Annotated in this window: 49 protein-coding genes, 1 tRNA gene and 1 pseudogene (1 of these 51 only partly in view); 18 read left to right on the top strand and 33 right to left on the bottom strand. The window is 63.7% G+C overall.

Annotation, left to right across the window (positions count from 1 at the left end; all coding sequences use genetic code 11):
• Positions 1–508, top strand: partial view of an HpcH/HpaI aldolase/citrate lyase family protein gene (locus QN222_RS22720; RefSeq protein ID WP_283964890.1) — the 3' portion only. 257 nt of this gene lie to the left of the window's left edge; 508 of the gene's 765 nt are visible here — the last part of the coding sequence; the start codon falls outside the window, past its left edge; its stop codon occupies positions 506–508.
• A gap of 1 nt (position 509) precedes the next feature.
• Positions 510–1,412: an SMP-30/gluconolactonase/LRE family protein gene (locus QN222_RS22715; protein ID WP_283964889.1), complete on the top strand. Its 903-nt coding sequence runs from the start codon at positions 510–512 to the stop codon at positions 1,410–1,412.
• 73 nt (positions 1,413–1,485) lie between these two features.
• On the opposite strand, the gene QN222_RS22710 is transcribed toward QN222_RS22715, so the two are convergent.
• Complete coding sequence (locus QN222_RS22710) at positions 1,486–2,217, bottom strand: GntR family transcriptional regulator (protein ID WP_283964888.1); 732 nt, start codon at positions 2,215–2,217, stop codon at positions 1,486–1,488.
• 108 nt (positions 2,218–2,325) lie between these two features.
• Here QN222_RS22710 and QN222_RS22705 point away from each other — a divergent pair, with 108 nt between their 5' ends.
• From QN222_RS22705 to QN222_RS22685, 5 genes are read left to right on the top strand one after another with little or no spacing between them, the layout of a single operon-like run.
• Entirely contained in the window at positions 2,326–2,613 is a 288-nt protein-coding gene (locus QN222_RS22705; protein ID WP_283964887.1) for a UxaA family hydrolase, read from the top strand.
• Between the two features lie 8 nt (positions 2,614–2,621).
• Entirely contained in the window at positions 2,622–3,803 is a 1,182-nt protein-coding gene (locus QN222_RS22700; protein WP_283964886.1) for a UxaA family hydrolase, read from the top strand.
• A 33-nt stretch (positions 3,804–3,836) separates the two neighbouring features.
• The gene (locus QN222_RS22695) at positions 3,837–4,859 is read left to right on the top strand and encodes a putative sulfate exporter family transporter (RefSeq protein WP_283964885.1); all 1,023 of its coding nucleotides are present in this window, start codon (positions 3,837–3,839) and stop codon (positions 4,857–4,859) included.
• A 3-nt stretch (positions 4,860–4,862) separates the two neighbouring features.
• Entirely contained in the window at positions 4,863–5,795 is a 933-nt protein-coding gene (locus tag QN222_RS22690; RefSeq protein ID WP_283964884.1) for a hydroxyacid dehydrogenase, read from the top strand.
• Complete coding sequence (locus tag QN222_RS22685; RefSeq protein WP_283964883.1) at positions 5,792–6,793, top strand: Ldh family oxidoreductase; 1,002 nt, start codon at positions 5,792–5,794, stop codon at positions 6,791–6,793. The genes QN222_RS22690 and QN222_RS22685 overlap by 4 nt, the downstream gene beginning before the upstream one ends.
• Positions 6,794–6,825: 32 nt before the next feature.
• On the opposite strand, the gene QN222_RS22680 is transcribed toward QN222_RS22685, so the two are convergent.
• Positions 6,826–7,119, bottom strand: a complete 294-nt coding sequence (locus QN222_RS22680) for a hypothetical protein (protein WP_283964882.1) — start codon at positions 7,117–7,119, stop codon at positions 6,826–6,828.
• A gap of 238 nt (positions 7,120–7,357) precedes the next feature.
• Between QN222_RS22680 and QN222_RS22675 the strand changes: the two genes are divergently transcribed.
• Positions 7,358–8,503, top strand: coding sequence for an HPP family protein (locus QN222_RS22675; RefSeq protein ID WP_283964881.1), 1,146 nt, complete (start codon positions 7,358–7,360; stop codon positions 8,501–8,503).
• Positions 8,504–8,691: 188 nt separating this feature from the next.
• On the opposite strand, the gene QN222_RS22670 is transcribed toward QN222_RS22675, so the two are convergent.
• Positions 8,692–10,416 (bottom strand): NADPH-dependent assimilatory sulfite reductase hemoprotein subunit, encoded by a 1,725-nt coding sequence (locus QN222_RS22670; RefSeq protein WP_283964880.1) that lies wholly within the window; start codon positions 10,414–10,416, stop codon positions 8,692–8,694.
• Positions 10,417–10,422: 6 nt separating this feature from the next.
• Entirely contained in the window at positions 10,423–12,261 is a 1,839-nt protein-coding gene (locus tag QN222_RS22665; protein ID WP_283964879.1) for an assimilatory sulfite reductase (NADPH) flavoprotein subunit, read from the bottom strand.
• 92 nt (positions 12,262–12,353) lie between these two features.
• Between QN222_RS22665 and QN222_RS22660 the strand changes: the two genes are divergently transcribed.
• Positions 12,354–12,677, top strand: a complete 324-nt coding sequence (locus QN222_RS22660; RefSeq protein ID WP_284005601.1) for a hypothetical protein — start codon at positions 12,354–12,356, stop codon at positions 12,675–12,677.
• 10 nt (positions 12,678–12,687) lie between these two features.
• A complete protein-coding gene (locus tag QN222_RS22655; RefSeq protein WP_284005600.1) occupies positions 12,688–12,957 on the top strand; it encodes a hypothetical protein in 270 nt (89 codons plus the stop codon).
• A gap of 56 nt (positions 12,958–13,013) precedes the next feature.
• Here QN222_RS22655 and QN222_RS22650 read toward each other — a convergent pair whose 3' ends face one another.
• A complete protein-coding gene (locus QN222_RS22650) occupies positions 13,014–13,865 on the bottom strand; it encodes a LysR family transcriptional regulator (RefSeq protein ID WP_283964877.1) in 852 nt (283 codons plus the stop codon).
• A gap of 157 nt (positions 13,866–14,022) precedes the next feature.
• On the opposite strand from QN222_RS22650, the gene QN222_RS22645 reads away from it, so the two are divergent.
• Genes QN222_RS22645 through QN222_RS22635 form a run of 3 tightly spaced genes read left to right on the top strand, consistent with a single transcriptional unit; the run spans position 14,023 to position 16,581 of the window.
• On the top strand, positions 14,023–14,652 hold the full coding sequence (locus QN222_RS22645; protein ID WP_283964876.1) for a peroxiredoxin: 630 nt from the start codon (positions 14,023–14,025) through the stop codon (positions 14,650–14,652).
• Between the two features lie 53 nt (positions 14,653–14,705).
• A complete protein-coding gene (metB, locus tag QN222_RS22640; RefSeq protein WP_283964875.1) occupies positions 14,706–15,872 on the top strand; it encodes a cystathionine gamma-synthase in 1,167 nt (388 codons plus the stop codon).
• 28 nt (positions 15,873–15,900) lie between these two features.
• Positions 15,901–16,581: a 5-formyltetrahydrofolate cyclo-ligase gene (locus tag QN222_RS22635; RefSeq protein ID WP_283964874.1), complete on the top strand. Its 681-nt coding sequence runs from the start codon at positions 15,901–15,903 to the stop codon at positions 16,579–16,581.
• A 229-nt stretch (positions 16,582–16,810) separates the two neighbouring features.
• Here the strand turns inward: QN222_RS22635 and QN222_RS22630 are convergent, their stop codons facing one another.
• The 15 genes from QN222_RS22630 to uxaC all read right to left on the bottom strand — a co-directional run bounded on the left by QN222_RS22630 (position 16,811) and on the right by uxaC (position 34,170).
• On the bottom strand, positions 16,811–17,104 hold the full coding sequence (locus tag QN222_RS22630) for a DUF2934 domain-containing protein (RefSeq protein ID WP_283964873.1): 294 nt from the start codon (positions 17,102–17,104) through the stop codon (positions 16,811–16,813).
• A 214-nt stretch (positions 17,105–17,318) separates the two neighbouring features.
• Positions 17,319–18,086: a 3-hydroxyacyl-CoA dehydrogenase gene (locus tag QN222_RS22625; RefSeq protein WP_284005599.1), complete on the bottom strand. Its 768-nt coding sequence runs from the start codon at positions 18,084–18,086 to the stop codon at positions 17,319–17,321.
• A 166-nt stretch (positions 18,087–18,252) separates the two neighbouring features.
• The gene (locus QN222_RS22620) at positions 18,253–19,497 is read right to left on the bottom strand and encodes a Gfo/Idh/MocA family oxidoreductase (RefSeq protein ID WP_283965880.1); all 1,245 of its coding nucleotides are present in this window, start codon (positions 19,495–19,497) and stop codon (positions 18,253–18,255) included.
• Between the two features lie 63 nt (positions 19,498–19,560).
• Positions 19,561–20,580: a LacI family DNA-binding transcriptional regulator gene (locus QN222_RS22615; RefSeq protein WP_283965879.1), complete on the bottom strand. Its 1,020-nt coding sequence runs from the start codon at positions 20,578–20,580 to the stop codon at positions 19,561–19,563.
• Positions 20,577–21,533, bottom strand: a complete 957-nt coding sequence (locus QN222_RS22610) for an ABC transporter permease (protein ID WP_284005598.1) — start codon at positions 21,531–21,533, stop codon at positions 20,577–20,579. Before QN222_RS22610 ends, QN222_RS22615 begins: the two co-directional genes overlap by 4 nt.
• Complete coding sequence (locus QN222_RS22605; RefSeq protein WP_283965741.1) at positions 21,530–22,519, bottom strand: ABC transporter permease; 990 nt, start codon at positions 22,517–22,519, stop codon at positions 21,530–21,532. Before QN222_RS22605 ends, QN222_RS22610 begins: the two co-directional genes overlap by 4 nt.
• Entirely contained in the window at positions 22,519–24,024 is a 1,506-nt protein-coding gene (locus QN222_RS22600) for a sugar ABC transporter ATP-binding protein (RefSeq protein ID WP_283965742.1), read from the bottom strand. The genes QN222_RS22605 and QN222_RS22600 overlap by 1 nt, the downstream gene beginning before the upstream one ends.
• A 70-nt stretch (positions 24,025–24,094) precedes the next feature.
• Positions 24,095–25,120 (bottom strand): ABC transporter substrate-binding protein, encoded by a 1,026-nt coding sequence (locus QN222_RS22595; protein WP_283965743.1) that lies wholly within the window; start codon positions 25,118–25,120, stop codon positions 24,095–24,097.
• 138 nt (positions 25,121–25,258) lie between these two features.
• Complete coding sequence (locus QN222_RS22590) at positions 25,259–26,506, bottom strand: glycosyltransferase family A protein (RefSeq protein ID WP_283965744.1); 1,248 nt, start codon at positions 26,504–26,506, stop codon at positions 25,259–25,261.
• Positions 26,507–26,806: 300 nt separating this feature from the next.
• Positions 26,807–28,267 carry a mannitol dehydrogenase family protein gene (locus QN222_RS22585; RefSeq protein ID WP_283965746.1) on the bottom strand — a complete coding sequence of 487 codons (1,461 nt, stop codon included), beginning with the start codon at positions 28,265–28,267 and terminating at the stop codon, positions 26,807–26,809.
• Positions 28,267–29,109: an ABC transporter permease subunit gene (locus QN222_RS22580; RefSeq protein ID WP_283965745.1), complete on the bottom strand. Its 843-nt coding sequence runs from the start codon at positions 29,107–29,109 to the stop codon at positions 28,267–28,269. Before QN222_RS22580 ends, QN222_RS22585 begins: the two co-directional genes overlap by 1 nt.
• 57 nt (positions 29,110–29,166) lie before the next feature.
• Entirely contained in the window at positions 29,167–30,045 is an 879-nt protein-coding gene (locus QN222_RS22575) for a sugar ABC transporter permease (protein ID WP_284005597.1), read from the bottom strand.
• Positions 30,042–31,118, bottom strand: coding sequence for an ABC transporter ATP-binding protein (locus QN222_RS22570; protein WP_283964346.1), 1,077 nt, complete (start codon positions 31,116–31,118; stop codon positions 30,042–30,044). Before QN222_RS22570 ends, QN222_RS22575 begins: the two co-directional genes overlap by 4 nt.
• Positions 31,119–31,486: 368 nt before the next feature.
• Positions 31,487–32,662: an extracellular solute-binding protein gene (locus QN222_RS22565; protein ID WP_283964333.1), complete on the bottom strand. Its 1,176-nt coding sequence runs from the start codon at positions 32,660–32,662 to the stop codon at positions 31,487–31,489.
• Positions 32,663–32,769: 107 nt separating this feature from the next.
• Positions 32,770–34,170, bottom strand: coding sequence for a glucuronate isomerase (gene uxaC / locus QN222_RS22560; protein WP_283964334.1), 1,401 nt, complete (start codon positions 34,168–34,170; stop codon positions 32,770–32,772).
• A 93-nt stretch (positions 34,171–34,263) separates the two neighbouring features.
• Here uxaC and QN222_RS22555 point away from each other — a divergent pair, with 93 nt between their 5' ends.
• Both QN222_RS22555 and uxuA read left to right on the top strand, forming a co-directional pair.
• Positions 34,264–34,986, top strand: coding sequence for a GntR family transcriptional regulator (locus QN222_RS22555; protein WP_283964335.1), 723 nt, complete (start codon positions 34,264–34,266; stop codon positions 34,984–34,986).
• A gap of 59 nt (positions 34,987–35,045) precedes the next feature.
• The gene (uxuA, locus tag QN222_RS22550; protein WP_283964336.1) at positions 35,046–36,233 is read left to right on the top strand and encodes a mannonate dehydratase; all 1,188 of its coding nucleotides are present in this window, start codon (positions 35,046–35,048) and stop codon (positions 36,231–36,233) included.
• A 98-nt stretch (positions 36,234–36,331) separates the two neighbouring features.
• On the opposite strand, the gene QN222_RS22545 is transcribed toward uxuA, so the two are convergent.
• The 8 genes and pseudogenes from QN222_RS22545 to fdnG form a co-directional block, all read right to left on the bottom strand.
• Positions 36,332–36,427, bottom strand: a tRNA-Sec gene (locus QN222_RS22545).
• A gap of 123 nt (positions 36,428–36,550) precedes the next feature.
• Positions 36,551–38,386 (bottom strand): annotated as a pseudogene (gene selB / locus QN222_RS22540) (selenocysteine-specific translation elongation factor); the annotation flags it as partial.
• The gene (locus tag QN222_RS22535; protein ID WP_283964347.1) at positions 38,383–39,147 is read right to left on the bottom strand and encodes a tetratricopeptide repeat protein; all 765 of its coding nucleotides are present in this window, start codon (positions 39,145–39,147) and stop codon (positions 38,383–38,385) included. The gene QN222_RS22535 and the pseudogene selB, both read right to left, overlap by 4 nt.
• Positions 39,148–39,206: 59 nt before the next feature.
• On the bottom strand, positions 39,207–40,619 hold the full coding sequence (gene selA, locus QN222_RS22530; protein ID WP_283964337.1) for an L-seryl-tRNA(Sec) selenium transferase: 1,413 nt from the start codon (positions 40,617–40,619) through the stop codon (positions 39,207–39,209).
• Between the two features lie 87 nt (positions 40,620–40,706).
• Positions 40,707–41,621 carry a formate dehydrogenase accessory protein FdhE gene (fdhE, locus tag QN222_RS22525; RefSeq protein WP_283964338.1) on the bottom strand — a complete coding sequence of 305 codons (915 nt, stop codon included), beginning with the start codon at positions 41,619–41,621 and terminating at the stop codon, positions 40,707–40,709.
• 99 nt (positions 41,622–41,720) lie between these two features.
• Positions 41,721–42,428 (bottom strand): formate dehydrogenase subunit gamma, encoded by a 708-nt coding sequence (locus QN222_RS22520; RefSeq protein WP_180943128.1) that lies wholly within the window; start codon positions 42,426–42,428, stop codon positions 41,721–41,723.
• Complete coding sequence (gene fdxH / locus QN222_RS22515; RefSeq protein ID WP_283964339.1) at positions 42,425–43,366, bottom strand: formate dehydrogenase subunit beta; 942 nt, start codon at positions 43,364–43,366, stop codon at positions 42,425–42,427. The genes QN222_RS22520 and fdxH overlap by 4 nt, the downstream gene beginning before the upstream one ends.
• 13 nt (positions 43,367–43,379) lie before the next feature.
• Positions 43,380–46,466: a formate dehydrogenase-N subunit alpha gene (fdnG, locus tag QN222_RS22510; RefSeq protein WP_283964340.1), complete on the bottom strand. Its 3,087-nt coding sequence runs from the start codon at positions 46,464–46,466 to the stop codon at positions 43,380–43,382.
• Between the two features lie 664 nt (positions 46,467–47,130).
• Between fdnG and QN222_RS22505 the strand changes: the two genes are divergently transcribed.
• Together QN222_RS22505 and selD are read left to right on the top strand one after the other, a co-directional pair.
• Positions 47,131–48,228 (top strand): transglutaminase domain-containing protein, encoded by a 1,098-nt coding sequence (locus tag QN222_RS22505; RefSeq protein WP_283964348.1) that lies wholly within the window; start codon positions 47,131–47,133, stop codon positions 48,226–48,228.
• Between the two features lie 38 nt (positions 48,229–48,266).
• Positions 48,267–49,325, top strand: a complete 1,059-nt coding sequence (gene selD, locus QN222_RS22500; RefSeq protein WP_283964341.1) for a selenide, water dikinase SelD — start codon at positions 48,267–48,269, stop codon at positions 49,323–49,325.
• A gap of 45 nt (positions 49,326–49,370) precedes the next feature.
• Here selD and QN222_RS22495 read toward each other — a convergent pair whose 3' ends face one another.
• On the bottom strand, positions 49,371–50,318 hold the full coding sequence (locus tag QN222_RS22495; RefSeq protein WP_283964342.1) for a pyridoxamine 5'-phosphate oxidase family protein: 948 nt from the start codon (positions 50,316–50,318) through the stop codon (positions 49,371–49,373).
• A 124-nt stretch (positions 50,319–50,442) separates the two neighbouring features.
• On the bottom strand, positions 50,443–51,054 hold the full coding sequence (locus QN222_RS22490) for a glutathione S-transferase (protein WP_283964343.1): 612 nt from the start codon (positions 51,052–51,054) through the stop codon (positions 50,443–50,445).
• A 117-nt stretch (positions 51,055–51,171) separates the two neighbouring features.
• Between QN222_RS22490 and QN222_RS22485 the strand changes: the two genes are divergently transcribed.
• Positions 51,172–52,077 (top strand): LysR family transcriptional regulator, encoded by a 906-nt coding sequence (locus tag QN222_RS22485; protein ID WP_283964344.1) that lies wholly within the window; start codon positions 51,172–51,174, stop codon positions 52,075–52,077.
• A 51-nt stretch (positions 52,078–52,128) separates the two neighbouring features.
• On the opposite strand, the gene QN222_RS22480 is transcribed toward QN222_RS22485, so the two are convergent.
• From QN222_RS22480 to QN222_RS22470, 3 genes are all read right to left on the bottom strand, one after another.
• Complete coding sequence (locus tag QN222_RS22480) at positions 52,129–55,743, bottom strand: hydantoinase B/oxoprolinase family protein (protein ID WP_283964345.1); 3,615 nt, start codon at positions 55,741–55,743, stop codon at positions 52,129–52,131.
• A 105-nt stretch (positions 55,744–55,848) separates the two neighbouring features.
• A complete protein-coding gene (locus tag QN222_RS22475) occupies positions 55,849–56,724 on the bottom strand; it encodes an MBL fold metallo-hydrolase (protein WP_283964349.1) in 876 nt (291 codons plus the stop codon).
• Positions 56,725–56,922: 198 nt separating this feature from the next.
• Positions 56,923–57,099: alpha/beta hydrolase (locus QN222_RS22470; protein WP_283964350.1), on the bottom strand; the 177-nt coding region annotated here is incomplete at its 5' end.

Raw genomic sequence — 57,099 nt, 5'->3', positions numbered from 1 at the left:
CGGCGCCCAGACGCTGATGTTCCCCTATATACAAGACGCCGACGAGGCGCGCCGCGCGGTTGCGGCCACGCGCTACCCTCCGGACGGCGTGCGCGGCTTCGCGGGGATGAGTCGCGCCACGCGCTACGGCGCCGTCGCCGACTATCATCGCAACGCAGCGAACGAGATCTGCGTCATTCTCCAGTTGGAGACGAAGAAGGCGGTCGCGAATCTCGAGGAGATCGCCGCCGTCCCTGGGGTCGATTGCATCTTCATCGGCCCGGGAGATCTCTCCGCGGACATGGGTTTCATCGGCCAGCCGGGTCACCCTGAAGTGCAGAACGTGCTTGCCGATGCTGCCGGCCGCTGTGCGAAGCTCGGCATGCCGAGCGGCATCCTGGCGGGTGGCTCGGCGCAAGCGCGCGACTATCTCGGATACGGTTTCAGTTGGGTCGCTTCAGGATCTGACCTCGGTCTGATGATGTCGAACGCACGAAGCGAGCTCAGGAACCTGAGGAGCGGTGGCTGACATGCGCGTGTTGAGGCCAAGGATCGAGCGGCTCGGCTCCTATACCGCGCGGATCGGGGAAAGCGCGATCTGGGACGAGCAGGAAGGGGCGTTGCTGTGGGTCGATATCGCCGGCTGCAAGGTGCTGCGGACGCGGCCGGGGAGCGGAGAGACCGAAAGCTGGGATTTTCCGGAAATGACCGGCTTCGTCCAGCCTGCCGACGACGGGACGTGGCTCGTCGGCCAGCACGACGGCGTCCTGAAATTCGATCCGGCGAACGGAACGGCCAGCGTTTTCACTGAGCTCGAGCCCGCCGGCTCGGGCAACCGGACCAACGACGCCGCGTGCGATCGCCAGGGACGGCTGTGGGTGGGAACCATGCCGCTGCCGCAGACCGGCCTCACTCCTGTCGGCAACATCCATGTGGTTGGGAGCGACGGCGGCACCGCCACGATCGAGCGCGGCCTTACCGTTCCGAACGGCATCGCATTCAGCCCGGATGGGCACACCGTCTACTGGGCCGACACGATCCTGACGCCGCACCAGGTCTGGCGGGCGCACTACGATCCGGACACCGGCAGGCCGGAAGGAAAGGAGACATTCGTCGTCTTCCCCGAGGACGGCGGACGTCCCGACGGTGCCGCCGTCGATGCCGCGGGCTGCTATTGGGTGGCCGCCGTCCGCGGATCGAAACTGCTGCGCTTTACGCCGGAAGGCAAGCTCGACCTCGCCGTGCCGTTGCCCGTCGCACGTCCCTCGAAAGTCGCGTTCGGCGGATCGGACCTGAAGACCCTCTTCGTCACCTCGATCAGCGAGGGACTGGCACCCGAAGCCCACGCTGCGGAGCCTCTCGCGGGCGCGCTGCTCGCGCTCGACCTCGGGATCGAAGGTTTGCCGGCGACACGCTTCCGGACCGGCGCGTAATCGATCTAAGGACACAAGACGTGCAGCAATTCGCCGCAGCGCCGCGCGTCATATAGACCTGCGGCGCTGTCATTCAGCTCAGATCGGACGCGTAGTGCATGGTGTCGGTCTGACAGCGCGATTCGCGATATTCGACCGGGCGCTTGTGCAGGTCGAAGGCGATGCGCCTGATTTCCAGCAGGGGCGCGCCAACCGCGCAGTTCAGTGCGGCACGGTCGGCTTCGTCGGCCGAAACCGCCTTCAGCTTCTCTGCTATGCGGGTGACGGTGATGCCCCAGCGTTGCGAATAGAGCCGGTAGACGTTGTTGGGGATCTCCTCCGTCTCCGACAGGCCCTGAAAAATCTGGCCCGGCAGCGACAGGGTTTCGCGCAGCATCAGCTCCGAGCCATGATAGCGCAGCCGCGATATGCGCCAGACCGTGGCCTTGTCATCGAGGCCGAGCGCCTCGCGCTCACGCGGGTTCGGCGTTGCGGACGACAGGTTCAGCACCTTCGATATGGGAAACAGCCGCTCGCCCGAATCGGGGTAGAGCCGGAAGAACTGGAAAAGAATCCGGCTCTCCTCATATTCGGCGACGAACGTGCCCCGGCCCTGCCGGCGAACGAGAATGCGTTCGGCGGTCATCGCGTCGAGTGCCTTGCGGACCGTGCCCTGGCTGACGCCGAGTTCGCGCGCAAGCTCCTGCTCGCTTGGCAGCATCGTGCCGGGTTGCCAGCGCCCGCTCGCAAGCTGCCGGGTAATCTCCTCACGTACCTGCAGATAGAGTGGACGAAAGCCCAAGCTGGTTTCCGCGCTCACGTCCATTGATCATCGCCTCCAATTTTCCTGCACCCTTATAGCGAAGTTTGATTGACAACGCCAGAGTTTCGTATCTTATGTCTTATATAAGAATTCCGAACCAAGGAGGAAAGCGTGAGCGTACCGCAACTGCTGGTGCACGAGACACACGACAACGTCGGTGTCGTCGTCATCGAGGGCCTGAAAGCCGGCACGGACATGACCTGCGTCGTAACGGCCGACAATTCGAGCTTTAACCTGAAGGTCAACGAAGACGTGCCGATCGGCCACAAGGTCGCACTGACCGATCTCAGGGCCGGCGACACGGCGATCAAGTACGGCGAGGACATCGGCCGAATCATCGCCGATGTCGCCAAGGGCGGACACGTTCATGTCCACAATCTCAAGACCAAGCGCTGGTAGGTCCGATCATGGCTTCAAAGTACTCCAACCTCACCTTCAAGGGCTATCGCCGCGACAACGGCCGCGTCGGCGTGCGCAACCATGTCGTGATCCTGCCGGTTGATGACATCTCCAACGCCGCCTGCGAGGCCGTGGCCAACAACATCAAGGGCACGCTGGCCCTGCCGCATGCCTACGGCCGTCTGCAGTTCGGCGCCGACCTCGATTTGCATTTCCGCACCATGATCGGAACGGGCGCCAACCCCAACGTGGCGGCAGTCATCGTCATCGGCATCGAGCCCGGCTGGACGAAGCGGATCGTCGACGGCATCGCGGAAACCGGCAAACCGGTCGCGGGCTTCTCGATCGAACAGAATGGCGACCTCAAGACCATCATGGACGCAAGCCGGAAGGCCAAGGAGTTCGTCCACTACGCCACCGAATTGCAGCGCGAGGAGTGCTCGGTCTCGGAGCTGTGGGTCTCCACCAAGTGCGGCGAGAGCGACACCACGACGGGCCTCGGTTCCTGCCCGACCGTCGGCAACATGTATGACAAGCTGTTGCCGGAAGGCATCTACGGCTGCTTCGGCGAGACCTCGGAAATCACCGGCGCCGAACACATCTGCAAGGAGCGCGCCATCAATGCCGAGGTCGGCGAGCGCTGGTACAAGATGTGGAAGGCTTACCAGGAAGACGTGATCGAGGCCCACAAGGACAGCGACCTTTCCGAAAGCCAGCCAACCAAGGGCAATATCGAAGGCGGCCTCAGCACGATCGAGGAGAAGGCGCTCGGCAATCTGGAGAAGATCGGCCGCACGTCCCGCTATATCGACATTCTTGAACCGGCAGAGGCGCCAAGGTCCGGCAAAGGCCTCTATTTCATGGATTCGTCCTCCGCTGCTGCCGAATGCGTCACGCTTATGGCGGCGGGCGGCTACGTGATCCACACCTTCCCGACCGGACAGGGGAACGTCATCGGCAACCCGATCGTGCCGGTCATCAAGATCACGGCTAACCCGCGCACGGTGCGCACCATGGGCGAGCATGTGGACGTCGACGTGTCCGGCATCCTGCGCCGCGAGATGACGATCGACCAGGCGGGCGACGCGCTGATCGAGAACATCCTGCGCACCGCCAACGGCAGGCACACCGCAGCCGAGGCGCTCGGCCACCGGGAATTTGTGATGACCAAACTCTACCGGAGCGCCTGATTACCGAAGCCAATCGACCGAGGCCTTTTTATCATGAACGTCGAAACTCGGCCGATGGCGGGGCGTGGATGGCTGAAGGCGCTGTCCACGCCCGCGCCGGGGTTGTTTCTCGCGCTGACTGTCGCAGCGGCGGCCACCTTCGTGGCCCAGGCCGTCGGCGCGCCGGTCATGCCTTTCGCATTGCTGATTGGCATCGCGCTCAATGCGGCTTCCGGCGATGAGCAGTTGCGCGCGGGGCTCGCCTTTGCCTCGCGGCCTCTGCTGCAGGTCGGTATCGCTCTTCTCGGACTGAAGATCTCGGTCATGCAGGTTGCGAGCCTCGGCTCCGATACCTTGCTGCTCGTGGCCAGCGGCACGGCAGTCTCGATCGCGAGCGGCCTCGCACTTGCGAGGCTTTTCGGGCTGCCGTCCACCTTGGGTGTACTCGCAGGCGGGGCGACAGGCATTTGCGGCGCTTCCGCCGCACTGGCCATCTCGTCGACGCTGCCCGCCTCACCGAACAAGGACCGGGAAACGGCCTTCGTTATCGTGACGGTCACGACGCTCTCGACCGTCGCGATGCTCGCCTACCCGGTCATTGCACACTTCCTCGGTCTCGATAATCGCCAGACCGGGATATTCCTCGGCGCGACGATCCACGACGTCGCCCAGGTCGTCGGCGCCGGCTACGCGGTATCCGAGGAGGCCGGCGACACCGCGACGATCGTGAAGCTCTTTCGCGTGGCGCTTCTTCTGCCGACAGTCCTCGGCATAGCGCTCACGATGCGATCGCGCGCGAGTACGGAAGGACGGCTGCCGTGGCTTCTGCCCCCTTTCGCGGTCGCCTTTGCCGTGCTGGTCGTGGTCAATTCGTCCGGCTTCGTGCCGACCGCACTGCGCGACGTCTCGATCGCGCTCTCGAACTGGTGTCTCGCCACGGCCGTGGCCGCGATCGGCATCCGCACCTCCATTTCCGGTACACTGAGGATGGGCTGGGCCGCCTTGGCGGTTCCGATCGGTGCAACCATTCTCCTGATGACCCTCGTCATCAGCTTTGAACTCATCATGAGGAACTAGACCTTGGCAGAAATCGTCATATCCGAATTCATGGACGAAGCGGCGCTTGATAACCTCAGGCAGCGATATTCCGTGACTTACGATCCGTCGCTGGTTGATAACCCCGACCGTCTGCAGGTCGAACTTGCCGACGCCGTCGCACTGATCGTACGCAACCGTACCCGCGTGAACGCGAGCCTGCTCGACCACGGGCCGCATCTGCGCTGCGTCGGCAGGCTCGGCGTCGGGCTTGACAATATCGACCTCGACGAGTGCCGGCGGTGCAACGTCTCCGTCCATCCGGCCACCGGAGCCAACGATCTGTCGGTGGCCGAATACGTGATGACGGCCGCCCTCATGCTCCTTCGCGGCGCATGGTTGTCGACCGCGGCCGTGGCCTCGGGCTCCTGGCCGCGCCAGACGCTGATCGGCCGCGAACTCGCCGGTCGCACCATGGGACTTGTCGGCTTCGGAGCGATTGCCCGCGAGGTCGCCTGGCGGGCGCAGGCGATGGGCATGCAGATCGTCGCCTATGACCCGCATCTGCCAGCGGACAATCCCGCATGGCAATCGGCGCGCAACATGTCGCTGGAAGGCCTGTTGGAGGTCGCCGACGTGGTGAGCCTCCATGTTCCACTGACGCCGGCCACGACGAAGATGATCGGCGCGACTGAGATCGCCGGGATGAACACCGGCGCCGTCCTCATCAACGCGGCACGGGGCGGAGTCGTGGACGAGCAGGCGCTTGCCGACGCCCTCAGGGCCGGCAAGCTCGGCGGCGCCGCCCTAGACGTATTCGAGGTCGAGCCGCTCACGGCCGAAGCCGGTGCAAAGTTCGTCGGAATTCCCAATCTCCTCCTGACGCCGCATATCGCTGGCGTTACAGACGAATCGAACGTCCGCGTCAGCAGCGTCATCGCCGAGAAGGTGCTGGCCGAACTGGAGAGAACACGATGAGTTCCATTACGCTTGATGCCGCGCAGGTCCACAAGCTCATCGTCGGTGCGCTTGTACGCTCGCGCACCTCGGAGAAGAACGCGGCATCGGTCGCCGACGCCCTGGTCGAGGCAGAACTGGCGGGCCAGGGCGGTCACGGCCTGCGCCGTGTCGCTGCCTATGCCGCACAGGCGAAGGCCGGCAAGGTCGACGGCTTTGCGACACCCACCCTTGAAAAGCCTCGCCCTGCCCTCCTCGCCGTGGACGCCGCCAACGGCTTCGCCTTCCCGGCGCTCGATCTCGCGGTTGAACCGCTCAGCGAATGCGCCCGCTCGCAAGGCGTCGCGCTCGCCGGTTTCCGCAGGTCGCACCATTGCGGCGTCGCCGGCGTAGCCGTCGAGCGTTACGCCAGGAACGGGCTCGTCGCCCTGATGTTCGCCAACGCGCCGGGCGCGATGGCGCCCTGGGGCTCCAACCGCCCGCTGTTCGGCACCAATCCCGTCGCCTTCGCGGCGCCGATCGCAGGCACGGATCCGCTCGTCGTCGACATCTCCCTGTCGAAAGTGGCGCGCGGCAAGATCATGGCCGCCAACCAGAAGGGCGAGGCTATTCCACCAGGCTGGGCTTTCGACGCGGAAGGCCGGCCGACCACCGACCCGAAAGCGGCACTCGCGGGCACCATGGCGCCAGTCGGAGATGCCAAGGGCACGGCGCTTGCGTTGATGGTCGAGTTGCTTGCCGCTGGTCTGACCGGCGCCAACTACGCCTACGAAGCAACGTCGTTCTTCGACGACAAGGGCGCGCCTCCCGGGGTCGGCCAGTTGATTGTCTGCATCGATCCCACGGCTTTCGGCAGCGGCATCCTCGAACGCTTCGCGGCCATGGCCGACATGGTCTCGGATGCACCAGGCGCGCGGCTTCCCGGCCGTCGTCGCCAGGCGCTCAGGCAATCCCTCCTCAAGGAAGGAATTCCTGTCGAGCAGCCCTTGATAGCGGAGATAGAAGCAATCGGCCGCTAACTGCGCCACCATATATGGTGAGGAAGAACCCTCTACACATAGAAGCCCAGGCAGAGGATCGAGGCGGCTAACATCGGCAACTGCTGCCTCTTTCCTCGAAACCTGGCCGCGACTGCGAGTGCGGCGAGACAAGCAATCGCGGCAGCAAGAATGGCTCCGGCAGAGAGATACAGCCCCAACGCCCCGACAAAAACCGTGGTTCCGACAGTCGTTTCGGCGGCGGTTTTCCAGTTATCGGGCCTACCGCCAAAAGCCGTCAGAAACGCGGGGCCGCTCAATCCCAGAGCAAGCCAAATCAAGGCGGAGGAGAAGTCGAAGAAGTCCAAGTTGCACCCATACCGACTGTTGTCGTGTAAGGGGAGCAATTTGCGTGCCAATTTCTATGTTCAGGAGAATGCCCGAAATCACCGCGCTTCTCCTTGATCTGGCTCACACCCTGTCATAGCCGTGCAAAATTCCGAAATAGTGACCGGAACGACATAGAATAGCGTCCGCGCTATTGCCTCGCCCTTTTTATAGGCACATAAGCCTCGAAAAATAAGCAACTGCATCTGACGCTCCGGAATGATTGTCCCACCTCCGCCTCACCAAAAATCAGGCTATTTGCCCAAGTTTAAGCTGTTTTCGCCGATCCTGGCGGGTGCAACCCTAAAGGAGCGCCTAATCGGCTGCCTTGGGGCGTTGATCGGCATCTGCCTCACCGGCGTGGTCTGCGGATTTATTTTCGGTGACGATCCCCAACTGCCGTTGATCGTCGCACCCATCGGCGCCTCGGCGGTTTTGCTCTTTGCCGTTCCGGCCAGTCCGCTCGCGCAGCCCTGGTCAATCGTTGGCGGAAACACCATTTCCGCCCTGATCGGCGTCACCGTGGCCTATCTGGTGAAGGACCAAATGCTCGCGATCGGCCTTGCCGTCGCTCTGGCGATCCTTGCCATGTCGCTCACGCGATCGCTTCATCCGCCAGGAGGCGCCTCCGCGCTGACGGCCGTAATCGGTGGAGCTGCGGTCGCACGCGCAGGTTTCTGGTTCCCATTCATACCGGTGGCTATCAACTCGTTGATCCTCGTCGGGCTGGGCATGGTGTTTCACCGCCTGGCTCGCCGCCAATATCCTCATCGACCGGCAGCTGCGCCGGTGAATACGCATAAGACCGCGGATCCCCCGCCTGCGCTTCGTGTCGGCTTCAATTCCGAGGATATAGATGAGGCAATCGCACGCTTGAACGAAACACTCGATGTCAGCCGCGAGGACATCGACGCCCTCCTGAGGGAAGTCGAACTGCAGGCCCTTATCAGACAGAGGGGAGAGTTGACTTGCGCCGACATCATGTCCCGCGACGTGGTGACCGTGCCAAGCGACACGACGCCCGACCATGCACGATACCTGTTGTTGAAGCACGACGTTCGCACGCTTCCAGTGCTTGACGAGAATGAGAAGCTCCAGGGCACAGTCGGCCTGCGAGAGCTGGCCGGCACGGAAGTCGACAGCAAACTGCCGATAACCGCTGCAGCTACCGCGAAGCCATCCGACCCTGCGATCGGCCTGCTTCCCCGCCTGACGGATGGCAAAACACACGCCGTTGTCATCCTTGACGACGACGCCAAGGTCGTGGGCATCATTTCCCAAACCGACCTGCTCGCGACTTTGGCCAAAAGCCTCTCGCAAAATGGTCCGTCCGAAATCATGCACGGCAACGGGCAAGGCATCTGATCGAGGCCGGGGACACCGTCTACATATCGGCACGCCCAGGATGCGTGGACGGAACCGCCAGCCCGACAAGGGCGAGCGAAGATGTACAGGTTCTCAGATCACGATGATTAGGTCGAATCGACCTAAATCATAAACGTCAGTCGGGGCGGAATGCGGGCGGAAAAACGCGCGTTTTTCCTCAGCCCGTTCTAGTCGTTGAAGTGCCGTCCCTCCTTGACCTCGGCGGCGTAGCGCGCGCGGATCGCGAAGTCGCCGAACCGCTCGTCCTGAAAGCGGTCGCGCGCGAAATCGGCGATGACCTTGCCGAGCAGACCGAGAATGGCCTGCTCGCCGGCATTTTCGAGCACCATCTTGTTCAGGCGCTGGCCATGGAACCCGCCACCGAGATAGAGATTATATTTTCCAGGCGCGCGGCCGGTCAGCCCGATCTCGGCTATGTAGGGGCGCGCACATCCATTGGGACAACCGGTCATCCGGATCGTGATCGGCTCTTCCGACAGTCCGTGAACAGCGAGGATCGCCTCGATCTTTCCGACAAGCGTCGGCAAATAGCGTTCACTCTCGGCCATGGCCAGGCCGCAGGTTGGCAGCGCCACGCAGGCCATCGCATTGCGACGAAGTCCGCTTCCTTCGTTGAGGCTGGTTAGCCGGTACTCCTTCAGCAGGCTTTCGATCATTGGCCGGTCCCCCGGCTCGATATCGGCGATGATGAGGTTCTGGTTGGGGGTCACCCGGAACATCCCGCTGTGCGCCCTTGCGATGGTGCGCAGGCCGTCGAGCAAAGCGACATGCTCGAAATTGCTGACGCGGCCGTTCTCCACGCGCAACGTGAAATGCTCGCGACCGTTCTCGCCGCGCGCCCAACCGATCTTGTCGCCGTTTGAGACGAAGCGATAGGGCCGTGCCGGCTCCAAGGGAAAGGAGAGCCGGTCCTCGATCGCGGCCCTTATCCAATCAAGCCCCTTGTTGTCGATCGTGTACTTGAAACGAGCATGGCTGCGATCGACCCTGTCGCCATAATCCCGCTGGACCGACATCACCGCGTCGCAGGCCTCCAGGACCTTGTCCTTGGGTATGAACCCTATGACACTGGCGAGCCTGGGATAGGTGTCGGGAGCCTGGTCCGTTCGGCCCATCCCGCCGCCGATCGCGACGTTGAAACCCTCGAGCCCGGCTTTCGTCGCGATGGCGATGAAACCCAGATCCTGGGCATAGACATCGATGTCGTTGATCGGCGGAATGACGAAGCCGATCTTGAACTTCCGCGGCATGTAAGTGCGGCCGTAGAACGGCTCCTCCGGTCCCGCGGACGACCCCGTCCGTTCCTCGCCGTACCAGATCTCGCGATAGGCGCCAGTCTTCGGGATCGCGTGATCGCTGGCCTGTTTGGCGAGCGCGTACACTTCCGCATGGAGCGCCGAGAGCTCAGGGTTTATCGAGGCCATCACCCCGCGCGAATCGTCGCCACACGCAGCCTTGGTGTCGAGCAGCACGTCGCGCAGGCCCTTGATAACGGCGCGGAGATTGCGCTTGTGGACGCGGTGAAACTGAAAGGTTTGCCGTGTCGTCATCCTCAATGTTTCGCCCGCATGGGCGCGCGCGAGTTCGTCGAGCTTCAGCCATTGCCCGGGTGACAGCACCCCGCCCGGCAGGCGCACGCGCGCCATGAAGCGGAATGCCGGTTCCAGCTTCTGGCGGCGGCGTTCATCCCGGATGTCGCGGTCATCCTGCTGGTAAAGCCCGTGGAACTTCATCAGCTTCACGTCGTCGCCGGGTACCGCTGCGGTAAGCTCCTCCTCCAGGCCGGCAGCAATCGTACCGCGCAGCTGGTCGCTGCGGTCCTTAAGCGTCTCGTCGGGGCCGAGCCGGTTGAGCGGCTGCGAAAGATCATGGCGGCGATCCAGTGGCATCATCGCACCTCAATAGACATCGATCTGGTAGCGGCGGGCCGCCTGCATCGCGCCGACATATTCCTTCGACGCCGAGGGGCTAAGCCCGCCCTGTTGTTGGACGATAGCAAGCAGTGTCGCGTGAACGTCGGGAGCAAGCTTCGCGCCGTCGCCGCAGACGTAGACGTGGGCACCCTCTTCCAGCCAAGCATAGACGTCGCGCGCTTGTTCCATCAGCCGATGCTGCACATAGGTCTTCGTGTCGCCGTCGCGCGAGAAAGCGAGGTTCATGCGCGTCAGGACGCCGTCCTTCAGCAAACCCTGCCACTCCGTCTGATAGAGGAAATCGCTATCGAAATTGCGCTCGCCGAAAAACAGCCACGCCCGTCCGCCGGCGCCTCGCGCCTCCCTCTCCTGCAGGAAGGCCCGGTATGGCGCGACGCCGGTGCCCGCTCCGATCATAATGATCGGTGCGTCATCGCCGGCGAGCCGAAAACGCGGATTGGGCTGCACGTAGACCGGAACGGCCGTGTCGGGCTCGGCGCGCTTAGAGAAATGACCGGAGGCGACGCCGTGGCGTTCTTCGCCATTGAGCTGGTAGCGAACGGTGGCGACCGTCAGATGAACCTCGTCGGGAATTGCGGACGCGGAGGATGCGATGGAATAGAGCCGCGGCTGCAGCGGTCTTAAACCGGCGGCGAAGCTCTGCGGATCAATGCCCGTGGCCGGAAATTGCCGTACGATGTCGACGACGTGGTTCGCCCGCAAAAAGGTGGCGCGCGCATCGGTGTTTTCTTCCCCTCGTAATGCCTGGAGTGCCTTCGAGCCGGTGATCTCGGCCCAGTGGTCGAGGAAGCGCGGCGTGGCGGCCGTGGCTTCAAGCGTTCCGGCGAGCGCCTCGCCGAGCGTGGTCTCATGCTCCTTGATGCGGAGAGGCTCCTCCCCCGAGAGGTGAAGTGCCGAGAGCAGAGCCTCTACGACGGCCGGGTCATTTCGGGGCGCGACGCCAAGGGCGTCGCCAGGCTCGAAGGCAAGGCCAGATCCGTCAAGCGACAGTTCGATGTGGCGCGTCTCCTTGCTCGATCCGCGTCCGGTCAGCACCAGATTGCCGATGACGAGGGCGGAAAAGGGATTGCTCTTGTCATGAGTTGCCGCGATCGGAGTCGCGGCCGGCGCGGCCGATGGCAAGATCGCTGCTTCGCCGGGAGGCCCCAAGGAAGGCGTGAGTGCGGCGACGGATTTTTCGATCCAGTCGGTGGCGAGATCCTCGTAGTCGACATCGCAATCGACCCGCTCGCGGAGCCGCTTGGCGCCCAGTTCGGCGAACCGCGCATCGAGCCGCTTACCTGCGCCGCAGAAGAATTCATAGGTGGTGTCGCCCAGCGCCAGGACGGCGTAGCGCAGGTTCTCGAGCCGTGGCGCCTTGCGGCTCTCCAGGAATTCGAAGAACCCGACCGCCGAAAGGGGCGGCTCCCCCTCGCCATGCGTGGACGTGATGATGAGGAGATCCTGTTCATCCTTCAGCTTGCGCGGCTTGTAGTCCGCCATGTCGACCAAGCTCGGCTCAACCCCTTTCCCGCGAGCCGCGTCGGCGAGCCTCTTCGCGAGAGCCGCACTGTTGCCGGTTTCGCTGCCGAAGAGGATGGTGAGGGAACGGGTTTTGCTGGCGAGAACATCAACTGGCTCCGCTTTGGCGAGATGCGGCGCCAGAGGGGTCGCGCCGTGAAGGGCGCGCGCGCCATGATCGAGCCCGGCGAAATATCCGCTGATCCAGAGAGCCTGCCCAGGCCGGAGCGATGTCGCCAGCGCCGAGATCTGGCTCCATTGGTCGGCTGTCAGCCCCGGGCCGGGGAACTCCAATGCGGTCATATGCACGCCTCCAGCTTAAGTAGCCATTCCCAGATGCGAAGAACCTGTGCGGATGTGTGCCACGGGGTCACGGAGCTGACAAACGAAGGATATTGTGGGATAAACACAATGAAATTGCTGGAAACGAGATTTTAGATGATGTTTCTAGCGGACAATCGCGTCCAACAAATTCGTTCCCGAAATCAAGCTTTGGGCAAATCGAACTTTGCGCCAAAAAAGTGTCGCCGCGCGCGCAAGCTCTTTTCCTCGGGGCGACGGTGGCGCGTAAAACGCCGCACTTCCCGCCGTCATGGCCGTGCTGTAAGACGCCGCGGAAACTCAGCTTGCGGGCAACCGGCCGCAACTTGACGCTGAAAGCACGACGGAGGCGCTGCGACACGGCGGCGATGGAGCATGAGGCGGAGATCGAAAGTTGACCGTGTGCCAATGGGGAGCGAGGAAGCGCCCGCGCCGCTTGGCAGCCCGATAGGCTGGGACGATCTCTCGAGCGAGGAAAAAACAGCGCTGAAGCGGATAAACCGCGGCCCCGACCACGTCATCTCCCAGTCGGTCGGCGAGCGGTTGATCGCGCTGGGACTGGCGGTAGAACGACCACACGGAATCGGCATAAGCAGGCGGGGTCGCGAACTCGTGATCGCTGCCTTGCTGCGTGCGCGCGAAGGTAGCGGGACGGAGCTCGACGACTCCCAGTCATGAATGCCAGGACGAATTTCGCTCTCAGTACTGCCGAGTGGAAAACGTAGCGATCTGCGTCAGTGGCCGGCAACAGATGCGGCTGCCCTCAGTCCTGCCCGAATGCGATCCAACATCGACTGATCTGCCTTTGCCGACGAAACGAGATAGGCGGGGTAGGCAAATTCCGGACTGTTGGGAACGATCTCAAGGCGACCCTCTTCGAGATAGGGCTGAATAAAGCCCCGCCGAAAATATCCCGACCCGCCAACTGCCAGGATGTAATCGAGAGCAAGCGGACCATAACTGATCGACACCACCGGATTCGGCCGGCCGGGAAAGGCCGCCCGATAGCTCCCCGCAAAGTCCTCTCCCCAATCGATGCCGACGAGGTCTTCCGGACCGAGCGGCTGGGACAAGGGCGTCGTGCGAACGAGGACGAGCTTTTCCTCAAACAGCAGCTCCGCCAACGTGCCCGGACGGCTTGGCGCGCCATATAGGACTGCCGCGTCAAGCGAACCGTCCTGCACAAGTTCCATGAGCCGTTCCGACCTGTCGATCGTCGTTCGGATGGCCACGCTGGCGGCTTCACGGCGCATCCACAAAAGCCAATGCTTCAGCAGCGGATTCCAGAGGCTGAGCTCCGCACCGATCGTCACCATCGCCTCGCGGCCCGGGGGCAGCGCGACCGTGGTCCGCGCCGCCTCCCAGACTTGTACGAGGCTCGTCGCAAAACGGAAAAACTGCTCCCCGGCGGGTGTCAGCCTGGCACCGGCCTTGTTGCGAACGAACATGGGGCGATCGAGTTGTTCTTCGAGCACGCGAATGCGCGCGCTGACCGCAGTCTGGGAAATGTTCAGATTGGTGGCAGCATTCACGAAGCTGCCTGTCTTGACCACTTCGAGGAACGTACGCGCAATGCTGATATCCATCTCCGCCCCACTTAAACAGCGTCAGCCCTTTTGACGGCTTGCTACCAACAGCCCATCAGAATAAGCGCAGAATATTTGCGGTTAAACCGCAATTCAATTCGTTTGTCAGCGGAAACCGACGTTGCCATTTTGCTATCGAGCAACGCGAGGAATTCCCATGTTTCTTCAGATCGGCCAAACCGCACCGGATTTCGAACAGGAAAGCACCCACGGCAACATTCGCTTCCACGAATGGCTGGGAGAAAGTTGGGGCGTATTGTTCAGTCATCCCCGCAACTTCACGCCGGTCTGCACTACGGAGCTGGGTGAGGTCGCGCGGCTGCGTCCGGAGTGGGACAAGCGGAATGTGAAGGTCATCGGGCTTTCGGTCGATCCGGTCGAATCCCACCGCAAATGGGAAGAGGATATCGCCGAAACGCAAGGCCATTCGCCGGATTTCCCGATGATCGCGGATGCCGAAGCAAATGTGGCGGGCCTCTACGGCATGATACATCCGGAAAGCGACCCTAATCTCACCGTAAGAGCCGTGTTCGTCATCGACCCCGCACGAAAGATTCGGCTCATACTGACCTATCCTCCGAGCACCGGCCGAAACTTCCAGGAAATCCTCCGCGCGATCGACAGTCTGCAATTGACGGCAAGCCGTGGCGTTTCGACGCCGGTAAACTGGAACTCGGGTGACGAGGTCGTGATCTCTCCCAAGCTTTCCGATGAGGAGGCGGCTCGCCTGTTTCCTCAGGGTTTCCGGAAGTTGAAGCCGTATCTGAGACTGACGTCCCTCGATTAGCCCTGACCAGCCACTCAACTTTGATGCCATCTGAATGAAAGGCGCTACCGCTGATGCTCGAGCGAAAATCCAGATCTGCCAAAGCGGAGACAACGGCCGCAGCCTACGGGGTTGCGACCGACGCGGCATTCGGCTCCGTGGTGCCACCCATATACCTGTCCAGCACCTACGAGTTTGCCGGCTTCGACGCGCCGCGCGCCTATGACTATGGCCGTTGTGGAAATCCTACACGTGATCTGCTGGCGGAAGCGCTTGCGAAGCTTGAGGGAGGCGCCGGCGCGGTTGTCACGCCGAGCGGCATGGCCGCGCTCGATCTCTTGCTGGGCCGTCTGAGGCGAAACGATCTCGTGCTGGCGCCCCACGATTGCTATGGCGGCACGCTGCGCCTGTTGAAAGCGCGTGCAGATCTGGGGCACTTCACGCTCCGCCTGACCGATCAGACGGATCTCGGCGGATTTCAGGCCGCGCTGTCGGATGTTCCGGCGCTCGTCCTGATCGAGAGCCCCAGCAATCCTTTGATGCGCGTCGTTGACATTGCCCGCTTGTCCGATCTCGCCAAGGCGGCCGGCGCTGCTGTCGCTGTCGACAACACGTTTCTTTCTCCCGCCCTCCAGCAGCCGCTCTCTCTCGGAGCCGATTATGTCATTCACTCGGCGACCAAATTCCTGAACGGACATTCGGATGTTATCGCCGGGGCGGTGATCGCTGCCGATCCACGCGAAGCTCATGATCTCAAGCGCTGGTCCAATGTCACCGGAGCAATTGCGGCACCTTTTGATGCCTGGCTGACGTTGCGCGGGCTCAGAACCTTGTTTGCGCGAATGTCCATGCAAGAACGCAACGCCATGAACATCGCCGAGTATCTCGACGCGCACCCTGCCGTCCGCCGCGTCCACTACCCAGGACTTCCGGGTCATGCTGACCACGAAGTCGCAAAGCGGCAGCAGCGCGGCTTTGGCGCCATGATGAGTTTTGAACTCGAAGGCGGCGTCTCGGCCGTTCGGCAATTCCTCGCCCACGTCGGGTGCATCACGTTGGCCGAGTCGCTTGGAGGGGTCGAAAGTCTTGTGGCGCATCCGGCCACCATGACCCATGTCGACATGGGTGCCGAAGCCAGGGCGCGGGCGGGCATTCGCGACGACCTTCTGAGACTTTCGGTCGGGCTGGAACACATCGACGATCTTCTGGAAGGGCTTGAAGCCGGATTGAAAGCCTGTTGAGCGAAGGTCGATCAAGGAGGTAACGGGAATGGACATCGACGATGATATTCCGCCGACTTTTGCCTCGCCGCCTTGCTTCATGCACGAAATCGACCCGGCCTATGCGGGCCTGCCGTCCGATCCGGGGATGTGCATAGATGTGAAGCGGTGGCGGACAAGCGAGCGGGCTCGCCTCATCGCACAACGTTTGGCGATGTCGCCCGACGTTCGGGCTGGCTGCGAAGCGCAAATCGTCAGCCGCCTACATGCCGAAATCGGAGACGTGCGCGGCCTCGTCGTCAGCGTCTACTGGCCGTTTCGCGGTGAGCCCGATTTGAGGCCGCTGATGCGACAAATAGCCGATGACGGCGGCCAATGTGCGCTTCCGGTCGTGGTCGAGAAGGGACAACCTCTGGAGTTTCACGCCTGGCGACCGGGCGACAAGCTCGTCCGTGGCATCTGGAACATACCCGTTCCGGCCGAACATGCTTCCTGCACCCCCGATATAGTCGTTGCCCCAGTCGTGGGCTTTGACCCATCGTGCTATCGGCTGGGTTATGGCGGGGGCTATTACGACCGGACATTGGCCAGAATGGCGGCGAAGGGCCGCGTGCTGGGCGTCGGTTTCGCGCAGTCAAGAATACCGACCATTTACCCTCAGGGGCATGATATCCGAATGGACGTCGTGGTGACCGAATCGGGGGCGGATCGTTATCGAGGGGTGTATTGAATTCCGACGACCTTTGCGGTCATTCGATTCCGCAGAAACAGCCGCACCGCTCAACGCTCCAGGCATCTGCTGCCGGAAGCGATGCAGACGTCGTTGCACCGTCGCTAACGCAGGCGCGAGCCCCGTTTTCCGCCCGCATCCCGCGTCTCGATTCGTTGGAAACCGATCACGTCCGTGATCTCAGGTCGACTCGACCTAAGATCATCGTGATCCAGCGGCTCTCGGTCCGTTAGCTTTTTTTGCTGCGAGCTTTGGAGGCAGTGTTCTTTTTCGGCTTTGCATCGTCTTGCTGCTTCCTTGCCGCGGATTTCCTCGGTTTTTTGCCTTCAGAAGGGTCTGCAGATACAATAGGGTCACCAGAAAGCGCGCCATTCTCCCGCTCTCCGCCCCGATCGATCCTTGCGGACTGAATCTCTTCTGCGGCCTCTAACCAGTGCTTGAGGCCGTCGCCCTCCGGTCGCCCCGCTCTCTCCCACAGCTCATAGGCCCGCTTCCTGATCAGTTCTTCGCCGTCCGTCTTCATGGCAAACGCTCCTTATCAGTTGAGGTGGAAAATGACCGGTGGGCGGCGGTAAAGCCTGATGATGCCGCATCGAAAGGAGAGTTTAGGCAGAATGCTGCATGCTCGCAATCGCAACGCGCTCTCGCGTGGTCATTTGTTGCAGCGAGACGAACGCGGGACCCGTGCGGCGCATGCAGCACCGGAAGCCACACCGATTGCCCTCTCGTGGGTCCGCCTATCGCGCCCCCATCCGCAACGCGCCGTCGAGGCGGATGACCTCGCCGTTCAGCATGTCGTTCTCGCAGATATGCCGGACGAGCGCGGCATATTCTGCCGGGCGGCCGAGGCGCGGCGGGAAGGGCACGCTCTTGCCGAGCGAATCCTGCACCTCCTGCGGCATGCCGGCCATCATCGGCGTTTCGAAGATGCCCGGTGCGATCGAGACGACGCGGATGCCGAAGCGCGCGAGCTCGCGCGCGATCGGCAGCGTCATCGCCACGACGCCGCCTTTCGAGGCTGAATAGGCCGCCTGGCCGATCTGCCCGTCGAATGCGGCAACCGAGGCCGTGTTGATGATGACGCCGCGGGCGCCGCCGTCATCCGGCTCTTCCTTCGCGATCGCCGCGGCGGCAAGGCGGATCATGTTGAAGGTGCCGACGAGATTGATGCCGATCGCCCGCGTGAAGCTTTCGAGGCGATGCGGACCGTCGCGTCCGAGCACTTTTTCGCCAGGCGCGATGCCGGCGCAGTTCACCAGCCCATGGAGATGGCCGAAGCTCTCAAGCGCGACAGCAACCGCCGCCTCGCCCTCCGCCTCGCTCGTCACGTCCGTCGGCACGAAGCGCGCCTTTACGCCGAGCTCGGCGGCCATCGCCGAACCCGTGTCGGCATTGACATCGGCGACAACGACAGAGGCGCCATCGGCCACAAGGGCGCGCGCGACGGCGGCTCCGAGCCCCGACCCGGCGCCGGTCACCAGAAAGACCTTGTCCCGGATCAGCATGTCCGCGCTCCCCCAGACTGGTTGGCCGTGTTCCTCTGCATCATATTCTCCTCCCGTGGGTATTCCCGGATCACGCATGCGCTGCGCGTCTGGCAAGACGCGCAGCGCGGCGCGGACTATAACCAGACCTGCCGTCGGAGGCGACACCGAAAGGGCGCTGGATCGGTCACGCGCCCGTGCGCGCCACGACCGGAACGTAGTCTTCCAGCTCCGGCGCCGGAAACATGAGTGTCGCGCCGATCTCGGCCGACCGATAGAGACCCATCAGGATCTCGACCACGGCGAGGCCGTCCTCGAAGGTTTCGAGCGGCTTCACGCCCTTGCGGAAACACTCGACCATGTGCCGGTTTTCGTCCGTGTAGCCATAGACGCCAGCCTCGTCGTCCAGCACCGGCATCAGCCCCTGCTCGGCATTCTGCTTTTCGACGAGATCCTCGCCCTCGGACCCCTTGACCTCGCGCGACAGGAAGATCTTCAAGCCGGTTCCAAGCGAATTGTATTCCAGCGCATATTCCGGCCCCAGGAGTTCGAGCTGGATGCGTAAGCCGGCGCCGACATAGGCCCAGGAGGTGGTCGCCTCGATCATCAGCTCGTTACCGTCCTCGTCCTCGAGCGTGACGGTCGCTCGGGCAAAATCCTCCGCGGGACGCCTGCGGTAGTCGACCGCCTTTCCGAAGCGCTTGCTGAGCTCATCGGCATATCCGGGCTGGGTCCATTTGAGGTTCGCAACCGTACCGTTGACCGCCTTCACCTTCAGTGAGTTGCGTGGCGCCCCCGGCGCCGTCAGCAGATGACGCGCCACCTCGACGCTGTGGCTCATCATGTCGGAGAGCACCCCGCCGCCCTGTTTGTCGCCCTGCCAGAACCAGGGTTCGTGCGGGCCGGAATGTTCTTCCGCGGCGCGTGCGAGATAGGGCCGCCCGGTGGTCGACGCCGCGCGGCGCCAGATGATCTCCTTGCCGCGCAGGACCGGTGTCGAGAAGACCTGGTTTTCCAGATAGCCGTGGTTGAGGCCGGCGTCTTGCGCCAGCCGCAGCATTTCGCGCGCTTCGGCGACGGTGCGCGCGAGCGGCTTCTCGCAGGCGACGGCGAAGATCTTGCTGCGCCCTGCCTTGATCGCCGCGGTCAGCGTCCGCATCACCTCGATCCGCGTATAGTTCGGCGAGAGAATCCAGATCGCGTCGACATCCTCGGCGGTCACGAGCGATTCGAGGCTGTCATGCGCCCGGCAGGTCCCAAGCTCAAGCGCCTCGACCTCTCTGGCAAACCGTGCGCGGTGTTCGGCCGTGGGGCTGAAGGCGCCCGTCACCTCGACATTGCGCACGCCGACCAGCGATTTCAGGTGGAAATGCGCGATGAAGCCGGTTCCGACGAAGCCGACGCGCAATGTCTGGCTTGGCAGTTCAGTCATTCTCTCCTCCTGAATTTGTGTTCGGAACGGAATGTGAGCGCACCACAGTTCCGCGCGTGTTTGTCATTCCCGCGGCGGAGCCGTACTTCCCCGAATGTGCAAGACAGTCGGAAGGACGATCGGTTCGTCGCAATCGATCTCGGCGCCGGACACGACCTTAAGAAGCAGTTCCATGGCGACATGTCCGATCTCGGCACGCGGCTGGCTGACGGTCGTCAGCGGCGGGTAGAAGGCCTTGCTCAGATAGAGATCGTCGAAACCGACAACCGACACGTCGCCAGGCACATCGCGCCCCATGCGGCGCAGTTCGTATGCCGCGCCATAGGCCATTTCGTCGTTGGCAACGAAAAGCGCGGTCGGCGGCTCCGGCAGGGTGAAAAGCTTGCGGCAGCATTCCTGCCCGCTTTCGAGCAGAAAGTCGCCGCGAACTTCGTAGGCTTCCGGCACGTCGAGCCCGGCATTGCGCATGGCCTCGCGATAGCCCTCGCGCCTGTGAAGGCTCATCAGTTCCGGCAATGGTCCGCTGATATGGGCAATGCGCCGATGGCCGATCGAGATGAGGTGCTCCACCGCTTCCCGCGCGGCGCCGAAATTGTCCACCTGCACATGCGGCAGGCCTGCGCCCTCGATGATCTCGAGCGCCACGACCACTGGCAGGCGGGTCGGTGCACCGGTCCAGCTTCCGCCGGCCGGCGGAAGCTTTCCGGTCATCAGGATCATGCCGTCGGCATGGCCGTCGCGCAGCATGTTGAAATACTCAATCTCTCGGGCCGGATCGCTTTCGGTGTTGCCCATCAGCACGGAATAGCCGGCGTCCCGCGCCGTCGTTTCGACGCCTTTCAGGATGTCGAGGTAGAAGGGATTGCCGACGTCGCGCACGACGAGCAGCACCGACATGGACCTGCGGGTCCTCAGGTTCCGGGCGCTGACATTGGGTCGATAGTTGAGTTCGCGCGCGAGATCATGGATGCGCTGGCGCGTCTCGGCGCTTACCAGCGCCGAGTCGCTGAGCGCACGCGACACCGTCGCAACCGACACGCCCGCCCGCTCGGCGATATCCTTGATCTTCGGCCGCTCTCTCATGCACGCATCGCCCGACCCCGACCATAGAACATCATGAGCAGGAGCAGCGTCGCCCCGAACACCATCTGCCGTCCGGATTCGTCGATATTCACCGTGGTCAGGATGCTCTGAAGGATGACGAGCAGGATCGCGCCGGCCATGGTGCCGGTATAGCCGCCCCTGCCGCCGGCAAGCGAGGTGCCGCCGAAGACGACCGCGATGATCGACGGAAGCGTGTACTGCTCGCCGACATTGGCGAAGGACGAGCCGGAATAGCCGAGCAAACAGAGGCCGGCGACCGCGGCGAACATGCCGGAAATGATGAAGAGCGCGATGCGCATGACCCGGACGGGGACGCCGGCCATGTAGGCCGCATGCTCGTTCGAGCCGATGGCATAGATGCGATGGCCGAAAACCGTGCGGTGGAGCATGAAGGCCATGATGAGGCCGATGGCGATCCACAGCCAGATGATACCGGGAATGCCGCCGACGAGCGGCTGCGTGACGAAGCTTGAAAGGCCCGGCGCGGCGCGGCCGGAAGGGATGCCCATGCGGATGACGACGAGCAGCCCCTGGAGGACGCCGAGCATGCCGAGCGTCATGACGAGAGGCGGGATGCGCAGGAGCGTCACGCCCAGTCCGTTGAGCAGACCGAAGAAGGCGCCGGCGGCGAGGCACGCGAGGATCGCCGGCACAATACCGCTGTCTGCCCCGTTCATGACGTTGCCGGCGATGATCGCCGAAAGCGAAACGACGCCGCCGACGGAGAGGTCGATGCCCTCGCGCCCGCCGAGAATGACGACGTTCTGGCCCGCCGCGACGATGCCGAGGAGCGAGGCGACGATCAGCAGCCTCAGGACCTGTCCGCCGGAGGCAAAGCCGGGCGATAGCGCTTGCCCGAGGTAGAGGAGAGCCGCGATCAGCACGAGCGCGACGACGAGCGGCTGGCGGATGACAGTGAGGATCCGGCTCATGCGCGCGCCCTCCTGCCTGCCAGCACGCCGGCCATCAGCACGACGAGAATAGCGAAGCCTTGAACGAAATTCTGCCATTCCGACGGCGTGCCCATGAAGAAGACGACCGAGTTGATGAGACCGATCGTCAGCGCGCCAAGAGCCGATCCGACCACCGTTCCCCAGCCGCCGGAAAGCGCGCTGCCGCCGAGCACCACGGCGGCGACGCTGTAGAGCGTCATCTTGCCGCCGACCAAGGGGTCGCCGCTCGCCGTGTCGCCGGTGATGCAGAAGGCGGCAAGTGCGGAGAAAAGCCCACAGAGAAGGTAGCCCTTGATCCGTATGGGCACGACCGGCAGCCCGGTCTGGTAGGCCGCCTGCTGGTCGTCGCCGACGGCGAGCAACTGCGTGACGAGGCGCGTGCGGCTGAGCACCAGGAGCACGGCGGTGAGCGCCGCCAGGATATAGAAGGCGAAGGGCACGCCGAGCAGCCGGCCGCCATAGGTCCGCCAGAACAGCGCCGGCGCCGGCGTGCCGGCAACGGGAAGGATATAGAGGGCGAAGCCGGTGAAGAAAATGCTCGTTGCGAACGTCGCAACAATCGCCTGCAGCCGCAATGCGGCGACGACGATGCCGTTCAGGAGGCCGCAGGCGAGCCCCAGCAGAAGGCCGAGGGCAAGGGCGAGCAGCACGGCGCCGCCCCCGCCCCCCCATCGCTCCATCAGGACGACGATCGCGACGTTGACGAGCGACAGGATCGAGCCTGCGGAAAGATCGATATCACCGGCATAGACGACATAGGTCTGGGCGATCGCGAGCAGGATCAGCGCCATGTAGGTGCTGAGCAGCCCCGTCAGCGACCGGTAGCTGAGGCTATTCGGCGAAAAGACGCCGTTGAGCAACAGGAGGCCCACGACGATCAAGAGCGCCGGCAGAAAGGGATAGCGCTCCAGAAGCTTGCGGATGCCGCCCGCGCGCGCCCTCGGAGTGATCGTGATCTCTGCCATCACGCGGCCTCGTAAGCGGCTTGGTAGAGATTGTAGCGCGTGCGGTCGCCACCCGTCAGTTCGCGGCTGATCGATCCGCCGTTGAAGACGAGGATGCGGTTGGCGTTCCCGAGCAGTTCTGCATCCTCGGATGAATACAGCAGGATGCCGAGCCCCTCGGCGGCCAGCTGGCGGATCAGCGCGAAGAGGTCGGCCTTCGCCGAAAGGTCGATGCCCTTGGTCGGGTCATCGAGCAGCAGCACATCGGGCCGGTCGATCAGCCAGCGGGCGATGATCACCTTCTGCTGGTTGCCGCCGGAAAGCGAATTGATCGGGTGGAACAGGCTCTGAAACTTGGTGTGCATGCTCTGAAGCGCCGGCACGACCTTGTCGCGCAGCTTGGAGGGCCGCGCGATCAGCAGGCGATCGCGCAGATAATGGATCGGCGTGACGTTCTCGATGATCGGCCTGCCGCTGATGACGCCGTCGCGGCCGCGATCGCCGGAAACATAGGCGCAGCCGCGCCGAATGGCGTCGCGCGGGCTCGAGGCGTCAAAGCGGCCGTCGCCGATCAGCACTTCGCCCGAGCTAATCGAGCCGGCACCGAAGATCGCCCGGAGCAGCGCCGACTGGCCCTGGCCGTGGAGCCCACCGAAGCCGAGAATTTCGCCCTTGGCGACTTCGAAACTGACATTGCGGAAGCCGCGGCCGGAGAGATCGCGGACGGTCATCGCCGCGCCGTCCTTGCCGTTGACGACGGCGGGGGCCGACGACTGCGAAGCCGGCATGTCGCCGGAGCCGCCGACCATCAGTCGGATAACCGAGGCTGCATCCGTCTCGGCAAGATTGAGCGTCGTGATCGTCTCGCCGTCACGAATGATCGTCACCCGGTCGCCGATCGCCTTGATCTCGTCCATGCGGTGGGAAATGAAGATGACACCCCGGTCCTGCCGCTTCAGATCGCGCAGGATCTCGAAGAAGCGATCGACCTGCGCCCGGTCGAGCGCCGAGGTCGGTTCGTCGAAGATCATGATCGGCGCCTCGCTCGCGAGCGCCTTCATGATCTCCACGAGCTGCCGCTGGTCCGGACGCAGGTTGCCGACAAGGGCGTCGGCGGAAAATCCTTCTCCGGCTACCTCTTCGAAGAGCCTGATATAACGCGCCGCGCGCTGCTTGAGCAAAGTCCGGTCGACGAACAGGTGGGACTTGATCGGCAATGCGGCGAGGCAGATGTTTTCCTCGACCGAGCGATGAGCCGCGAGGCTGAGCTCCTGATAGAAGATGCCGATCCCCTGTGCATGCGCCGCGTGCGGTCCGGTGATCGTGACCGGCCTGTTGTCGATCAGGATTTTCCCGGCATCCGGCCTGACGCTGCCGGCGATGACCTTGCAAAGCGTGCTCTTGCCAGATCCGTTCGAGCCCATGAGGACATGAACTTCGCCGGCCATGACTTCCAGATCGCCGCGGCGCAGCGCCAATGTGGCACCGTAAGCCTTGCTTACGCCGCTCAGTCTCAATTTCGTCATGGAACTTCGTCCGTTGCAATGCGAAGGGAAGCACGGGCCGAGACTCGGCCTGCGCAACCATTGGAAACACTCACTTGAAGAGGGCTTCCGCGTCTTCGATCGAAAGCGAGCTGGTGTAGGAATAGTAGCCGGGCTTGCCTTCGAGCTGCTTTGCGGCATCGCCGACGTTCTTGCTGTCGATGAACGGGATCGGCAGGTAGAGGGCGTTACCGTACTGGCCGGCCTTGGCGGGCTCCTTCAGTTCCTTGCCCTGCAGCATCAGCACCGCGACATTCAGCGCGCTCGCCATCACGCCCGGTGGGTTGACGGTCGCGCCGGAGTTCAGATTGTCCTTGACCCAGAGGTCGATGAAGTCCTTGCGGATCTCGCCGGTTGCGGCGATCTGGCCGGTCTTGCCGGCGTCCATGATCGATTTCCAGGCGCCGGCGGCCATGCCGTCCTGCACGACGACGCCGTTCACGTCGGGATAGGTGGCAAGGATGTTCTGCATCGCCTGCTGGCCCTGCGCCTGATCCCAGTTGGCGTTGACTTCGTTGACGATCTGGATGTCCGGATAGTCCTTGAAGACCTGCTTGTAGCCCGCCACGCGCATCTCGTTAGCCGGGTGGCCCGCAACGCCGTTGATCGCGACGACCTTGCCCTTGCCGCCCAGCGTTTCGGCAAGCCATTTCGCACCGGCGGCACCCCAGGCGGTCTGGTCGATGCCGACATAAAGCGCATCCGGAGACGAAACTTCCGCGTCCGTCGCAATCACCAGGATGCCGGCTTCCTTCGCCTGGGCGAAGATCGGATCGAAGGCGGTCGGGCTGTTCGGGTTGACGATGATGGCGTTCACGCCTTCCGCGATGAAGTTGCGGATATGGGCGATCTGGCCGGGAACGTCGACATTCGCACTCTGGACCGAGACTTCGACGTCGACGCCCTTGTCCTTCCACGCGGCCGCGGCGGCCTTGGCCTCGTCGATCATCTGGGTGCGCCACTCGCTGCCGACCCAACCATTCGAGAGACCGATCTTGAAGGTCTCCGCGCTGACTGCCGATGCCGAGATGACGATGGACGCAACTGCGCCGAGCGCTACTGCGATAAGCGTTTTCATAAGATCCTCCCAAATCTTAAGGAGGACATGAAGCCAGAAAATGTAATCGATTTCAATGACGTTCTGGGACGTTCTGGCGGCTGCACCGTCGCGATCGGGCCAACGAAAGGTCGGCCCGAACTAAAATCATGAGGGTGATCAGACCACGACGTTGGCGACGATGTCGCTTTCGCAGAGAACGAGGTTCGGCGAATAGCCTTGCGCGAGGAACTGCTGGCGGTCGTTTTCGGCGACGACGAAGACGACGGTGCGCGCGATCTCGCCCGCCTCGAGTTCGGGCGCGGGGGCCACGACGGCGATGTCCTGGCGCAGGCCCAGTTCGCGCAGCAGACCTTCGAGCGACGACGGACTGTCGACGCCATGCAGGACCACGCGGTTGACCTCCGCGGCGGCATTGACCTGCCAGGCAAGCGTCTGCACGGCCACCATCAGCGGCAAGGAATCCTTCAGTTGCCGCGCCGTCGGATGGTGCTCGAACCCGGCGAGCGCCATGCGCGTATAGATTTCATAGGCCTTGACGTATTCTTTCTTGGCCGCCCACATGCGCATCGCCACCGCCATCCGGAGGGACGTGAACTGCCTGATCATGGCGTCCCGTGCCGTGCGCCGGTCGGGTGTCATGCGTAGGGCTCCACGCTTGGCTCCGACGTGGAGAAAATACTCCAGGCCGCCCCGGTAACGGTCCCAAGAGGTCAGCAGTTCGTCATGGCCGGCCTGCGGGCGGTCCCGTCCCAGCTTCGATTGGACGACCTGCCGGTAGAAGGGTTTCTTCAGAAACGCGACACCGCCGCGCTCGAGAAAATGAGCGAGATTGGAGAACGCCCAATAGGCGAAATGGCGCGGCAGCCAAGACGTGCGCAGCGCCGCGGTCCGGTAGATTCCGATCTCGGGAAAGATGTGCCGCTCGACGACGAAAGCGAAAAGCCGCTCGAATTCGTCCTTGTCGAATTTGCTGTCGGCATCGACATTGTAGAAAAGCTCGGTGTCCCGACCTTCGACCTCGTTATGAATATGCCACGGCGCAAAGCAGGCGGAGAGTTCCGGGTTCCTGTCGAGGTAGGCAATCGCCTCGACAAGACCGTCGACTGCCAGCATGTCGTCGTCCGCGAGATAGATCGCATAGTCGCCGGCCGCGTGGCGGAAGGCGCTGCAGAGATTGGGGTCGACGCCACGATTTTCCAACTGGCGGAAATAGCGAATCGGCAATCCCTTGCCGGCGAACGCCTCGACAATTTCCCGCGTGTTGTCCGTGGAAGCGTTGTCGGAGATGACGATCTCGAAGCTGAACGGGATCTGGTAGCTTTCGACGAAGCGGCCGAGCGCATTCTCCAGGAACCGCGCTCGGTTATAGGTCGGGATGCAGATGCTGAGCTTGACGGGATCCACCCAAGTGTTCCTGCTAGAGCAATTCCGGGAAAATTTTGTAACGGTTTTCGTCCGGAATTGCGTGATTTCAAAGAGTTAAATCATCTCGATGGCGCTTGCCCGCCATCGAGAGGCCGCTCTCCCAAAGCCTACGCAGCCTGCGCAAGCAGAGAACCGATGAGAACACTTATTCCGGTGCGATCTTGTGTGAGGCTTGCTGCGGCATGTTTGCCTACAGCGCCGCGCGTCTAATTAGACGCGCAAAGGACGCTGTAGCACTTTGAATTGTCGTAGCCGATTTGAGGAACCAGGCAGTCGGCTTCACGCCTGGGATTTGACGACGGCTGCAGCGCCGTCCGACATCAACCCGGCGAGGGTCCGGACGAGCGTGTCGCGGAATGCCTTGTCCGACGGCAGGTCGTCACCGAACACCTCCGTGATGCGGAGAAGCGCGGCCACGATCTCTTCTGGCCGTTGCAGCGGCTGCGCGACGCTGGCGATCCGGCCGGCAAGCGGGTCGCGGACATCGATGGCGTTGGCCTTTTCGTCGATGCCGCGCGCATAGCGCATCCAGGCGGCAACGCCGAGCGCCAGGCGGTCGTAGGAGGATTTCGCAGCGCTGCGGTCGCGGATAGTTCCGAGCAGCCGCTGCGGCAGCTTCTGCGATCCGTCCATGGCGATCTGCCATGTCCGGTGGCGCAGCGCCGGATTGCGGAACCGCTGAAGCAGTGCCTGGCGATAGGCAGCGAGATCGAAGCCCGGCAGCGCCGGCAGGGTCGGCGAGACTTCCTCGACCATCAATCCTCCGATCAGCGCCTCCATGCCCGGCAGCGCCATGGCTTCGGCAACCGTTTCCGCGCCTGCCAGGTAGCCGAGATAAGCGAGCGTCGAATGGCTGCCGTTGAGCAGCCGCAGTTTCATCATCTCAAAGACGGCGACGTCATCGACGAAAACAACGCCGGCCTTCTCCCAGGCGGGACGGCCAAGCGGAAAATCATCTTCCACCACCCACTGACGGAACGGTTCGGTCACGATCGGCCAGGCATCGACAAGGCCGATCGCCGCGGAAATGTCCGACCGGTCTTTTTCCGTCGTCGCCGGGACGATCCGGTCCACCATGGTCGACGGAGAGGCGAGCTCCCGGATAATGTTGGCGAGGGCCGGATCGCGCAGTTCCGCGAAGCGCTTCACCACGTTCTTCAGCACGTGGCCGTTGGACGGAAGATTGTCGCAGGAGAGCAGCGTGAACGGGGGCACGCCGGCACGCGCCCGACGCGCAAGCGCTTCCACGATGAAGCCGACCGCCGACTTCGGCCGCGCCGGGTTCTGAAGATCATGGACAATGTCGGGATGACCTTCATCGAGCGTGCCCGTCGCCGGATTGTGGCAATAGCCCTTCTCGGTGATCGTCAGCGAAACGATCCGCGTCGCAGGGTTGGCCATGCGGGCGAGCACGGCTTCGGGATCCTCCGGCGCACAAAGAAGCTCGGCGACGCTGCCGATCACCTGCAGTTCCTCTCCCTCGCCATCCTGGACCTTTAGCGTGTAGAGCCCGTCCTGCGGCGCGAGCGCGTCGCGTGTCTCGGGGCTGCGCAGCGAGACGCCGGAAATCCCCCAGGAAGGATCCTCTGCGAGCACCGCATCGGTAAAGACGGCCTGGTGCGCCCGGTGAAACGCGCCGATGCCGAGGTGGACGATGCCGACGGCGAGCCGGGCGGGTTCGTATTCCGGCCGTTTGACGGCAGCCGGCAACCGGTCGAGTGTCTGTCGTGAGAGCTGCATCATGAAGCCTGTTGTTGTTTTGCGCGCGCGACGATCTGCGTCGGGCTGACGAACTGTAGTGCGAGGACCAGCCAGAAGAGCGTCGTCACCATATAGACGACCGCCATCGCGTCGATCGACTGGCTGGCGCGCACGCCGGAGGCGAAAACCGCGTAATAGAGCGCAACGACCAGCGTCTGGCTCGTCGGTCCGGCGATCAGGAAGGTGAGCTCGAACATCGCGATCGTGCGCACGAGGACGAGAAGCAGCGCGGCCAGCATACCCGGAAGCAGGAGCGGCAGCAGGATGCGCAGGAAGAGGCTGCCGGTGCCCGCGCCGAAGACGCGCGCGGCGGCTTCGATGCGCGGATCGATCTGCTCGATGAACGGGATCATGACAAGGATGACGAAGGGCAGCGAGGGCACCAAATTGATCAGCACCACGCCCCAGAACGAACCGCCGAGACCGATCTGGTAAAGGACCGTCGCCAGCGGAATGCCGTAGGTGAGCGGCGGGATGAGGAGCGGTAGCAGGAAGAGCAGGATGACGGCACGCTTGCCGGGAAAGTCCCGCCGGGCCAGCGCATAGGCAGTGATGACGCCGATCATTCCGGAAATGAGGACGACGGCGAAGACGACCTGAAAGGTGACGAGAACCACGCTCGAAAGCTGGAACTCGCTCCAGGCGTCGAAATACCAGCGCGTCGTCCAGCCCGCCGGTAGCCAGGTGCCGAGCCAGCGCCTGGCGAAGGAGTTCATCACCACGGCGGCCATTACACCAATGAGGTTCAGCACGAATAGGCCGGCGAGCGCCCACACGGCGAAGCGCCACAATTTCGAGGCAAGGCCCTGGTCACGGATCATGGCGTCACCTTTTCTAGTTCAAGGAAGAATGTCGTTGAAACGTCGAAGTGCATCGCCTTACCCTTTCGTGCCGCCCGCGGGGCCGCGGTAAAAGAGCGTACGCAGGCCGAGCACCGCCACGACCACGACGAGTTCGACGAGCCCCATGATGATCGCGATCGCCGAGCCCATCGAGTGATCGTACTGCTCGAACGCGGCCTGGTAGGCGGCGATCGAAATCACCCGCGTCGGCCCGGCGGGCGCGCCGAGCAGCACGGCCGATGGAAACACCGCGAAGGCCTGGACGAATGCGAGGCAGAAGGTGACGGCGAGGCCCGGCACGAGCAACGGCAGGAAGACCCGGAAGAAACGCTGCCGCGGTCCGGCCCCGAGCGTTGCGGCCGCCTGCTCGATCGCCGGATCGATGCCGGTCACGTAGGAGAGCGTCAGGAGAAACGCGAAGGGGAACCCGGTGATCAGCAGCGAAGCGAAGACGCCCCAATAATTGTTGGTGAGCTTCACCGGCGCATCGAGCAGCCCGACGAGGATCAAGGCACGGTTGAACCAGCCCTGCGGGCCGAGAAAGGTCAACAGGCCATCGGCGACGAATACCGTGCCGAGCGTGATCGGCAGCACCAGGATCGTCGTCAACAGCCGCTGCCGGCTCATCAGCCGCACACGGAAGGCAATCGGCAGCGCCAGCGCCATGTTGACGATCGTCACCGGCAGAGCGAGCCAGAGCGTCGCGCCGATCGTCGCGAACTGGAAGCGGTCGGTGAAGAAGCGGGTGTAGTTCGCGTACCAGGCGCCCTCACGCGGCATCAGCGAATCGACGATGCCGTAGGCAAACGGATAGACGAACAACGCGAGCATCACCGCAAGTCCGGGCAGGACGAGCAGCGTCGTCGCGTCGAAACCGCGGGCGGCGAGCCGCAACCGAAGGGAAGGCCTGTTCATGCCGCCTGCCCCTTGAAGAGAAGCGCCCGGCCGGCGACCGGCTGCAGCCTTGCGGCGGCGCCGCGCGGGAGCGCATGATCGGCGCGGAAATAGAGTTCCGAGCCGTCAGCGCCATGCGCCATGCCGAAGAAGGCACGGCCGCGATATTCCATGCTGCTCACCGTGACCTGAACTCCGTCACCATCCTCGACGGCCACGAGATCTTCCGGGCGCACGGAGAGGATGGCGGCGTCCCCCGGTTTCAGCGGCTGGCGCATTGTGCCCGTGAGCCGGGCGCCGGCTGCCTCGATTTCCGCCTCGCTGCCGGAAACCGACAGCACCCGCCCGGGAAGCCGGGTGCGGAAGCCCATGAAATCCGCCACCTCGACATGGACGGGGCGCTGGTAGAGATCTTCGGGGGTGCCGATCTGCATGATGCGGCCCTGGCTCATCACGACGATGCGATCGGCGAGCGAAAGCGCCTCGTCCTGGTCGTGCGTGACATAGATGGTGGTCGAACCGATCTGGTCGTGGATGCCGCGGATTTCGGCGCGCATCTCGAGCCGGAGCTTGGCATCGAGGTTGGAGAGCGGCTCGTCCATGAGCACGACCGGAGGCCGGATAACGACGGCGCGGGCAATGGCGACGCGCTGCTGCTGGCCACCGGAGAGCTGCCCCGGCAGCTTGTCGGCCTGCGAGCCGAGGCGGACGAGGTTGAGCGCGTCGTTGATCCGCTTGTCCGCCTCGGCGCCGCCGATACCCTGCATGGTAAGGCCGAAACCGACATTGCGGCGCACGGTCATATGCGGAAAGAGCGCGTAGCTCTGGAACACCATGCCGAAGCCGCGCTTTTCCGGTTCGAGTTGGTCGATGCGCTGGCCGCCGAGACGGATTTCGCCTCCCGTCAGCGGCAGGAGGCCGGCAACGCAGTTGAGCGCCGTCGACTTGCCGCAGCCCGAAGGTCCGAGAAGCGCGATGAATTCGCCCGGCTCGATCGCAAGGTCGATGCCGTCAAGCGCGTTGTAAGCACCGAACGAGCGGCGCAGGCCGTCAAGCTCGAGACGTGCGCCCTGTCTTGACTCGCCCTTTTTCAACTCGCCTTGTTTCTGCGAGGGCGCCTGTCTTGGGTTTTGAACCGGCAGGGTCAAGGTATTCTCCTATTCATGGTGCGCTTTCCGGTTGCCGACCCCACTGTGCGTTTCCCTACATCGAAGCCGATTTAGGGATAAAACATACAGCAATTCAAAGTGCTGCAGCGTGCCCTTGCGCGTCTGAAAAGACACGCGGCGCTGCAGCGGGATCGTCACGACACCCGTTCTTCTGGCGGCGGCGTCTGCGCGGCCGATAGCGTTTGGATGCGGCGGCGACGGTTCGCCGGCGTCGCATCCGGTTGATTAGAGCGCGATGAGGAAAAGTGTGTGCGGTTTTCCGCCCGCATCCCGCTCTAACTTATTGGAATCGATCAGCCCTTCGATGCGCCGATCTGTTCGTCCCAGATGCGGAACGCATCGACGAGCTTGGCCGGCTCGAGCGGAACCTCGAGCGGGTTGTTGGCGATCCAGTCTTCGTACTCCGGCCGCCCGAACTCGGCGATGGCGTCCTGGCTTTCCTGCGGCGCCATGTCGAGCGTCACGCCCTTCGCCGCCGGACCCGGGTAGAAATAGCCCTCGTCAAAGGCGATCGCCTGCTGCTGCGGCTGGAGGATGAAGTTGATGACGTCGAGAAGGACGGCCACCTTTTCCTCGGATACGCCCTTCGGAATGACCGCATAATGCGCATCGGTCACCCAGTGGAAGCCTTCGAGGGTGCTTACTTTCGCCTCGGCCGGAACGATGCCGAGCACGCGCGGGTTGATGTCCCAGCCGGTGGTGGTGACGACGATGTCGCGGGTGCCCTCGCCGAGTTCCTTCATCACCTGCGTCGTTCCGGTGCCGTAATACTCGATGTTTTCGCCGAGCGCCTTCAGATATTCCCAGGTCTTGCTCCAGCCGTTGACCGGATCGCGCGGGTCGCTATCGCCGAGCAGATAGGGAAGCCCCATCAGGAAGGTGCGACCGGGACCGGAGTTGGCCGGGCGCGCATACATGAAGCGCTTCGGATTGGCCTTGGTCCATTCGAGCAGTTCGGCAGCCGTCTTCGGCGGCGTCGCGACTCGCTCCGGGATATATTCGATCAGCGGACCGGAAGGGTAATAGGTGATGACGACGCCCTGGTCCTTCGCGAGAGCCTGCATCTTGAAGGCCTGCGGCAGGAGGATGCTTTCAAGGTTCGGGAGACTCGCCTTGTGCGCGGAGAGATCCACCCAGAGCCCCTGGTCGAGCCCGGCGGAAAGCGCGTCGGTGCCGGTGAGTACGAGGTCGATATCGACCTTGCCGGCGGCCTGCTGGGCCTTGATCTTCGACGGCAGTTCGGGGGCGGGCGCCTTGGTGAAGGCGAAGCTCGACACCCATTCCGGCTTTGCCGCCGCGTAGTTCTCGAACATGCCCTGCGTCAGCGCCAGGTTACCGGCAACGTCGACGACGGTGATGGTGACCGGAGCCGACGGCGCCTTGGCCTGTGCAAAGCCGCGGGTGGGGATCAGGCTCAACCCCGCCATGCCGGCAACGCCGCCGACAAAATTTCTGCGTGTGATCTTCATTCTCATTCTCCTCCATCGTTATGCCGGACGTCTCCCGAGCGGCCGGCCCCTGCAACGCCGCGCGTCTCATCGGACGCGCAAAGGTCGCTGCAGCAGCTTGAATTGACTCACAAGCGATACGCCCGCTTGGCGAGCCCGTAAGCAAGTTCGCGCGCAAGGTCGTGCGCCTCCTCCTCCTCGAGGCGGTGGTCGGCGACGAGGCGCGCGAGATAGGCGCAATCCACCCGGCGTGCCATGTCGTGCCGCGCCGGGATCGACAGATAGGCGCGGGTATCGTCGTTGAAGCCGACGGTGTTGTAGAAGCCGCAGGTCTCCGTGGTTGTCTCGCGGAAGCGGCGCATACCCTCCGGACTGTCGAAGAACCACCAGGCGGGGCCGAGCCGCAGTGCCGGATAGTGGCCGGCGAGCGGTGCCAGTTCGCGCGAATAGGCCGTCTCGTCGAGCGTGAAGAGAATGATGGTCAGAGAAGGGTCATTCCCGACCGCATCGAGCAGCGGCTTCAAGGCATGCACATAATCGGTTGCCTTCGGGATATCGGCGCCCTTGTCAGGTCCGAAGTTCGCAAACAGCGACGGATTGTGGTTGCGGTAGGAGCCGGGATGGATCTGCATGACGAGGCCGTCCTCCTGGCTCATCCGCGCCATTTCCGTCAGCATCTGGCCGCGGAAGGCTTCGGCTTCCGCTGGCCCCGCCTTGCCGGACAAGACCTTCTCGAACAGGCTTGCAGCATCGCCCGGCGAAAGGTTTTCCGTCCGGGCTGTTGCGTGGCCGTGATCGGTCGCCGTGGCGCCGCGTGCCTTGAAGAAGGCGCGGCGGGCGCGATGCGCGTTGAGATAGCCGGTCCAGGTCGCGGATTCGCCGGTCAGCGCAAGCAGCTTCCCGACATTCTCGACAAAGCCCAGCGCCTCGGCATCGACCACCGCGTCCGGCCGATAGGTCGGCACGACGCGGCCATGCCATCCCGAACCGCGAACCGCATCATGATGCGCAAGATCATCGAGCGCGCCGTCGGTCGTCGCGATCACTTCGATGCCGAATTTGTCGTAGAGCGCGCGCGGCCGCAGTTGTGGCGTGGCAATCGCCTCGGCGATGCGATCGTAGAGGGCGTCGGCATTGGCCGGCCCCAGCCGCTCGGTGATGCCGAAGACGGCTTCCAGCGAATGCTCGAACCAGAGCCGCGTGGGCGTGCCGGCAAAGAGATGGAAATGCTTGGCGAAAAGCCGCCAGATCGAGCGCCCGTCGGGAGCGGTACCCGAACCATCGCGCCTCCTGACCCCGAGGTCCTCCAGCCTGACGCCCTGCGAATAGAGCATGCGCGTCGCATAGTGGTCCGGCGTGATGAAGAGCGCCGCCGGATCGGGGAACGCCCGATCCTCGGCATACCAGACCGGTTCCGTATGGCCGTGCGGGGAAATGATTTTCAGGCCAGCGACAGCGTCATAAAGGCGCCGGGCGATGGCCCGCGCCTCCGGCTCCACCGGAAACAACCGATCGGGATGCAATGCCATTTCCGGGGCCTCCCTTCCCTCATCCATATTGGCAACCTGAATGAATTGATATACTAGTATCCAAAACCGAGTCAACAGATGGAATTCGCCTCCATGTCGAAACGCCAACGCCCGGATGTGTCCTCGCCGACTTTCGCAGCGTCAGGCGGCGCCAGGATTCGCCGGGTGACGTCGGCGTCGGCGATCTATGAGCAGCTCCATGCCGCGATCCTTTCGCTGCAGATGAAGCCGGGCGTCGCGCTGCAGGAGAAGCGCATTTCCGAGGAGTTCGGCGTCAGCCGCACGCCGGTGCGCGAGGCGCTTTTAAGGCTGGCCGAAGCCGGGCTCGTCGAAATCTTCCCGCAGTCTGGGACCTTCGTGTCGCGCATTCCGGTCTCCGCCATTCCCGAAGCCGTCGTCATCCGCAAATCGCTGGAGCGCACGACGGTCGAACACGCCGCCGAGATCGCCAGCGCCAACGATATCGCCAGGCTCGATGCGATCATCGCCCGCCAGCGCGTCCACGCAACGCTCAATGAACCATCGCAGTTCCATGAACAGGACGAGGCCTTCCACGAGGCCATCTCGGCAATCGCCGGCTATCCGGGCATCTGGAACATCCTGAAGACGGTAAAGCTGCAGATCGACCGCGCCCGGCGTCTGACGCTGCCAGTGCTCGGCCGCATGGACAGCGTCATCGAGGAGCATACGACGATCCGCGACGCCATCGCGGCCCACGATACGGACCGTGCGCGCGGCGCGATGATGGATCACCTGAGCGCCGTCATTCCCGACATTGACGAACTGAGGCTTCTCTATCCGGGCTATTTCAGCTGAACACCGGCTGTCCGTGACGACCCTAACAAAGATTCAAGACTGACAGGAGGAACACCAATATGCGGCAAGGCTGGAGATGGTTTGGGCCGGATGCGCCGGTCACGTTGGACGATGTGCGTCAGGCGGGCGCGACCAATGTCGTCTCGGCGCTGCATCAGGTGCCGATCGGCGAAGCCTGGACCGAAAAGGCCGTGCGCGAGCGCCAGTCGCTCATCGAGACCACGCCTGCCGGCCGTACGCCACTCAAATGGTCGGTCGTCGAGAGCATCCCGATCCCCGATCTGGTCAAGCGTGAGGGTGGTAAAGCAAAGGCCCAGATCGAAGCCTGGATTGCCAGCCTCGAGGCTGTCGCCGCCTGCGGCATCAAGATCATCTGCTACAACTTCATGCCGGTCGTCGACTGGACCCGCACCGAGCTCGACTTCGTCACGCCGACGGGCGCGACCGCGATGCGCTTCGACCATGAGCGCTTCGCGGCCTTCGAACTTTTCGTCTTGAAACGACCCGGCGCCGAGAGCGAATACTCGCAGGAGGACCGCGAGCGGGCAGAGGCGGTCTTCCGCTCGATGCCGGAGGAGGAGATCGCCGAGATCACCCGCATCATCACTTCCGCGCTCCCCGGCTCAACCACCGAACCGCTGACGATCCCCGCCTTCCGCGAGCGGCTTGCAGTCTACCGGGAGATCGACGCGGCGCGCCTGCGCCAGCATCTGATCGAATTTCTTGAGGCCGTGACGCCGGCGGCGGAAGCGCGCGGCGTCAAGCTTACGCTTCATCCGGACGATCCGCCCCGTCCGCTCTTCGGCCTGCCGCGCATCGCCTCGACCGAAGCCGACTACGCCGCGCTGTTCGACGCCGTGCCCTCGGAAGCGAACGGCATGTGCTACTGCACCGGAAGCCTCGGCGTCAGGGCCGACAACGACCTGCCGAAGATCGCCCGGCGTTTTGCCTCGCGCATCCATTTCGCCCATCTTCGCGCCACCACCCGCGAAGGCGACGGCCGCAGCTTCCATGAAAGCGCGCACCTCGAAGGCGACGTCTCGATGGTCGATGTGCTGAAGGAGCTCGTTGCCGAAGACAAGCGCCGGGGAGCGGAAGACACCATCGTGTTCCGCTCGGACCATGGCCACCGGATGCTCGACGATCTGCAGAAGACCGTCACGCCGGGCTATCCGGCGATCGGCCGTCTGCGCGGTCTTGCGGAACTGCGCGGCATCCTTCACGCGCTCGGCGCGCCGCCGACCTGATCGATCCTCGAACGGACGCCAAGCGTCGTCTGACTGCTGCATGATTCATCTAAGGGATCATGCAGCAGTCAGCGGGAGCTTCCCGCCGAGCCGGATGATGGCGGAAGAGAGTGGGAGTCGAACCCACCAAAGGCCGTCTCTCGACCCCTCCCGGATTTGAAGTCCGGACGCCCCACCGGGGACGAATCTCCTCCTGAAACACCCGCCTTGTCGCTCACACCATTCGACAAATTGCCGAAAAGGTCCAGTCGGTTGCGATTGAGACGGCGCATGTCGCCGCGCCTGAGCGTGACGCTGTGACGGTCGAAGAAGTCGAGGATCTGGATCGCAACCTTGCGGCCGTTTTCGAGACGATCGCGGAACTGCATCGCCGTGAACCAGCCCTTGTCGGCGGCCGTGCTGATCTCGGCGATCACCGCGACCATCTCCGCCACCACCTCGCGCAGGAAGAAATGATCGTGCGCCACCTCATGCACCTTGCCCATGCGGCTGCCGAGCTTCATGAGCCGGCGCACCTGCGCCTCGGGCACCGCCAGCAATCCGGCGATATCGCGCACCCGTGGCGGGCGGAACCGCTCGGATCCGTCGAGCAGAGGCGCGATATCGTGCCAGAGCCGTTCGTCAGCCAGGGTCATCGTCACCCGGTGGTCGGCAAGCCGGACCCAGGCTCCGTCGAGCGCGATCTCTCCCGGTCGCGCGAGGGCCTGCAGCGCCGCCCGAAAGGCCGGCACCGGCAAGCGAAGCTCCGCCTGCGTGCGCAGCCGCTCGACACCCATCCCCAGAAGGTCCGGATTGTCGGCGTGGAAGGCCTCGAGCCGGGCAAGGATATCGTTGCGGAATTTTTCCCAACTCGTCTCGGACATGGCAAGCGTCGTCGCCTCCAGCGGCAGTTGCACGACGCCTAGCGCTTGCGTCAGCGCGGGCATGTCCGTTGCTGCAATCGCCCGGTCGCGGGCGAAGGCGCCGAGGTCGAGATAAAACGGCGGCGCGGCAAGCAGCGCCTCGATCGCCTGCTTCGGCTCGGTCAGGGCGTGGCCCTCGAATTGCGCCATCCGTTCCGGGGTACGGCGCTTGCGTGCCGGCGCGCGCAGATCCAGGAACCGACCGCCGCCGATCGTGCGGCGCGCTGAGGTGTCGCGAACAACGTAGCGGTCGCCGGCCGCCGCCGCGATCGGCCGCTCCAGCACCAGCTGGACCAGCGTGCGCGCTCCAGGCACGACCGGCTCTTCGGCCAGCAGGACGATCCGCGCTCCGACTTCCACCGAGGCATGATGAAGCCGCACCGGGAACCAGTGGCCGATCGCCCTGGGTTCAGAGCCGAGCACGCGCAGCGTAGCGTCGATCCGGCTCGTCGGCGCATGCAGACTTTGGTCGCAGACCATGTCGCCGCGACTGACCGCCCTTTTCGTGATGCCGGGACCAGCGAGGTTCAGCGCGCAGCGATCGCCCGCGCGGCCGGTTTCGCTTGGCCTGTTCTGCGCATGGATCGACCGCACCCGTGCGTTGAGGCCGGCGGGGCTGATGGTGACATGATCCTCCAGCGACACCTGTCCTGAAAGCACGGTTCCGGTGACCACCGTGCCGACGCCTTGGATGGTGAAGGAGCGATCGACGGCCAGCCGGAAGCGCCCGCTTGCCTGCCGTCGCGCGAAGCGACGTGCCGCACCGACTATTTCGTCACGAAGCGGCGCCACGCCCCTGCCCGACAGCGCCGAAACCGGGATCATCGAAATATCGGCGAGCGCCGTGCCGGCAAGCGCATCTCGCATCTGCCGTTCGACTTCTTGAAGGCGATCTTCCGCCACGAGATCGGCCTTGGTGATGGCGACGATGCCGTGTTCGATGCCGAGAAGATCGACGATCGCCAGATGCTCGCGGGTCTGCGGCATGACGCCATCGTCGGCTGCGACCACCAGGAGCACGAAGTCGATGCCGCCGGCGCCGGCCAGCATGGTGTGGATGAATTTCTCGTGGCCCGGGACGTCGACAAAGCCGAGCGCCTCCGCGCCCTCGACCGGCATGTAGGCAAAGCCGAGCTCGATCGAAATGCCGCGGTCCTTTTCCTCCTTCAGCCGGTCGGTGTCGACACCGGTCAGCGCGCCGATCAGCGACGTCTTGCCATGGTCGATATGACCGGCGGTGCCGACGATCACGTTTCTTTCCTCTCGCTGGCCGGCTGGGATGGATCCGCCGTCTCGGACAGCGGCATCGCAGCGCGGCGTTCGGCCTCCGTCAGTTCCTCCGCGTTGAGCCCGTCACGCACGACGTCGAAAAATGGCGTCGCCAGCGCGCTGCCAGCTTCACGCGCCCTCAAGAGCCAGGCGAAGGCTTCGACGGGATCGCGGGTGATGCCGCGTCCCAGATGATAGGCCGCGCCAAGCATCGCCTGCCCGTCGGCGTCGCCGGCGCGCGCGCCAAGCCCCCACCAGTAGACCGCCTCGATCGGATCGCGCGCGACGCCGATGGCATTGTGATAGAGCATGCCTAGCCGCGTCATCGACGCTGCGGAACCGTTCTTCGCGGCAGCGAGCGCCCAGCGGTGCGCTTCCGCAAAGTCGGGCTCTACCAACTCGCCCTCCAGAAGCATCCAGCTCAGCATGTCCTGAGCCTCGGCGTCATCCTGTTCGGCTGCCTTGCGGTAGAGCGCCGCCGCCCTTTGATAATCCGGTGCGATCCCCTCGCCCTTGAAGAGCAGCGAGGCAAGGTTGCGCTCACCGACCGGATCGCCGGCCTCGGCGGCGAGACTGAGCCAGCGATAGGCAAGGTCGGCATCGCGGGCGACGCCCAGTCCACCAGCAAAACATGCGCCGATATTGTTCTGCGCCCGCGGATTTCCCGCCCGCGCCAAGGGCATCCAGATCGCAAGTGCAGTCTCGTAGTCGCCGCTGCGGGCAGCGGCGAGCGCTTTCTCCATCGGCGCCTCGCCGGATTGATCGCTCCCGGTCGTTCTTCGCAAGAGGCGGCTGAAAAGACTCACGACGACGGTCCTTCGCTCGGCGGATCGAGATGCGCCAGATTAGCGACGAAACCGTCCTCGTCCTCGAGGCAGCGCAAATCGAGGATGAGCGACCCGCGCTCGATACGGCCGATTACCGGCATCGGCAGACGCCTCATGGCCGCGGCCAGGTCGGCAAGCGTGCGCCCGCTGCCCGAATGCGGCGTCAAGGCGAGCCCCGCGCTTGGCACCGTGGAGAGCGGCAGGGCGCCGGAGCCGATCTGGCTTTCGCAATCCACGACGGAAACGCGGAATGCGCCCTTCAGCGCGCGCTCTACCATGGGTGCCAGTCGCGCCGCCTGATCGCCGATGTCCGTCTTCGGACGGGAAAGCAACCGCATGGTCGGAAGCCGCTCGCCCAGGCGATCCGGGTCGCGATAGAGCCTGAGCGTCGCTTCCAGCGCCGCAAGGCGGATCTTGTCGACCCTGAGCGCGCGTTTCATCGGGTTGCTGTTGATCTTTTCAATGAAGGCGCTGCGCCCGACGATGAAGCCGGCCTGCGGTCCGCCGAGCAGCTTGTCGCCAGAGAAAGTGACAATGTCGGCGTCGTCGGCGACCGCTTCGCTAACGGTCGGTTCATGCGCAAGCCCGAAGCGCTCGAGATCGGCAAGCGTGCCCGAACCGAGGTCATTGACGAGCGGCAGTCCGCGTTCGTGGGCGATGCCGGCAAGCTCCCGCGCGCCGACCTCCTTGGTAAAACCTTCGATGCGATAGTTGGAGGTGTGGACTTTCATGATCAGGCCGGTTTCGGGACCGATGGCGTCGCGATAGTCCCTCGCGTGGGTGCGGTTCGTGGTGCCAACCTCGACGAGGCGGACGCCGGAGCGCAGCATGATGTCCGGCATGCGGAACGCGCCGCCGATCTCGATCAGCTCGCCGCGCGAGACGATCGCCTCCCTGCCTGCCGCGAGACTGTTCAGCACCAGAAGCACGGCCGCGGCATTGTTGTTGACGACGGTCGCATCCTCCGCACCGGTCAGCTCGCATATCAGCGCCCGCAGGTGATCGTCTCTTTCGCCGCGCTTACCGCTCTCGAGGTCGAACTCGAGCGCCACCGCCTCGCGCATCGCCGCCGTCGCGGCATCGATCGCCGCCTCGGCCAGCAGCGCCCGTCCGAGATTGGTGTGGAGCACCGTCCCAGTCAGATTGAACAGGGGGCGGAGCGTCGATCGATCATTCTCCTCGAGCGCGGCGACAGCGGTCGCGATGATGGCGCCCGAAGGAGGCACTTCTCCACCTTTGCGCACTTCGTCCCGGGTCGTGGCGAGGACTTTCCGCAGGGCCTCGGTAACGGCCGGTCGGCCGAAGCATTCGACCGCCTCGACGAGGATGGCCGATCTCAGGAGCTCGTCCACCGACGGGATGTCACGCAACCGGACATTGGCATCCATCAAAGTCCTCCCAGCAGTTCAAAGTGCTACCGCATTCTCTAGGTAGAGCGGGATGCAAGCGGAAAACCGCGCATTCGTCATCCCGCTCTAGAAGCCGGCCAGCAGCGGCGCGAATCCGCCCCGGCGATAGGGACCCTCGCGCATCAGGAGATCGAGGCCGAGGCTTGCAACATCGTCGGCGGTCGGTTCTGCCGCCGGCTCCTTGTTCTGGTAGAAAATCTTCGTCCAGCCATTGCATTCGTCGCAGGTCTCGGCCTTGACGGTCCCGCCCTGGTCCTCGATCTCGCGATAGGAGATCCCCTTGGTGGAGCCGCAAAGCACGCACTTGATCCGGACATAGTGCCAGTAGGTACAGCACAGCGAGCAGGAGCAGAACCGCGCGCCGTGCGAACCCGGCCAGCCGACGACCATGGACGATACCGGCTTGCCGCCGCATGACGGGCAAACGCCGTCGGCGACGGGCGTCAGTTTCTTGGCGTCGAGAAGCGACGCGAGGCGAGCGAAATGCACCTGAAGCCCCACCCAGACGAAAATGTGTTCCGCAATCGCGTCCGGGGGCAATGCGCCGGAGAGAACGGTATCGGCCATGACGAGACGCTCTTGCCGATCGGCGGCGGCGACGCGTGCCAGCGCGGCGGCGGCCGGCACCGGTTTTTCGATTGCGTCAGCGGCTGCGAACAGACGGTCGAATATTGTGTTGAGCGCTTCGCCCTCCATCCCATGGCGATGGATCGGCGGCATCTCGAACTCTCGGGCGCGTGTGAGCGCGGCGGCGTCCGGGCCGTCGGCAGGCGGGAGGCCGCCCTGGATATCATGTTGAGCCAGCGAAAGGCCGGCTAAGAAGTTGAGATAGGGCGCAAGCTCGCTCGCTTCGGCCAGTTGGCGAAGGCGCTGCGATCGGGCGGAGAAAAGCGAAGCGGGATCAGGCAGGCGCGCAAAGGGCGGCGACGAGACATCTCCAATGGCGGTGGGATCCGGCGCTGCTGCGTCTTTGCGTTTCATCACACTCCCTCACGAACCCGACGGGCCACGTGATAACCCTGAAACTTGGTTTCGAGCGGGATGCGGGCGGAAAACCGCCCACACTTCCCTCGTCCCGCCCTATTCGGCTGCGGTCGTCTTTTCGTCTTTCGCATGCGGCTTGGCGACCAGTTCGCGCAACCATTTGCGGTGGTACCGCCAAGCCCAGCCGCCGGTCACGGAGCCGCGTACCATCCCACGTATCGTACCCTTTACCCAGATCGCTGCATAGACATGGGTGATCCAGACGCTGATCGCGAGGATGGCGGCGATCGAGTGGACGAGGACCGCCCATCGCTTCTGCTCGATCGTGGTGAAAGCCGCGAAATACTCATCCCATATGACGACACCGGACGCGATCAGAACGATGATCAGGATCGACATGGACCAGAAGACGAGCTTCTGCCCGGCATTGTACTTGCCGATCTCGGGCAGGCGTTCGTCGTGCGCGGTCAGCACATCGCGCCCCCGTGCAAGCCAGGTGCCGTCCTCGCGTTTCCAGAGATTGAGCTTCCAGAAACGCAGGAACAGACCGAGGAAGCTGAAGAACAGCACGACGCCGATCCACGGGTGGATGGCGCGCACCAGTTGGCCCCCGCCGAACAGCGCCGACAGGAAGAAAAGCCGCGGGTGGAAGAGGGACAGGCCGGAAAGCGCGAGCAGCACGAGGCTGCCGGCGGTGATCCAGTGATTGATCCGCGCGCCTCCGGTGTAACGATCCACCGTGACAGGCTTGCCGGCATGCACGCTGTTGCTCTTGCCGGTGTCATTTTCCGTGGTGGTACTCATGAGGAACGATCTCCCGTGAGCCGCTCAGCGGCCTCCTCGTCCTCTTCGGTAACGCGGTTGGGGCCGTTGACCATGTAATGCAGGAAGCCGGTGACCGCCGCGACGCCCATGACGGCTAGGCCGGCATATTTGGTGACCCCCTTCCAGGCCTCGACGATCGGGCTGATCCTCGGGTCGTTGGGCAGACCGGCGTAAATCTCCGGCTTGTCGGCGTGGTGCAGCACATACATGACATGCGTGCCGCCGACGCCCGGCGGATCGTAAAGGCCGGCATTGGCAAAGCCGCGGGACTTCAGGTCGGTGATGCGCCCTTCGGCATGCTTCTTCATCTCCTCCTTGGTGCCGTAGACGATTGCCTGCGTCGGGCATGCCTTGGCGCAGGCCGGCCCCTGGCCGACGGCGATGCGGTCGGAGCAGAGCGTGCATTTGTAGGCCGTGTGATCGACCTGCGAGATCCGCGGAATGTTGAACGGGCATCCCTTGATGCAATAGCCGCAGCCGATGCAGTTCTCGTGGACGAAGTCCACGATGCCGTTCGAATATTGCACGATGGCGCCGGGTGCCGGGCACGCCTTGAGGCAGCCCGGGTCCTCGCAATGCATGCAGCCGTCCTTGCGGATCAGCCATTCGAGATTGTTCGTCTCCGGGTTCTCCCACTCGGTGAACCGCATCAGCGTGAACATATCCGGCGTCAGATCGTGCGGGTTTTCAAAGACGCCCGTGTTCTCCTCGATCTCGGGATGGGTGTCGTTCCACTCGATGCAGGCGGATTGGCAAGCCTTGCAGCCAATGCACTTCGAGACATCGATGAGCTTGGCCACTTCGGTCTGGCGCTCGGCGGGCGGCGTCACGCTCGACGCCGAGCGTCGCATCAGGTCGTTTTCGCCGAACTTCGGGTTTTGAGGTCCGGTGCTGGGATTTGGGACGGGCGGGAACATGGTTCTAGCCTCCTCAAGCCACCGGCCCGGCAATGGGCTCGATATTGACCAGGAACGCCTTGTATTCCGGCGTCTCGATGTTGGCGTCCCCGACGAACGGCGTCAGCGAGTTGGGGCCGAAACCCTTCCTGGCCGCGCCGGTAAAGCCCCAATGCAACGGTATGCCGATGACGTGGACCGGTTTGCCGTCGCAGATCAGAGGCTTGATCCGCTTGGTCACGAGGGCCTTGGCCTCGATCGAACCGCGTTTCGACCAGACGTGCACCCAGCCGCCTCCGGTGATGCCTTTCTCCGCCGCCAGTTCCTCCGATATCTCGACGAAGAACTCCGGCTGCAGCACGGCGTTCACGTGGACGTGCTTGGTCCAGTAGTGGAAGTGCTCCGTCAGGCGGTAGGACGTCGCCGCATAGGGGAACTCTTCCGAGGCGGTCTCGGCAAACTGCTCGAGATCGCCCTTGAATACCCGCGCCGCGGGATTGCCGCGTATGTTCGGCGCAACCAGATTGCCGAGCGGTGATTCGAAGGGCTCGTAGTGCGCCGGGAACGGGCCGTCGCGCATCATGCCCCTGGTGAAAAGGCGCGAGACGCCTTCCGGGTTCATGATGAACGGCCCAACCTCACCAGGCTTCGCCGTCGGCGCAATATCGGGCACATCGTAGCCTGCCCATTTCGCGCCGTCCCATTCGATCAGCTTGCGGCTCGGATCCCATGGCTTGCCGTTCACATCCGCCGAGGCTCTGTTGTAGAGGATGCGGCGGTTCGCCGGCCACGAGAACGCCCATTTGGAATAGGCGCCGGTTTCATCCGGGTCCGACGTGTCCCGACGGGCCATGTTGTTGCCGTTCTCGTTGAAGCAGCCGGAAAAGATCCAGCAGCCGCACGTGGTCGAACCGTCGTCGCGCAGCGCCGCGAAAGCGGGCAACTGCTGGCCAGCCTCCGCCAGGACCTTTGTCGGATCGGCGGTATCGTAGACCGTGGCAAGCGCCTTGCCGTTGAGCTCCTTGGCGAGCTCTTCCGCCGTCGGCTCGTTCGGATCGGCATAGGCCCAGTCGAGATTGACGATCGGATCCGGGAACTTTCCGCCTTCCTTGCGGTAGAGCTCCTTCAGCCGCATATGGATCTGCGCCATGATCCAGTTGTCGTTCTTTGCCTCGCCCGGAGGCGTGCCGCCCGGCCAGTGCCATTGCAGCCAGCGGCTGGAATTGGTGAGCGACCCCTCATCTTCGGCAAAACAGGTGGAGGGCAACTGGATGACCTCTGTCTGGATCTGCGAAGGATCGACGTCGTTGTACTCGCCATGGTTCTCCCAGAAACGCGATGTCTCGGTGTCGAGCGGGTCCATGGTGACGAGGAATTTAAGCTTCGACAGCGAATCCGTCAGCTTCTTCCGGTTCGGGGCCGCAAGCAACGGATTGAAGCCCTGGCAGAAGTAGCCCGTCATCTTGCCCTGGTTCATGAGCTCGAAGGCGCGCAGCATGTCGTAGCCGGGCAGGTCGAGCTTCGGCAGCCAGTCATACGCGAAACTGTTTTGCGGCGTCGCCGCTGTGCCCCACATCGCCTTCTGGAAACTGACGAAGAACTTCCGGTAGTTCTGCCAGTAGCTCATCTGGTTGGGTCGGAGCGGCTTGAAGCCGCGCGTCGACATATAGGTCTCGAGATCGGCCTCCTTGTCAGTCGGCAGTGTCAGGTAACCCGGCAGCAGGTTCGACATCAGCCCGATATCGGTGAGGCCCTGGATGTTCGAATGGCCGCGCAGCGCATTCATGCCGCCGCCGCGCATGCCGATATTGCCGAGGATCAACTGCAGCATCGCCATGGAGCGAATATTCTGCGAGCCCTTCGAATGCTGCGTCCAGCCGAGCGCGTACATCGAGGTCATCACCTTGGTCGGCGACGAGCATTCCGAGATCATTTCGGCCACCTTCAGGAACTTGTCCTTCGGGGTGCCGCATATGCGCTCGACCATTTCGGGTGTGTAGACGGAAACGTGCTCCTTGAGCAGGTTCCATACGCAGCGCGGGTTCGCCAGCGTGTCGTCTACGGTCGCATAGCCGTCGGGCCCGATCACATATTCCCAGGTCGATTTGTCGTAGTCGCGCTTTTCCTCGTCATAGCCGGTGAACAGCCCGTCCTTGTAGGCGAAGCCGTCCTTGACGATGTAGCTGGCATTGGTGAAAGCCTTGACGTAATCCCACTGCACCTTGTCGTTCTGGATGCAGTAGTTGATCACGCCGAGCAGGAAGGCGATGTCGGTGCCCTGGCGGATCGGCGCATAGAAATCGGCGACCGACGCGGAGCGGGTGAAGCGTGGATCGACGACGATCAGCTTCGCGCCGCGATTGGCCTTGGCCTCCGTCACCCATTTGAAGCCGCACGGATGCGCTTCGGCGGCATTGCCGCCCATGATGATCACCAGGTCGGTGTTCTTGATGTCCGTCCAGGAGTTGGTCATTGCGCCGCGGCCGAATGTTGGAGCCAAACTGGCTACCGTGGGGCCGTGTCAGACACGCGCTTGGTTGTCGAAGACCAGCATCCCGGCACTGCGGACGACCTTGTAGGTCTCCCATGCGGTTTCGTTCGTTGTCGCCGAGGCTGCGAGGAAGCCGGTCGTTATCCACCGGTTCACCGGCACGCCGGCGTCATTCCTCTCGATGAAATTGGCGTCGCGGTCGTCCTTCATCAGGCGGACGACCCGGTCAAGGGCCTCGTCCCAACTGACCCGCTCGAACTTGTCCGAGCCCGGTTTCCGGATCATCGGATATTTCAGCCGCGTTTCGGAATTGACGAAGCCGAGCAACGCCGCGCCCTTCGGACAGAGCGTACCGCGATTGGTCGGATGGTCGGTGTCACCCTCCAGATGGATGATCTCAGCCCGCTCGCCCTTCGTCCGGTCGCCCTTCGAATACATGATGACGCCGCAGGCGACGGAACAGTACGGACAGGTGTTGCGGGTTTCGGTCGTGCTCACGAGCTTGAAGGGGCGGATCGCTGCGGCATGCGCGGCCTCGATCTCACCGAAGCCCAGCGATCCGAGCGCCGTAGCCGCCGCTCCGGCACCGACGGCACCCAGGAATTGGCGCCGCGAGAGTTCCACGTTCATAACATGACACCTCCCTGAAACCGGCCTTGCCGACGAGGGCATGCCGGAAAACTTGGGTCCGCCTCTCTGACAAGAAAGACGTAAAATCGGCCCTGCAAGTTTAAATCTTAATCCTCCCTATCCCGTTGTCAAATCGATAAGAACTACAAATCGCGAACATGATATTCCACTTACATCTAAATTGACACGCGCGTGTATTAACGGCGGCGAACACAATCGGACCGCATCGATGTTCCGGCGTTTTCTCTCACATCTCCGTGAACCCCACTTGATCGTTGCTGGCGACTGTTTCCGCGCAAATTGACGCTCTCACCCGGATCAACCATAATAACACTATGGGCTTGCACGCCGCTCCCGAGGTTCGGGGCATTGCGCACTTGGCTGTCGTTTTCGCCGTCCCCGGGGGCGTGGACCGTTTCGACCTGCGCCCAACCCATTTCCTGCAGTATTCAGAACGCGCCGCGTGCCGGCAAAACGGCGCACGACCACACCTTTTCGCGGGCGATGCACGCCTACAGCGCCGCGCGTCTTATCAGACACGCAAAGGTCGCTGCAGCACTTTGAATTGCTGCATGTCTTTGTCCTTAAACCGAGGTCGATTTGAGGAGACATGCAGTAGTGCCGCCCGGGGGATTCATTCGGTCAATCGGGAGGACAAATGATGATGTACCGTCGCGAAATTCTGAAGCTGGGCGCCGCGCTTTCGGCAACCGCCGCCTTACCGAAGATCTCCTTCGCAAATTCCGCCTTTGCGCCCGAACCCGGCCCATGGCGGACCTTCGAAATCACGACGCGCATCGAGCTTTCCGGCGCCGAAGGCGGCGCGCGGGCCTGGATTCCGTTGCCAGCGCTCGCCGGCAATGGCTGGAACCGGCCCGGCACCAGCGCCTGGACGAGCAACGCCACCGAGGCGAGGATCGTTTCGAGCGACGCCGTCCAGGGCGATATGCTTCTCGTTGTCTGGAACGCCAGCGTTTCGGCGCCTGCCGTCGAGATCGTCAGCCATGTCGCCACGCGCGACCGGGCCGTCGACCTTACGAAACCGACGGCAGCCGCGCCACTTACCCCCACCGAGCGCGCCCGATATCTCACCGGAACGCCATTGGTTCCGACCGACGGTATCGTGAAGGAAACATCAGACCGGATTGTCGGATCGGTCACCGACGACGTCGAAAAGGCGCGGCTGATCTACGATTGGGTGGTTGCCAACACCTACCGCCGGGCCGCGACCCGCGGCTGCGGCACCGGTGATGTCGTGGCCATGCTGAAGAGCGGCGATCTTGGCGGGAAGTGCGCCGACATCAATCCGCTCTTTGTCGGCCTGGCGCGGGCTGCGGGCCTGCCTGCACGCGACCTTTACGGCGTGCGCGTGGCACCGTCGAAATTCGGCTACACGAGTCTCGGAGCGAAGAACGAGATCGTCACCAAGGCCCAGCACTGCCGCGCGGAAGTCTATCTTTCCGGTTTCGGCTGGGTGCCCGTCGATCCCGCCGACGTCAGAAAGGTCATGCTCGAGGAAGCAGAGGGAGGGCTCGCCGCCGGTGATCGCAAGGTGGTGGCGGCACGCGAAACCTTGTTTGGCGCCTGGGAGGGCAACTGGATCGCATACAACGATCTGCGCGACGTGGCGCTGCCCGGAGCGTCCGGACCGGACATCGGTTTCCTGATGTATCCGCAGGCGGAAGTCGCGTCGGCAAGACTCGATTGCCTCGAGCCCGATGCGTTCAAATACTCGATCCGTTCCCGCGAAATTTTCGTCTGACCGAGTGCTGGTCTTTGTGAAGACATTTGGAGGCCCTTATGGATAGTTCGAGCGCGACATCGCTCCGCCTGACGGCACTTGCCCATGGCGGCGGCTGCGGCTGCAAGCTGGCGCCATCGGTCCTGCAGCAATTGCTTGCCGATCAGCCTGCGGGCAGCCCGTTCTCCCGGCTCATCGTCGGCACCGAAACGGGGGACGATGCCGCCGTCTGGCAGCTCGACGATGAGACCTGCGTGATCGCCACCACCGATTTTTTCATGCCGATGGTCGACGACCCCTTCGATTTCGGCCGGATCGCCGCGACCAACGCCATCTCCGACGTCTATGCCATGGGCGGAAAGCCGATCATGGCGCTCGCCATCCTCGGCATGCCGATCGACAAGATGCCGGCCGAAATGGTGCGGGAAATCCTTAAGGGCGGCAGCGCCATCTGCGCCGAGGCCGGCATTCCGGTCGCAGGCGGCCACTCGATCGATTCCCCGGAGCCGATCTATGGCCTGGCGGTGATCGGCACGGGCTCGACCGCCAATATTCGCCGCAACAGCGGCGCGCGCGCCGGCGACGTGCTGATCCTGACGAAAGCGCTGGGTGTCGGAATCTATTCGGCCGCCTTCAAGAAGGGCGCGCTGCCAGCGGATGCCTATGCCGAACTCATCCAATCGACGACGCTCCTGAACCGTGTCGGCGCAGAACTGGCCAAACATCCCCACGTCCATGCCGTCACGGACGTCACCGGTTTCGGTATTCTCGGCCACGCACTCGAGATGGCGCGAGGGTCGAACAGGCGGATTGCGATTGACGCGGACGCCATCGCGCTCTTCGCCCGGTGTAGAGAACTCGCAGAGCAAGGCTTCGTGACCGGCGCATCGCACCGGAACTGGGCAAGCTACGGCACGGCCGTGGTGCTGCCGGACGATCTCCCGGCATGGCGGCGCCACATCCTGACCGACCCCCAAACCTCCGGCGGTCTTCTCGTGTCATGCCGCGCGGATCAGGCGGGTGCGCTGCTCGAAGAGATCGTCGCCGCGGGTTATCCCGCCGCGCGCATCATCGGCGCGGTCGAGGACGGCGAGCCAGGCTTGCGCGTCATCGCCTGACCGTCTGATCACACCGGTTCAAACGACGCCATGCGAAGGCAAACGCTACCAGGTGCCGGTGGCGAGCACGAAGGGTGACCATTCGGCAAGAACGTAGCGGATCGGCAGCGCATCCGGTCGCCAGACGATGCGGCGCGGACGGAACCGCCAGTAGCGCTCTGCCCCTTCGAGACCCTTGCCAGCAGGGTGATCGAACATGACCTCGGCCGCGCCGGTCATTTGCAGCAGGCCGCCCGTCGAAAAGTCCGGGAAGACGAGCCCGGCGCGCGGATTAACCGCGATATTGCCGAGCGTGTTGAAGAAGCGGTTGCCGACGAAATCCGGGATCGTCAGCCAGCCGTCTTCGCCGACATGCACGAATCCCGCGCGGCCGCCGCGATGGGAAACGTCCACCTGCCGTCCGGCGGGCAGGTCCGCATAGGTGGCGACGAGGAACGTGTCCGCTTGCCGGATCAGGGCGCGGGCGGGTGCGTCGAGCTCTGAGCTCCAGGTGGGGGGCACGGCCGGCGGCTCCGACGGATCGCGAACGAATTGCACCTGGCGGAGCTGGATGTATTTCGGGCAGTTGCCGAAGCTCTGGCCGACGCTCAGATCGAACCCTCGCGGGTGTCGGCTGAGGGTGCCGTTCAGCCGGTTGCGGCGGCGCGTGGCGAGATCGATGCCGAGGAGCGCGAGCGAGGCGCCATCCTCCATGCCTGCCTCGGCCGGATCCGCCGGCTCTCTGGCGAGCTCGACGGTGAGCCGGTGAGCGTCCGGTGCATGGAGGAAGCCGGGGCGCCCCGCCCGGAGCGTGGCCCACACGTCGCCGCCCTGGTCGACCGCCCCCAGCACCACCATCGGCAGGAGGGGATAGAATTCGCGGTGCTGGTCGATCAGATGGTCGCGCAGAACCCGGCGACCGATCTCGTCCATGCGCGCTTCCACACCGAACCGCGTCTGCAGCGCAAGCTCGCCCGCATGCCAGGGCGAAGGATCGAGGAGACGGCTGTCCATGATTTGACCTCCCTAGATCACGATGATTTTGGGTCGAATCGACCCAAAATCATAAACGTGATCGATTCTAATAAGTTAGAGCGGGATGCGGGCGGAAAACCGCGCACACTTTCCTCATCCCGCTCTAGGCTGCCAGACCGACGGACGTCTTCTGGAAGTCGACAAAGCCCGGCAGCGCCTCGATGCGGCTCAGCCAGGCGCGGATGTTGGGGTAGGGCAGAAGATCGACGTCACCTTCCGGCGCGCTTGCCACATAGCTGTAAAGCGCGACATCGGCGATGGTCGGCCGCTCCGCGGCAATCCAGCTCCGGCCCGCAAGCGCCGCCTCGATCAGCGTCAGGATCGCATGGGCACGGGGAATGACCTCTTCCGCCCGATAGGGCGCCTTGAACACGTTGATGAGGCGCGCCTGCGCAGGGCCATGGGCGATCTGGCCGGCGGCGACCGAAAGCCAGCGCTGAACGGCGGCCGCGCCCTCGGGGTCTTCGGGCAGCCAGTCCGTGCGTCCCGCCTTCTTCGCGAGATAGACGAGGATGGCGTTGGAATCGGAGATGATCGTACCGCCGTCATCAAGCACCGGAACCTGGCCAAAGGGGTTGAGCGCGAGGAACTGCGGCTCCTTGTGCTCCCTCTTGGCGAGATCGACGAGCACAAGCTCGTGCTCGATGCCGATCAGCGAGAGAAAGAGCCGGGCGCGATGCGCATGGCCGGACAGCGGGTGATAATAGAGCTTCATGTCTGCCTCCCGAGAATAGAACGGCAGCAGGATGATTGTTAAACGCGAAGTTGATAAGCACCTCGAAAAACACTAGACCATTTCACTGAGCGCAATAATGGGCAAGGCGGGAAGGCGATGGATCGCTGGCAGGCAATGCGGATCTTCGTGCAGGTCGTCGAATGTGGCGGGTTTGCGCCTGCCGCCAAGATATTGCACATGAGTCCGCCATCGGTGACGCGGGCGATTGCGAGGCTGGAGGAGATGATCGGCACGCGGCTGCTCGTCCGCACGACCCGTTCGCTGAAGCTGACTGCGGCGGGCGAAGGCTACGCGGCCGATTGCCGGCGCATTCTGGCGGAGATTGCCGAGGCGGAGGCCAATGCGGCGGGGAGCTTCACGCACCCGGCGGGTTTGCTCACGGTGACGGCGCCCGCCCTTTTCGGGCGCATCCACGTGCTCCCCGTCGTTCTCGATTTTCTCGATCGCTACCCGGCCATGCAGGTGAAGACCGTCTTCCTCGACCGGGTGACCAACCTGGTCGAGGAAGGGCTGGATGTCGCCGTGCGCATTGCGGCGCTTCCCGCCTCGGGCCTCATTGCTCGCCGCGTCGGTTCGGTCAGGCAGGTCCTCTGCGGCTCGCCGGATTATTTCGCCCGCTTCGGCGAGCCGAAGGAACCGCAGGATCTTGCGCATCACCGTATCATCGGCCGGGAGGGCCTCTTCGGCCATTCGGAATGGCTCTTCGGCCGTGACAGCGGCATTCGCGTTCCGATCAGCGCCCGCCTCATCGTCGACACCAACGACGCGGCCATAGCTGCCGCGGCCGCCGGTTGGGGACTGTCGCGCTTTCAGTCATACCAGGTGGCGCCGGAGATAGAGGCAGGCCGGCTCAAGGTGGTGCTTGCCGACTACGAGCGGGCGCCGGTACCGATCCACATTGTGCACGCGGAGGGCCGCATGGTTTCCGCGCGTGTGCGCGCCTTCGTGGATTTCGCGGCCGAGCGCCTTCGGCGCCGCGCGGGCGTAAATGCCGAGGCTTGAAGACTAATTTAGAGACGGGAAAGGCAAGCCGCGCCTCTTTCAACAGCAGTCTCACGCCTTTCCATAACCGCCGCCAGTCGGCGTCACGACGGTGAAGGCCTCGCCGGCTTCCAGAACCGTGTGAGCACAACCCGGCAGCTCCTCGGTACGGCCGTCGTTGCGCCGGACGCTGTTGTGGCCGAGTTCGCCCGGCACCCCCCCCTTCAACCCAAAGGGCGCGACACGGCGGTGGCCGGAGAGGATCGCGAAATCCAGCCGTTCACGGGCGCGGATCGTGCGCCTGGTGCCATTGCCGGCCGACCATTTTCCGCGACCGCCCGAACCTTCGCGGATATGGAAATCCTCCAGCACCACCGGGAAACGCGTCTCGAGGATTTCCGGATCGGTGAGCCGGGAATTGGTCATGTGGGTGTGGACGGCATCGGCACCGTTATACCCTGGACCCGCCGGGGCGCCCGAGCAGATCGTTTCGTAATACTGGTAGTTCGCATTACCGAAGGTGAGATTGTTCATCGTCCCTTGCGCCGCGGCCTGCGCCTCGACGGCACCGAACAGGCAATTGGTGACGGCCTGGCTGACCTCGACATTGCCGGCGACGACCGCCGCCGGATAGCGCGGCGTCAGCATCGTGCCCTCCGGGATGACGATGCGGATCGGCCGCAGGCAGCCGGCATTCATCGGAATATCGGCCTCGACCAGCACCCGGAAGACATAGAGCACCGCTGCCCGCGTCACCGGCGCCGGCGCGTTGAAATTGTCGGCACGCTGCTCCGACGTGCCGGTGAAATCCACCGTCGCCTCCCGGTTTTCGCGATCGACGGAGATCTTCACGACGATCCGGCAGCCCTGGTCCATTTCGTAGGAGAACTCGCCGTCGCGCAGCTGGTCGAGCACGCGGCGCACGCTTTCGGCGGCATTGTCCTGGACGTGGCCCATATAGGCTTCCACCACGTCCTCGCCGAACTGGGCGATCATCTTCTTCAGTTCCGCGACACCCTTCTCGTTGGCAGCGACCTGCGCCTTCAGGTCGTTGACGTTCTGCAGGATGTTGCGCACCGGATAGCGCGCCCCGTTCAAGAGCTTCTCCAACTCCTCCTCGCAGAAGCGGCCGCGGTCGATCAGCTTGAAGTTGTCGATATAGACGCCTTCCTCCTCGATATTGGTCGCAAGCGGCGACATCGATCCCGGCGAGATGCCGCCGATATCCGCGTGGTGGCCGCGGCTTGCGACCCAGAAGCGGATTTCACGACCGGCATCGTCGAAGACCGGCGTGCAGACCGTCAGGTCCGGCAGGTGCGTGCCGCCGTTATAGGGCGCGTTGATCAGGAACACGTCGCCCGGATGGATCACGGGGTTTTCGCGGATCGCGGTCGCGACGGACGCATCCATGGATCCCAGATGCACCGGCATGTGCGGCGCATTGGCGACGAGGTTGCCGTTGTTGTCGAAAACGGCGCAGGAAAAGTCGAGCCGCTCCTTGATGTTGACCGAATAGGCGGTGTTCTGCAGCGTGACGCCCATCTGTTCGGCGATCGACATGAAAAGGTTGTTGAAGATCTCCAGCATCACCGGATCGGCCTTGGTGCCGATGGCCGTGCGTTCCGGCAACGGCTTGATGCGTGTCAGCACAATATGGTCCTTCGCGGTCAGCTCGGCGTGCCAGCCGTCTTCCACGACGATGGTCTGGTTGGGTTCGATGACGATCGCCGGTCCTGCGAGCCTCTGCCCCGGCCTGATCTCGTAGCGCAGCGCCACCGGTGCGTCGTGGAACTGGCCCTGCGAATAGAAGCGGGTTCGCCGGCTGACATCGGGCGCACCGGAATCGATGGCGAGGCCCTCGACCTCCATCTCAGCCGCACCACCGCCGACGGTTTCGACCTCGACCGCGTCGATCACCAGCGCCTTGTTCTCGGCGACGAAGCCGAAGCGGCGCTTGTGCATGAGTTCGAATTCTCCGCGCAATCGCGCGGCATCGTCCTGGTCCGGAAAACGCGCCTCGACGGCAAGCGCCGTGTCCGTGCCCGCGTAGCGGATATGCGCGCGCAGATAGGTGCGGACGAGATGCGGCGCGATGCCCTGTGCCTCGAGTTCCGCAAGGCACTCTTCCCGCAGTTCATTGCCGAGCCCCGCCAGTGCCGGCGGCGCGTCCGCGTCGAGCCCGACGCCAAGCGCCTTCTGCCGCGTCGCACGGATGTCCGCGAGCCCCATGCCGTAGGCCGAGAGCAGGCCCGACATCGGGTGGACGAGAATGTTCTTCATTCCGAGCGCATCCGCCACCAGGCAGGCGTGCTGGCCGCCGGCGCCGCCGAAGCAGCTCAGCGCATAGCGCGTCACGTCGTAGCCGCGCTGGACGGAAATCTTCTTGATCGCCTCGACCATGTTGGCAACGGCAATGCGGATAAACCCGTCGGCGACCTCTTCCGCGCTCCGCCCGTCGCCGATCTCGTTTGCCAGCGCCGCAAAGCGCGTCCGCACGGTCTCGACGTCGAGCCGCTCGTTCTGCTCCGGTCCGAACAGCGCCGGAAAGTATTCCGGCATCAGCTTGCCGAGCATGACATTGGCGTCGGTGACGGCAAGCGGTCCGCCGTTGCGGTAGCAGGCCGGGCCCGGATTGGCGCCGGCCGAATCCGGCCCGACGCGAAAGCGTTCGCCGTCGAAATGGAGGATCGAGCCGCCGCCTGCGGCAACCGTATGGATCAGCATCATCGGCGCGCGCACGCGCACCCCGGCGACCTCGGTCTCGAAGGCCCGCTCGTACTCGCCGTCGAAATGGGCGACGTCGGTCGAGGTTCCGCCCATGTCGAAACCGATGATGCGATCGAATCCCGCCGCCTCTCCGGTCTTCGCAAGGCCGACGACGCCGCCGGCCGGTCCGGAAAGGATCGCATCCTTGCCCTGGAACATGTCCGCCGCGGTCAGGCCGCCGGACGACATCATGAACATGATGCGGGCACCTGAACGCTTGACATCGAGTTCATTGGAGACCTGCGCCACGTAGCGGCCGAGCACCGGCGAAAGATAGGCGTCGATGACGGTGGTGTCGCCGCGGCCGACATATTTGACGAGCGGCGAGACCTCATGGCTGACCGAGAGCTGCTCGAAGCCGATCGCGCGCGCAAGCCGCGCCACCATCGCCTCGTGGTCGGGATATTTGTAGGCGTGCATGAAGACGATGGCGATGGCCCGATAGCCCTTCGCCTTCAAGTCTTCGAGCGCACTCTGCGCTTCAACTTCGTCCAGCGGCCGCTCGATCGAGCCGTCCGCCAGCACGCGCTCATCGAGTTCGACGATATCCTCGTAGAGCGCCTCCGGCTTGATGATTTCGGTCGCAAAAATCTTCTTGCGCTCCTGGTAGCCGATCCTCAGCGCATCGCGGAAACCGCGCGTGGTGATCAGCGCCAGCCGCTCGCCCTTGCGCTCGAGAAGCGCGTTGGTGGCGACGGTCGTTCCCATCCGCACTTCGCCGATCAGGCCGGCCGGTATCGCCTCGCCCACTGGAAGCTCGAGAAGCTGCCGGATGCCATGCACGGCCGCATCCCGGTAGGCCTCGGGGTTTTCGGAGAGAACCTTCAGCGCATGGAGTGCGCCCTCGGGGTCACGGCCGATGACGTCGGTGAAGGTGCCGCCGCGATCCACCCAGAAGTCCCAGGTCCCGGTTCCGCTCATCGTCATCCCCTTCACTTGCCTTATCCGCTTTCAGGTCGTTTCACTGAAAGCGGATAAGCTGCGTGAGATCAATCCGCAATCGTCGCAGGACGGACGTCACATTCGTCATTCGGCGGCGACGAAACGGTAAACGCCGTTCCTGCGCTCGGCATAGCCGAGGCCGGGATAGGCCCAGTGATAGCCGAGAAGCCTGGCCCTATCGGTGGCGGCGCGATCGATCAGCGCCTTGCGGTTCGCGAGTGCGACTTCGGGCTGGGTATCGAAGCCGAAGTGCCATTCAGGGTGCTCGAAGAAGACGATGTTGCTGGTTGCCGCGTCGCCGGTAATGATCAGCGGATCGGAACCGGCAAGCTCCAGCGAGATGTGGCCGGGTGTGTGTCCCCGGGTGTCCAGCACGCGCATGCCGGTGACGATCTCGTCGCCGGGCTTCACCAGTCTGACGCGTTCCCTGACGGCCGACAGATCACGCTGAGCGCCGCGCGCGAAATCATGGAGCGCCGAGGGCATGTTGGCCTTGTAGTTCGGGTCCATCCAGAAGCTCCACTCGGCGGTGCTGACGAAATAATCGGCGTTCGGGTAGAGGAGGCGTCCCTCGGGCGTGACGGTGGCGCCGGAATGATCCGGATGCGCATGGGTGAACACCACCTTGGTGATCGATGCCGGATCGACGCCCGCGGCCTTGAGGTTATCGGCGAGCCTGCCAGCGCTCGCCTGGAAATTATCGCCGGAACCCGTGTCGACGAGAATGAGGTCGTTTGCCGTACGGATCAGCGGAATATTGGCTTGAAAGGGCGCGCTCTTCGCATCGCCGCCGAGCCGCTTCATGATGTCGGCGCGTTGATCCTCGGCGGCGTCCGGCAGAATAATCTCGACCGGCAGCGTGATGAAGCCGTCGCTCAGCACAGAAATATCGAAGGTACCGTGGTTGAAGCGGTACGTCGCGGCGAAGACCGGCTTCGGCAGAAAGGGAACCGCGGCCATCGCGGCGCCGCCCGCGAGAAAGGCGCGGCGGGTCGAGGCGGGTGAAAGCGGCATAGAAACATTGCTGGCCATGATCGTCATCCTTCGCGCTGAAGATTGAAAGGTGGTCCGGCGCGACCGGTAAGCAATTCCAGGAAAAGTGTGTGACAGTCTTCCGCCCGGAATTGCGTCATTTCAAGATTACGCCGGACGCTTATGTCAGGATCTCGCAAATTCGAGCAGGTCCTGGTTGAGCTGATCCTTGTGGGTGTCGGTGATGCCGTGCGGGGCACCGGCATAGACCTTCAGCACCGCCTGCGGGATGAGTGTCTTCGAGGCCCGCGCCGCCGCATCGATCGGCACGATCTGGTCGTCGTCGCCATGGATGATCAGGGT

This window comes from Sinorhizobium sp. 6-70, from assembly GCF_030124375.1.
Taxonomy (GTDB): Bacteria; Pseudomonadota; Alphaproteobacteria; order Rhizobiales; family Rhizobiaceae; genus Sinorhizobium.
The sequence above is the reverse complement of the archived record's forward strand: the minus strand, read 5'-3'. Positions and strand labels throughout refer to the sequence as shown.

What these genes read in the sequence shown, in the direction of transcription:
- QN222_RS22715 (WP_283964889.1), top strand. Translation starts at nt 510, where the DNA reads ATGCGCGTGTTGAGGCCAAGGATCGAGCGGCTCGGCTCCTATACCGCG.
- QN222_RS22710 (WP_283964888.1), bottom strand. Translation starts at nt 2,217, where the DNA reads ATGGACGTGAGCGCGGAAACCAGCTTGGGCTTTCGTCCACTCTATCTG.
- QN222_RS22700 (WP_283964886.1), top strand. Translation starts at nt 2,622, where the DNA reads ATGGCTTCAAAGTACTCCAACCTCACCTTCAAGGGCTATCGCCGCGAC.
- QN222_RS22695 (WP_283964885.1), top strand. Translation starts at nt 3,837, where the DNA reads ATGAACGTCGAAACTCGGCCGATGGCGGGGCGTGGATGGCTGAAGGCG.
- QN222_RS22685 (WP_283964883.1), top strand. Translation starts at nt 5,792, where the DNA reads ATGAGTTCCATTACGCTTGATGCCGCGCAGGTCCACAAGCTCATCGTC.
- QN222_RS22675 (WP_283964881.1), top strand. Translation starts at nt 7,358, where the DNA reads ATGATTGTCCCACCTCCGCCTCACCAAAAATCAGGCTATTTGCCCAAG.
- QN222_RS22670 (WP_283964880.1), bottom strand. Translation starts at nt 10,416, where the DNA reads ATGATGCCACTGGATCGCCGCCATGATCTTTCGCAGCCGCTCAACCGG.
- QN222_RS22665 (WP_283964879.1), bottom strand. Translation starts at nt 12,261, where the DNA reads ATGACCGCATTGGAGTTCCCCGGCCCGGGGCTGACAGCCGACCAATGG.
- QN222_RS22655 (WP_284005600.1), top strand. Translation starts at nt 12,688, where the DNA reads ATGGGGAGCGAGGAAGCGCCCGCGCCGCTTGGCAGCCCGATAGGCTGG.
- QN222_RS22650 (WP_283964877.1), bottom strand. Translation starts at nt 13,865, where the DNA reads ATGGATATCAGCATTGCGCGTACGTTCCTCGAAGTGGTCAAGACAGGC.
- QN222_RS22645 (WP_283964876.1), top strand. Translation starts at nt 14,023, where the DNA reads ATGTTTCTTCAGATCGGCCAAACCGCACCGGATTTCGAACAGGAAAGC.
- metB (WP_283964875.1), top strand. Translation starts at nt 14,706, where the DNA reads ATGCTCGAGCGAAAATCCAGATCTGCCAAAGCGGAGACAACGGCCGCA.
- QN222_RS22635 (WP_283964874.1), top strand. Translation starts at nt 15,901, where the DNA reads ATGGACATCGACGATGATATTCCGCCGACTTTTGCCTCGCCGCCTTGC.
- QN222_RS22630 (WP_283964873.1), bottom strand. Translation starts at nt 17,104, where the DNA reads ATGAAGACGGACGGCGAAGAACTGATCAGGAAGCGGGCCTATGAGCTG.
- QN222_RS22625 (WP_284005599.1), bottom strand. Translation starts at nt 18,086, where the DNA reads ATGCTGATCCGGGACAAGGTCTTTCTGGTGACCGGCGCCGGGTCGGGG.
- QN222_RS22620 (WP_283965880.1), bottom strand. Translation starts at nt 19,497, where the DNA reads ATGACTGAACTGCCAAGCCAGACATTGCGCGTCGGCTTCGTCGGAACC.
- QN222_RS22615 (WP_283965879.1), bottom strand. Translation starts at nt 20,580, where the DNA reads ATGAGAGAGCGGCCGAAGATCAAGGATATCGCCGAGCGGGCGGGCGTG.
- QN222_RS22610 (WP_284005598.1), bottom strand. Translation starts at nt 21,533, where the DNA reads ATGAGCCGGATCCTCACTGTCATCCGCCAGCCGCTCGTCGTCGCGCTC.
- QN222_RS22605 (WP_283965741.1), bottom strand. Translation starts at nt 22,519, where the DNA reads ATGGCAGAGATCACGATCACTCCGAGGGCGCGCGCGGGCGGCATCCGC.
- QN222_RS22600 (WP_283965742.1), bottom strand. Translation starts at nt 24,024, where the DNA reads ATGACGAAATTGAGACTGAGCGGCGTAAGCAAGGCTTACGGTGCCACA.
- QN222_RS22595 (WP_283965743.1), bottom strand. Translation starts at nt 25,120, where the DNA reads ATGAAAACGCTTATCGCAGTAGCGCTCGGCGCAGTTGCGTCCATCGTC.
- QN222_RS22585 (WP_283965746.1), bottom strand. Translation starts at nt 28,267, where the DNA reads ATGCAGCTCTCACGACAGACACTCGACCGGTTGCCGGCTGCCGTCAAA.
- QN222_RS22580 (WP_283965745.1), bottom strand. Translation starts at nt 29,109, where the DNA reads ATGATCCGTGACCAGGGCCTTGCCTCGAAATTGTGGCGCTTCGCCGTG.
- QN222_RS22575 (WP_284005597.1), bottom strand. Translation starts at nt 30,045, where the DNA reads ATGAACAGGCCTTCCCTTCGGTTGCGGCTCGCCGCCCGCGGTTTCGAC.
- QN222_RS22565 (WP_283964333.1), bottom strand. Translation starts at nt 32,662, where the DNA reads ATGAAGATCACACGCAGAAATTTTGTCGGCGGCGTTGCCGGCATGGCG.
- uxaC (WP_283964334.1), bottom strand. Translation starts at nt 34,170, where the DNA reads ATGGCATTGCATCCCGATCGGTTGTTTCCGGTGGAGCCGGAGGCGCGG.
- QN222_RS22555 (WP_283964335.1), top strand. Translation starts at nt 34,264, where the DNA reads ATGTCGAAACGCCAACGCCCGGATGTGTCCTCGCCGACTTTCGCAGCG.
- uxuA (WP_283964336.1), top strand. Translation starts at nt 35,046, where the DNA reads ATGCGGCAAGGCTGGAGATGGTTTGGGCCGGATGCGCCGGTCACGTTG.
- QN222_RS22535 (WP_283964347.1), bottom strand. Translation starts at nt 39,147, where the DNA reads ATGGAGAAAGCGCTCGCCGCTGCCCGCAGCGGCGACTACGAGACTGCA.
- selA (WP_283964337.1), bottom strand. Translation starts at nt 40,619, where the DNA reads ATGGATGCCAATGTCCGGTTGCGTGACATCCCGTCGGTGGACGAGCTC.
- fdhE (WP_283964338.1), bottom strand. Translation starts at nt 41,621, where the DNA reads ATGAAACGCAAAGACGCAGCAGCGCCGGATCCCACCGCCATTGGAGAT.
- QN222_RS22520 (WP_180943128.1), bottom strand. Translation starts at nt 42,428, where the DNA reads ATGAGTACCACCACGGAAAATGACACCGGCAAGAGCAACAGCGTGCAT.
- fdxH (WP_283964339.1), bottom strand. Translation starts at nt 43,366, where the DNA reads ATGTTCCCGCCCGTCCCAAATCCCAGCACCGGACCTCAAAACCCGAAG.
- QN222_RS22505 (WP_283964348.1), top strand. Translation starts at nt 47,131, where the DNA reads ATGTACCGTCGCGAAATTCTGAAGCTGGGCGCCGCGCTTTCGGCAACC.
- selD (WP_283964341.1), top strand. Translation starts at nt 48,267, where the DNA reads ATGGATAGTTCGAGCGCGACATCGCTCCGCCTGACGGCACTTGCCCAT.
- QN222_RS22495 (WP_283964342.1), bottom strand. Translation starts at nt 50,318, where the DNA reads ATGGACAGCCGTCTCCTCGATCCTTCGCCCTGGCATGCGGGCGAGCTT.
- QN222_RS22490 (WP_283964343.1), bottom strand. Translation starts at nt 51,054, where the DNA reads ATGAAGCTCTATTATCACCCGCTGTCCGGCCATGCGCATCGCGCCCGG.
- QN222_RS22485 (WP_283964344.1), top strand. Translation starts at nt 51,172, where the DNA reads ATGGATCGCTGGCAGGCAATGCGGATCTTCGTGCAGGTCGTCGAATGT.
- QN222_RS22480 (WP_283964345.1), bottom strand. Translation starts at nt 55,743, where the DNA reads ATGAGCGGAACCGGGACCTGGGACTTCTGGGTGGATCGCGGCGGCACC.
- QN222_RS22475 (WP_283964349.1), bottom strand. Translation starts at nt 56,724, where the DNA reads ATGGCCGCGGTTCCCTTTCTGCCGAAGCCGGTCTTCGCCGCGACGTAC.